Raw genomic sequence first — 57671 nt, forward strand, 5'->3', positions numbered from 1 at the left:
CATGCGGTTTTCCCGGTTTGGCTGAACGCCATTATCTTTTAAAAATAGCAATTAGCTCTGCAATGCAGCGGCGCCACTTACAATTTCTGTAAGTTCTGTGGTAATCGCTGCCTGTCTTGCACGGTTATAGCTAATTTTCAACGATTTCAATAATTCCTGTGCATTATCAGTCGCCTTATCCATGGCTGTCATTCTCGCTCCATGTTCGCTTGCATTTGCGTCAAGAATGGCTTTGTACAATTGGGTATTCAAAATTTTTGGCATCAACTCCTCCAGCAGCACTTCCTTGCCAGGTTCAAAAATGAAATCGGCCTTTGCATTTCCTTTTTTAGGAGCTGTTTTTTTAACTGGCAAAAAAGGTTCTGCAATAAATTTCTGAGTGGCAGCATTTTTAAATTCGCTGTATACGAGGTCCACCGCATCCACTTCTCCTTTTGAAAAAGCATCCAGCGCATACTTTGAAGCCCGCACCACATTTTCAAAAGATAAATCTGAAAAAATATTCCAATAATCGCCTACCACTTTGTATCTATTTTTGAGAAAATGCTCATAGCCCCTTTTTCCTATCGGAAGGATCGCCACATTTCCCTTGGCAAACTGGCTGGCATACTTTTCATGGATATCCAACTTGGCCAGTTTGATAAGGTTACTATTATATCCACCGCACAAACCGCGGTCGCTGGTGATTACAATGATTAATACTTTTTCAACGGGCCTTTCTTTAGCTAAAGCAAGATTGATATCTCCTTCTGCGTTACCTACAATATTGCTGAGCATTTCCTGCAACTTTTGCGCATAAGGCCTCATTTGTACGATGGCGTCCTGCGCGCGTCTCAATTTGGCAGCGCTCACCATTTTCATGGCTTTTGTGATTTGCTGGGTGCTTTGGACACTTTTTATACGGTTCCGGACTTCTTTTAATGCGCCGCTCATATTATTTTGGGTTTATGGGCTGCAAAGGTAAGTGAATGAAGGTACAAAACCATTGCTATGGCGGTTATAGCATGGTTATTTTTATTAAAAAAGCAAGAACGTTTTGCTCTTGCTTTAGCTATTTCTTTGCTTTGAACTAGTAAGCCAACAAATAAACAGAATTTTTATTTTGTTGAAAACCTGCTTTTTCCACCGGCGATTATACCAGCATGGTTACAGGATTTTCCAAGTATTTTTTAACTGATTGAAGGAATGCTGCACCTACAGCACCATCAATACTCCGGTGATCGCAGCTCATGGTTACTTTCATCACGTTTGTAACTGCAAAGCCATCTCCCTTCTTCACTACCTTTTCTTTGATAGCGCCGATAGCCAAGATAGCACTGTCGGGAGGATTTATAATGGCGGTAAATTCATCAATATCCATCATGCCGAGGTTAGAAACGGTAAAAGTATTTCCGCTGAATTCCTCAGGCTGAATTTTTTTATTTCTTACTTTTTCATAAAGCTGACTGGCATCTGCGGCAATCTGCGACAAGGATTTTTGGTCGGCAAAGCGAATCACAGGAACAATTAATCCATCGGGCACTGCTACGGCCGAGCCAATGTGAATATGATGATTTCTGCGAATAAAATCGCCTTTCCAGCTACTGTTTACCGCCGGATGCTGGCGCAATGCCATCGCGCAGGCTTTAATCACCAGGTCGTTGAAAGAAACTTTTACCGGGCTCAGCTCGTTGATGGCTTTGCGTGAAGTGATGGCATTGTCCATATTTATTTCCATCGTTAAATAGAAATGAGGCGCCTGGAATTTGCTCTCTCCCAAACGACGGGCAATGGTTTTGCGCATGGGACTGTTTGGAATGTCTTCATAACCTTCCTGTCCGATTTGAGTGAACGGCTGAAGCGGTTGCGCCTCTGCAGCAGCTTTTTTACCTTCAGTCTTTGCGGCCGGTGCAGGAACATAGGAATCAACATCTCTCTTAATAATTCTTCCGCCGTCGCCGCTTCCCTGCAATTGTGATAAATCAATTCCTTTTTCTTCTGCCACTTTTTTAGCAAGGGGGGAAGCTTTTATCCTGCCGCCTTCAGCAGAAGACGATTGAGCTGCCTCCTCAACCGGCGCAGCGGTTTTTTGTGTACCGGTGGATTTTGCTTCAGTTTTTTCGGAGGAAGAAGCTGGTTTTTCTTCAGATTCGGCGGGCGCTTGCGGCGCATTTTTTTGTGCTTCCACATACGCGCTTACATCGGTTCCTTCTTTTCCGACGATGGCAATAATATCATTCACTTTTGCTGAGTCGCCAGCTTCCACACCGATGTATAAAAGCGTTCCTTCTTCATAACCTACCACGTCCATAGTGGCTTTGTCAGTTTCTACTTCGGCCAGCGAATCATCCGATTTCACTTTATCTCCTACTTTTTTATTCCACTGGATAATTTTTCCTTCGGTCATGGTATCGCTCATCAGCGGCATCCGGATTACCTTTGCTCCTTTGGGCAACTCCACATTCTGGCCAACATTTGCCGGTTTATTATCAGATTGTTTTTCTTGTTTTTCAGCTATGGCTTTTTCTTCGTTCGCATTTTTCTTGGGCAATATTTCTTCATCCTTTGCTTTATCGCCGGAGGCAGCGCCATTCTGTTTTTCTTCATCCAAAATGGATTTATAATCTTCTCCTTTTTTACCTACAATAGCCAAAATGCCTTCTACAGGAACAGATTTCCCTTTTTCAACCCCGATATATAAAAGAGTTCCTTCATTATAACTTTCAAGCTCCATAGTGGCTTTATCTGTTTCTACATCAGCCAAAAGGTCTCCCGGTTTTATTTGATCACCTACTTTTTTGTGCCATTCTACTATTACGCCCTCCGTCATGGTATCGCTCATTCGTGGCATTCTTATCGCTTCAGCCATAGTCTGTTAAAATTTTTGTTTGAATAAGAGCCGTGAAATTAATGCAAAATCACGAAATGAATCAGAAGACATTTTTTTTACAAGTGAATTTTGGAGAGAAATTAATGCGCGTCATTTGCTGAACCATAGACATGAAAACTACCTTTTAGAAATTGATGCGAATAATAGCAAATAGCTTTTTTGGGAAAATAAAAATCTGTGTTATTTATCCTTTTACTAATGCTGCACTTTTTCCAATTCCACGTTTACAAATTCCATAAGGCTTTTTATATTTTCAGAGGAAAAGTCAAATTTTAAGCCGGCAGCCTTGTATAATTCGGGCAATGTTTTTGTGCCGCCAAGGCTTAAGGCGTTTACATAATTGTCCAGCGCTTTTTCCGGATTTTCCTTAAACTGTTTCCAAAGGCCAATGGCGCCTAATTGTGCAATTCCATATTCGATATAATAAAAAGGAACTTCATATAGGTGCAATTGCTTTTGCCAGCCGTTTTCAAGATATTTTTCCAAACCGGTATAATCAATTACGTCACCGGCAAATTCATTAAATATTTCCATCCATTTTTTGGAACGTTCTTCCAGTGTGTGTTCCGGGTTTTCATAAATCCAATGTTGAAATTTGTCTATCACGGCAATCCACGGGAAAAGAATGATTACGCGCTCAAGCTGGTGTTCTTTTGCTCTTCGCAATTCGTCCGGGTCATCAAAATACACATCCCAGTAATCCATTGAAAAAAGCTCCATTGCCATGCTGGCCACTTCCGCTATTTCCATGGGGTAATCTTTAAAAGAACTTAATTCCAGGTTGTGGGTTAAAAAAGATTGAATAGCATGGCCACCTTCATGCACGATTGTAGTTACGTCGTGCATTGACTTTGCGGCATTCATAAAGATGAAAGGAGCGCCGGTTTCGGCGAGCGGCATATTATATCCACCGGGTGCCTTGCCTTTCCGGCTTTCAAGATCCAGGTGTTTCATTTCATTCATCTTGCGAAGACAATCTCCAAAAAAGGGCCGAAGCTTAGTAAAAACTTCGATCGTTTTATCGAGCAACTCGGTTACCGTTGTAAAAGGAGTTAAAGGCTGGGTGCCTTCAGCTTCTGCTTCCATGTCCCACGGACGAAGGCGATCTACTTTTAATTTTTCTTTTTTATAAGCATGAATCTTATTTACAAGCGGCAACACGTGGAGCTTTACCGATTCATGAAAACGGAATGTGTCTTCTTTTACATAGTCAAACCGGCCAAGCTGCTTAAACTTGAAATCACGGTAGTTTTTAAATCCGGCATTTAATGCCTGCTGGTTCCTTTTTGAAATTAATTGGGTAAAAAGGTCGTTGAGCTTGTCTTTATCCTGGTACCTTCTTTCCGCAATCTTTTTAAAAACTTCCTCGCGCAGCGCACGGTTGTGGCTTTCAAAAAATTTGGCAGCCTGCTGAAGCGTGTAGGTTTTTCCTTCTACTTCCACCGACATTTGCCCGGTAATCATGCCATACTTTTGTTGTAGTACGGCAATCTCCGATTCAATGGGAACATTTTCTTCCCTGAACAATTCAATGCTTTTGCGGATTGAGCGCAAATAGGTAAAATATTTATCGTGGTCAAGTTCTTTTGTGAAGGGCGAATTCAATAATTTCTTGTTGAGCTCAAAAGCATATGGCTGAATTTTAGGCTGTATCTCCAAACAAAAGAAATTAAAAGATTCTTCAAGAGCTTTATTGGCGGTGTCGCAGGTCATCTGTATCTGGCGCCAGCAAACATCTTCGTTAATAGCTGCTTCCAGCTCGCTCATATCTTTCAACCATTTTTCCAGTTCCTGTTTTGAATCAATTTCCCGTTGTAAAAGTTCTTTGAAAAAAGGCTCAATTACTTCCCAGGACGAAATGGTCAGATCCTGCGGAAGATAATGCCGTTCTAATTTTTTTATATCTGCTGTCATATTTTTTCACTTTGTGGTCAACCAAAAGCAGTAAAGCAATAAATAAGTTTGATTTTATTTTACCGTTCATTCATCGCGATGTTGCGGAACAATTACTTTACACCCCTGCTTTCAATTTTGCGCGGATTTGCCTGCTGAGGCTTTACGTTTTTTACGTTTGCATTTTCAGCATGAACTGGTTTATGGGGTTTTGCATCGGCGGCAGATTCTTTTTCCTCCTCATCCTTTGCTTTAAAATCAATTTTATTTTTTTCAATAATTCCAAACCATTTTACCATTTTTTTCATATCGCTGGCATACACCCTGTCAAAATCCAAATCAGGATACACTTTTTCGAAATAAGCTTTTAAAGTCTTGCCATCTGCATTTGCTTCAGGCACTTCTTCCTTATTTTCTTTCATTGCTGAAAAAATTTCAGCAAGGTTGGTATTGTCTTTAATGGTGTAGACTTCAATGCTTTCAAGATGAGAAAAATTGTGTTGGCGTGTGCTTACAAATTTGGTGCTGTTGTCTTCGAGTGAGCGCAAAACCGCGCCATCAGATTTTGAAGATAACAATTCAAACAAGCCAGGCATACCTGTAACCGAAACCAGTTTTTTATACTCCATGCTATTCAATTTATTTTTTGGGAGTGCAAGATAATTGAAATGATTTTTAGTTTCAGTTAACAAAAGATAAAAGTGACTGGTTGTATAAAATGATGAGTGGTACGCTGGATTCTACAGTTTGCGGCGTCCTATATCTACTTAATTATTTTTATGAACAAATTATTTACTACCGTGGTTGTGGCATTCATTATTTCTTCAGCAGTTCAGGCGCAATCTGTATCGGGAAAAATTGAAGATGCCGCTTCAAACAACGCAGTAGCCAATGCGACCGTGAAACTATCAGGAATTGATTCAACAAAATTGCCTTTGTTTTCTGTAAGTAATTCGCAGGGCACTTTTGTTTTTAATAACGTGGCCAATGGAAGTTATACCCTCTCCATTACTTCTATCGGATATGGTGAAATAAAAAAGCAGGTGAGTGTTATCGGGCAAAATGTAGACCTTGGAAATATTTTTATTTCGAAGAGCGCTGAAACGCTTTCAACAGTTGTTATTAATAACACACCTCCTGTTAAGCAAAATGGCGATACACTTGAGTATACCGCAAGTCAATATAAGGTGAACCCCGATGCTACCGGTGAAGACCTGATAAAGAAAATGCCGGGAGTAACTGTTGACAGGCAAACCGGGGCAGTGACTGCACAGGGCGAATCCGTAAAAAAAGTTACCGTAGATGGAAGAGATTTTTTTGGAGATGATGCCACTGCCACTCTAAGAAATCTCCCCGCAGATGTGGTGGATAAAATACAAGTGTTCGATAAGCTAAGCGACCAGGCGCAACTTACAGGCTTTGATGATGGAAATACTACCAAGTCTATAAATATTGTAACCAAAAAAGATATGCGCACCGGCAATTTTGGAAGGATTTACGCGGGTTACGGAACAGATGACAGATATAGCGGGGGAGGGAATGTTAGTTTTTTTAATAACGCGCGAAGGATATCGCTTGTAGGATTGGTAAACAATGTAAACCAGCAGAATTTTTCGTCAGACGATTTGCTCGGTGTTACAAGTGGTAACCGCGGCGGCGGCGGAAGGCGCGGTGGCGGTGGTGGCGGTAATTTCAGGGGTGGTTCTTCAAATTTTACGGTTGGCCCGCAGAGTGGCATTGCCAAAACCAATGCGTTTGGCGTGAATTACAGTGATGCATGGGGAAAAAAGATAGATGTATCAGGAAGTTATTTTTTTAATAACAGTAATACCAATAATAACCAAACCATTAGCCGGCAAAATTTTATCACCAGCGATTCATCTCAATATTATGACGAGAATACCATTTCCAATAACATCAATTATAACAACCGCGTCAACTTCAGGCTAACTTATCGTATTGATTCAAACAATACAATTATTGCTACTTCTAATCTTAATTTCCAGAAAAACAATTCTACAAACCTTGTCGGCGGCACCAATTATTTTGATGAGGAAAAGCAAAATATCTTAAGTAAAACGGAAAATGATATCAATAGTAACAGTACCGGAAGCAGCAACAGTAATATGTTACTTTTCAGGCATGCATTTGCTAAAAGAGGAAGAAGCATTTCTCTGGGGATTTTTCAATCATACAATAACAGGGATGGTCAGAATTATTTGAATGCTGACAATAGCTATTATAAGTCAATTGTGAAGCAGGATACAGTAAAGCAATTTTCTAATCAAAATAATTACACGAATCAATACAGGTTTAACCTGGTTTATACCGAACCTCTTTCGACTAAAACGCAATTGCAGTTGAATTACGAGCCTTCCTTTCAAAAAAGCAAAGCAGACCAGGAGACTTTTAACTTCGACAATACGAATGACAAATATTCATTGCGGGATACCAGCTTAAGTAACAAGTTTGACAATACATATAATACACAAAATGCCGGAATCACTATCCGGCACGGCGACAGGAATAATATGATTGCGGCGGGCGTTTCTTATCAATACAGTGAATTAAAAAGCAGCCAGGAGTTTCCACAGGTTTCCTTTATCGATAATTCTTACAGCAATTTTTTAGCAAATGCCTTTTCAAGATTTAAGCTTTCTCCGAGGAGTACGCTGAGGGTCATTTATCGTGGATCTGTGAGCCCTCCATCCGTAAGGCAATTGCAAAATGTAATTAATAACTCTAACCAGTTTTTTTACACAACAGGGAATCCGGATTTGCAACAACAATACACCAATAACCTTATCACAAGGTATACTTATACCAACAGCGGCAAGGGTCAGAGCTTTTTTGCAAACCTGTTTTTTCAAAACATTAATAATTATGTAACCAATGCCACTTATACCACCTCCAAAGATTCCATGTTAACTAATACCGTTACACTTTTTAAAGGTTCTCAACTTTCCAAACCTGTAAACATGAATGGGTACATTAACGCCCGGTCATTTTTTACTTTTGGAATGCCGTTGAAATTTATAAAGTCAAATATGAATCTCAACGCGGGATTAAGTTATGCCAGGCAGCCGGGTTTGATAAACAATGTTGAGAACATTTCGGACGCTTATAATTACAATTTGGGAGCCGTTATATCAAGCAATATTAATGAGTATATCGATTTTGATTTGTCTTACGCCGCAAATATCAACACGGTTAAAAATTCTATTCAGCCTGATTTGAATAATAATTATTTTACGCAATCCATCGGCATCAATACCAACTTTCTGACTAAGAAAGGATTGTTTTTAAATAATGCCATTTCAAACGAATCGTATAAAGGATTAACTGATGGATTCAATCAAAATTATTGGTTGTGGAATATAGCTATCGGGCAGAAATTTTTGAAGAACCAGGACGGTGAATTGAAATTATCAGTATTTGATCTTTTAAATCAAAATAAAAGTATTACAAGGGATGTCACCGAATCTTATGTGCAGGACCAGACAAACCGGGTTTTGCGCCAGTATTTTATGCTGACATTTACTTACAAATTAAAGACCTTTGGAAAAGGGAAGCCGCAGGAGAGTAATGATAACAGGCGTAGAGAATTTCGTGGATTTGGAGGTTTTGGTGGACCGCCACCGCCACCGCCCTCCGGAGGCCCGCAACTTTAGATAAAAATATTTTTGCTTTGAATGAAAGTGAATTGGTAGCTCTGCTGAAATTAAAAGACAGGCAAGCGTTTAAGGAAATGGTGGAAACCTGGCAGGATATGGTGTATAACACTTCAATCGGGTTTTTGCAAAATGAGGAAGATGCTGAAGATATTTCGCAGGAAGTATTTATTAAAGTGTATCAATCGATTTATTCCTTCAAGGGCCAATCCAAACTTTCTACCTGGATTTACAGGATCACTGTTTCAAAATGTTTGGATCATTTAAGGAAGAAAAAAAGAAAAAAAAGATTTGCTTTTATCCAGGGACTTTATAGTAACGACAATAACCTGGCAATAGAGCCTCCGGATTTTGTTCATCCGGGTATTAAAACGGAAAATAAGGAAATATCGATAGCGCTTTTCAAGGCTATAGATAAATTGCCGCCGAATCAGAAAACGGCATTTGTGTTGAATAAGATTGAAGAATTGAGCTATCACGAAATAAGCGAGGTGATGGATTCGAGTGAATCGGCTGTTGACTCTCTGTTACAAAGAGCAAAAAAAAATTTACAGGTTCTTTTAAAAGATGCTTTTATAGGGTCAGATGAGTAGCAAAATTTCATAAAAAAGTGCAGAAGGTTTTTTTTCTAAAGAGCGTCTAAAAAACAGAATCATTTACAAACATTATTTCAAACAAATGGATCAGCATTTAAATAAGAAAATAGATGAGGCATTGCAGAGTCTTGAAGGCATTGCAAAAGCAACTCCACGTACTTTTTTCTTTACCCGCCTTGAAGCGCGTATGCAGCGTGAAAAAAGCAAATGGGAAATCATTTCTTCTTTTGTTTTAAGGCCGGCAATACTTTTTGCAGGTATTTGTTTTATTCTCGTTATCAATGTGGCGGTAATTCTGACATCTTCTTCGTTAAACAATCCGGCTTTGCAACAGAACAATGAAATATCGGCTGCGGATGAATATAATTCAGTGTCTGCGCCTTTGTATGAATATGTAAATGCTACACCGTAATGAATAGTAACACGAAGACCAAATCGCTTGTAACGATTATAATCTTTCTCTTAATTACAAATATCGCCATGTTGATATTTTTCCTGGTGCTTGCTAAGCCTGCAGATAAAAGGTTCAGGAATCATGATATGAACGGTATGTATAAAAGCTTGCAAAATGAGGTTGGTTTTTCGCAGGAACAATTGAATCAATACAAGCTTCTAAGAGAAGAACAGATGAAAAATGTAAGGCCATTGTTTAACCAGGTAAGGGAGTCAAAAAGAACTTTTTACGCACTGATTACTTCCGGCCAGGTGCCCGATTCTGTTGTTGCCGCAGATGCTGATTCTATTGCCCAAAAGCAAAAGAATCTTGACACACAAATGTTTTTATATTTTAAAAATGTACGAAAAATTTGTACGCCTGATCAAACAGCAAAGTTTGATTCCGTTATGCAGAAAGTAATCGGGCGTATGGTAGGACGGCCGGGGGAATCCAGAAAAAAACCGGGTTAACACATTGAGGCTTTTTCAAAAAAAATATAAACAAAAATTAAAAAAATGAAAACAAAGATCACTATGTTGCTTGCTTTATTTTTAATAGCGGCCACAGGCATTTATGCCCAGGGAATGCAACGACGCACCGTACCTGAAAGAGTAAAAGATGCGATGGATAAAATTACGCCTGCATTAAATCTTAATGCCACGCAGCAGGCTCAAACCGACAGCGCTTTTACGGATTACTATAATGCCCAGATGAAAATGTTCCAGGATGCCAGATCATCGGGCGAGCGTCCTGACCGGTCTCAATTTCAAAAATTGACTGACGACAGGGATGCCAAACTGAAAACAATCTTTACGGATGACCAGTATACAAAATTTAAAAGTGAAGTAGAAGAAAGTCTTCGCCCGCAAAGGCGCCAACAAGCTTCGAATTAGAAGGTGAAAGGTTGAATGAAAAAAGGTTGCTGCAAAGCAGCCTTTTTGTTTTGTGCGGCAAAATAAAAAATGCAACTATTTCTCCGTTTACTGTAATCTATGGATGTGAAGAATAATCTTCATTCATCTCTTCTATCAATTTCAGAACCTTTTCTCTGCCCGTTTTTTTTACTGAGCTGGAAACAAAATGCTGCGGTAAAAACTGTTGCGTTTCTCTGAGGCGTTCAAGAAACGATTTTACATTTTTGCTTACTACAGCCTGCTTTTCTTTATCAGCTTTTGTAAAAATCAGTGAATAGGGAACCTGCCACAGTTCTATATTTTTTATGAAGTCCAGATCCAGCTTTTGTGGCGTATGCCTGGCATCAATGAGCACAAATACCTGTATGAGGTTTTCCCTTTTTTTCAAATAATTTTCAATCATTTGTTCCCATTTTCGCCTGCTTCTTAGTGAAACCTTTGCAAATCCATAACCCGGAAGGTCAACCAAAAACCATTTTGTTTCTTTCGCGTCTCCAGGCTTGTCAACACTGATGATTTCAAAATGATTGATCATTTGGGTTTTGCCGGGTGAATTGGAAGTTTTGGCTAACTTTTCATTGTTGGTAAGCATATTTAGGAGGGAAGATTTTCCTACATTACTTCGTCCGATAAAGGCATATTCGGGTCGATCCGGAGTGGGACATTTTTCGTAAGAAGGGCTGCTTATGAGATATTGCGCTTTCTTAATGTGCATGATGCAATTTACGTTAAAGCTCAATGTTGAATGCCTAAGGCTGAATGCGAAAGACCATTTCAAAAATAAAAGTGAAAGAATGGTTAACAGTAAAAGTTATTATTTCAAAAAACTATCTTTGGTGCAATGAATGTTTATCCCCACGATACTATAGTTCCTTTTAAAAATTCGAACGAAAGCAAAAAGAAACAAGTAGAAAACATGTTTGATGAAATTGCTTTTCGGTACGATTTTTTGAATCGTTTTTTAAGCGTGGGAATTGATGTAGGATGGAGAAAAAAAGCCATAAAACTTTTAATTCCTTCGCAGCCAAAAATCATTTTAGATGTGGCAACCGGTACCGGCGATTTCGCTTTGACGTGTTATGAAATTTTGAAACCTAAAAAAATTGTTGGTATTGATATCAGTAAAGCAATGCTTGAAATCGGGAGAAAAAAAATTAAAGATGCAGGCCTGCAAAAACAGGTTGAGCTGCTGAATGGCGACAGTGAGGCAATTTTTTATGATGATGATACGTTTGATGCGGTTACTGTGGCTTTCGGGGTAAGGAATTTTGAAAATCTTGAACAGGGTTTATCTGAAATAAAACGGGTGTTGAAACCCGGCGGAAAATTAATCGTCCTGGAATGTACGAAGCCTCATGCGCCTGTGATAAAGCAGCTTTACAATTTTTACATGAAAACCGTCACTCCCAAAATTGGAAAATTAATTGCAAAAAACGACGAGGCCTATCAATATTTAAATGATTCAGTGTTATCGTTTCCTGAAAAAAATTCCTTTACAAACATTTTAAATCAATTAAACTATCGAAACTCTTTTTACAAAACATTGACATTAGGAATATGCACCATTTATTGCGCAGAAAAATAGTTTTGGTAATTGTTTCGATTCTGCTTGGCACGGTTTCGGCTTTGGCCCAGGAGCATGTGCTAAACCAGGAAGATCATGATAACAGGCCTTATCATTTTGGGATCAATATAGGGTATAATAAATCGCACTTTAATTTTACCCACCATCCCAGGTTTGTACAGTATGATTCAATCCTCGACGTGGAAAGCATCAATAATCCCGGGATTAATCTTGCCTGGCTTGTAAATATCAGAATGAGCAATCATTTCGATTTACGCGTTCATCCCCTGGATCTTACTTTTTCTGAAAAAGCATTTTTGTATTCTCAAAAATATGAGCCGGATTCTTCAGTAACCAAAAAAGTACAATCTATTACTTTGAGTTTTCCTTTTAATATTGCTTTTAGCAGCGACCGGATTGGCAACTTTAAAGTGTATACGCTGGCAGGCGCAAAATTTGATTATGATCTTGCAAGTAACGCAGGCGCAGCCAGGGCTGAAGACCAGGTCAAGCTCAACCGGTCTGACCTCAGCGCTGAAATAGGACTTGGGTTTCATATATATTTTCCCTACTTTGTTTTATCGCCTGAAATTAAATACAGCACAGGGCTGACCAATCTTCATGCCCGCGATGCCAGCCTCAAATATTCAAATGTGATTGATAAAATCAATTCAAGGATGATTACGTTTTCACTTACTGTTGAGTAACGGTGATGCGTAAACGAAAAATCGTATTATTTGCTTATTTACTGTAGCTGTGCATTTTACCCAATAAAGGCGAAGGCTATCAACTGGCATATCACAGAAATCAAAATCCCTGAGTAAATATCAAAAGGTTTATGGTCGCTCACGATAAGCCGCGAGGTGCAAACGATCCCGGTAATCAGAAATATCAGCATGGTGGTCAGAAAAACGGAATACGTGAAACCAGAGAAAATTACGATAAAAATTAAGCCACACAATGCTCCCACTCCAAGGGCATGCATACTGATTTTATAATAAATATTCGCTATCAAAGCGGCTGATGAAGCCAGGAATGCGCCAAATACAAAACTGGTAAGGATAACCGGCACTTCCGGCTGATTTCTAAAGACAAGGAATATCCAGAAATAAAAAATGTTAGTGGCTATGTACGGTACTATGCGCTCCTTCTGTGTTTTTAATAAAATGCTTTTGCTAAAGCCTAGGGCTTTTAATAATACAACTACAAGCGCCGGGAAAAATATGGTGTTGTAAGCCACACGAATTACAATCATTGTTTTTTCATGGGGAGAAATTCCCGTGAAATAGCCGGGCTGTACAAAGGCCAAAAACCATGCGCCAATGGCCGGTATAAACAGCGGATGGAAAACAACAGAAACCACCTGCGCAATGAATCTTACAATCCAGGGAAAATGGAGTGGAGTTTCCTCAACCCTGTCAAAAATTTTATTCTGTGGAGAAAAACTTTGAATCATTTTAGAGTTCTTTTCTTAAGCGCGCCACGGGAATATTCAATTGCTCGCGGTATTTGGCAACTGTTCGCCGCGCTATGTTGTAGCCTTTTTCCTGCAACTGCTCGGTTAATTTTTCGTCGCTCAAAGGCTTTTGTTTATTTTCTTCTTCGATTAGGTCACTTAATATTTTTTTCACTTCGCGGGTGCTCACCTCTTCCCCGCTATCAGTCACAAGGCTTTCGCTGAAGAAAAATTTAAGACGATAAGTGCCAAATTCAGTTTGAACAAATTTACTGTTGGCCACCCTGCTCACTGTCGAAATATCAAGCATGGTTCTTTCAGCGATATCTTTCAAAATCATCGGCTTCAGATCAATATCTTCGCCGGTTAAGAAAAATTGTTTTTGATAATCTACAATGGTTTGCATGGTGCTTAGCAAAGTATGTTGCCTTTGCTTTATGGCATCAATAAACCATTTTGCAGAATCAATTTTTTGTTTGATAAACAACACGGCTTCTTTTTGCCTTTTATCTTTTTTATTGCCGCGGTCATAATCCTTCAACATGTCGCGGTATCCCTCGCTAATTCTCAAATCCGGCGCATTTTTAGAGTTAAGGGTCACTTCCAGTTTGCCGTTATTATTTACTACAAAAAAGTCGGGAATCACATAGCTCTGCAGCTTATTACTTTCTCCAACCTCGCCGCCGGGTTTTGGATTCAGTTTAATAATCTGGTTAATCACATCTTTGATTTCTTCTTCACTCAGGTTAAGGCTTTTCTGAATTTTTTCGTAATGTTTTTTTGTAAATTCATCAAAGTATTTTTCTATAATTTCTATCGCAGTGTTTACCGGCAAACCATCGTTCTCCTTTCTTCTTAATTGAAGCAAAAGACACTCCTGTAAATCTCTTGCGCCTACTCCCGGAGGGTCAAACTGTTGAATAAGCGCTATCAGTCTTTCAATTTCTTTTTCAGTGGTATTAATGTTTTGACGAAAGGCAAGGTCATCACAAATAGAAGTTACTTCTCTTCTAAGATATCCGTCATCATCAATGCTGCCGATAATTTGCTCAGCGATTTTTTTCTCTTCCGGAGAAAGGTTCAGCATGAGCAATTGGGTTTTCAACGTATCATAAAATGAAGTTTCCACCTTATGTGGAATCACTTTTTGATCGTCCGGATCGCCATAATTATCGTCGCGGTATTTGTAATCACCGGGTTCATCATCTCCATCGTTTACATATTCACTTATGTCTATATTTTCATAATCATTTTCACTTCCATCATTTTCATATTCATCGGTTGCCTCAAAATCTTCAGAGCCTTCTGTTGGTTCAATGTAACCTTCTTCCACAGAATCAAGCGCTGGATTTTCTTCCAATTCTTCCTTTATTCTTTCCTCAAGATGAGCAGTAGGCACCTGCAACAGCTTCATTAACTGAATTTGCTGAGGAGATAATTTTTGTAATAATTTTTGCTGTAAGCGCTGGCTTAACGACATGGATCTTTTTTCTTTTTATGAATAGAACTTTTATTGGCAAATGTAACGATATGTTGTTTTGGAACAAATTTTGAGGGAACCTTTTACTCTTTTTTATTTTCTCAAATTTTGCTCATGTTCAGCCTGTGCTAAATAAGAACAGTTTTCTTAAATTACGATTGTTTTTGATGTTAAATATTTCCTCTTTAAAAAATGAATTGGCTTAAGTTCCTGTAATTTCATTTTCACTTAGCGAACATAGTTTTACGTGTTCCTGATATTTAAGTTTTCATTCCATAAAAGTGGAATTCTCTTTTCTTACCTTCGCGTCCATGCCGGAAACTGATAAATATGAAGCCGTTATCGGGCTTGAAGTGCATACACAATTGCTTACGAAAAGTAAATTGTTTTGTGGTGATAGCGCCGAATTCGGAAATCCTCCAAATACAAATGTCAGCGCTATATCTCTTGCTCATCCCGGTACTTTGCCAAAGATGAATGAAAAGGCGGTTGAGCTGGCAATCAAATTAGGACTGGCTTTTAACAGTGACATTGTTCGTGATAATTATTTTGCAAGAAAAAATTATTTTTATCCCGACCTGCCCAAAGGCTACCAGGTTTCGCAACACACCACTCCCATTTGCAAAAATGGAAACGTTACAATTTCTATCGGGGAAAAAGAAAGAAAAATTATTTTGAACAGAATTCATTTGGAAGAAGACGCCGGAAAAAGTATTCATGATGTGGATGAAAATTTTACCTGTATTGACCTGAACCGCGCAGGAGTTCCACTTCTTGAAATTGTTTCTGAGCCTGATCTTCACTCTTCAGAAGAGGCTTTTGCTTATGTTACAGAAATCAGGAAAATGGTTCGTCATTTGGATATTTGTGATGGCAACATGGAAGAAGGAAGTATGCGCTGCGATGCGAATGTTTCAGTGAGGCTGAAAGGAGACACTGAACTCGGAACCAAGGTAGAAGTAAAAAATTTAAATTCTATAAGGAATGTCAAAAAGGCAATTGATTTCGAAATAAAAAGGCTTATAGATTTATTGGAAAGCGGAAAGCCGGTGGTGCAGGAAACCAGAAGCTTTGATGCCAGCCAGGGAACTACTTTTTCTCTCAGAACCAAAGAAGAAGCAAATGATTATCGCTATTTTCCTGAACCTGATTTGGCACCATTTCAAATTTCAGAAGAGCAAATTTTATCAATAAGGGAATCGATGCCTGAGTTGCCTTTGGCCCTTGAAAAAAGATTAATCAGGGAATATTCTTTATCCACTGAAGCTGCTAAAATTATTTCTGCAGATAAAAATATGGCTGCATGGTTTGACAGAATTATCGGGCATACAAAGAATTATAAAGCAGTTTCAAACTGGATTATAGGGCCGGTAAAATCCTTCTTGAATGAAAACAATTCGGAAATTGAAACTTTCCCCATCTCTTCTGAATCAATGGCAGCCCTTGTTGATCTTGTAGAAGAAGGAAGAGTAAGCTTTGGAATCGCCTGCTCAAGGATTTTTCCTGTGTTATTAAATTCTGGTGAAAAAGAACCATTTACCGTAGCTAAAGAATTAAATCTTTTGCAGGAAAAGAATGGTGATACATTACAACAGTGGATAGATGATGTATTATCTTCAATGCCGGATAAGGTTTTGGAGTATAAAAAAGGGAAAAAAAATCTCACCGGCTTGTTTGCGGGAGAAGTAAAAAAGAAAAGCAGAGGAAAAGCAGATATGAAAGCAGTTATAGAGCTACTTAATCAAAAACTAAATCAATAAATTCTGGAATAATTTAACTAATTATAATGAAAAAGACCATGTTATTTTTAGGGGTGCTTTTTTTATTTGCCTGCACCTCTTCGCATACAAACGGCTTATTTACAGTAAATGGCGTTTTAAAAAACGCGCAGGATCAAAAGGTTTTTCTTGAACAATTATATTTTGACCAGAGGCCGCCCCAGGTGCTTGATACAGCTGAAGTGCAGAACGGCAGATTTACCGTACAAGCCAAAGCTTCGGAAGAAGGACTTTACAGGCTTCGTTTTGAAAAGAATGCCGGGTATTTATTTATAAATGATAAAGACAATATTGACTTTTCTGCGGATGCAGGGGATAGTGTTTTAAATACTTCCAAATTTAACACACCCGCGAATGCTACGCTTACCGCTTTTATTATGCGGCTGGATTCTATCCACACCAATCTGCTTAGAGAAGATCAACAACGCAAAGATTACCAGCAGCAAGGCAATGATTCAATGGCATTGATTGCCAACAGCGCCTTTGCAGCGAGTAACGAGTGGTATAACAATTACCTGGTTAAATTTATTGATACTACTTCCAATCCGATCAATTCTCTTTTTGCAATTGGTTATACCCAGGATGTGAGCTTAGATACGATAAAAAATGTATTGAATCACCTGAGCGCAAAATATCCAAAAAATTCTTCAGTTACGGCGATGGTCCAGCAGCTTGATCAATATATTGCTTCTCAAAATACCCAAACGCAAAATGGCGATATTGCTCCGGGAAAGATGGCCCCCGACCTTACCATGCCTGATGAAAACGGCAAACCTTTTTCATTGAGTTCCTTAAGAGGCAAGTATGTATTGATTGATTTCTGGGCCAGTTGGTGCGGCCCTTGCAGGCAGGAAAATCCAAATGTAGTATCAAACTACAATCAATTCAAGGATAAGAACTTTACAATTTTAGGTGTATCGCTCGACCAGGATAAGAAAGCATGGTTAAAAGCGATACAGGATGATAAGTTAGACTGGAAACAAATAAGCGACCTTAAATTCTGGAACAGTGAGGCGGCAGCAAAATATCATATTGAGGCAATACCTTATAATGTACTTATTGATCCGCAGGGAAAGATTATTGCTACAGAATTAAGAGGCAGCGAATTACATAATAAACTCGCTGAAGTTTTGCAATAGGGGGTATCAGATAAGCCTCATAGCTTTACTGAAAGCAGTGAGCCACCATGGAAGAATCATCCAGAAATATTCCCTAATCCAGATGAGAAATATGATTTGAACTATCGCAGCTATAATAAAAATTACCCAGTATTTTCCGACAGGTGGATTTTCTTCTATCTCTGTTTGTGTTTCTTCCATCTCTGATTTTTTGGCAAATATAAAAGTAAAATAAGTTAGCAGAAAATGTTTTCGGAATTTATGAGGATAATCGTAAAACGAAAATTCTACTTATTTGCTGGTTTACTAGCGTTTTGCGTGTAAAAATTACCGGCCCGGATTTTTGCCATTTTCTTTACACAAATTAGTCTCCGGCAGCACTTGTTTAAAATTTAATGTAATTTTTTTATAGAGAATCAATACGTTATGAAGGTGTCTTAAAAATAATCCCTTAAATTACTATTTTGAATATGGTTTCGCATTACCTTCGCAATCCTTAAAAAAATGCCGGGATAGCGGCAGGAATAATAACCGGTTTTTGAAGCCTAACACCTTTAAGAATCATTAAAAAACAAAAATGAGCAAATTACATTTCACCACCAAACATGCAAACGAGGCTACCGTGCAGCGTAACTGGTACGTTGTTGACGGTACTAATCAAACCGTAGGCCGCATGTGCGCAAAAATTGCGTCTGTTCTTCGTGGGAAGAACAAAGCCTATTACACACCGCATGTAGATTGCGGCGATTACGTCATCGTAACTAATTGTGAAAAGATAAGGTTCACGGGCAAAAAGCTGGATGAAAAAGTCTATATCAACTTTAGCGGTTACCCCGGCGGAAAGAAAGAAGAAATAGCAGGCGATTTATTGAAACGCCGCCCTGAAGTAATTATAGAAAGGGCTATCAAAGGGATGTTGCCTAAAAACAAGCTGGGCCGCAAAATGTACAAAAAGTTATTTGTATATGCCGGCGCTGAACATCCCCATACCGCTCAAAATCCTCAACAATTAAAATTCTAAATTCCACACCGCTGATTCAGGTTAGCGATAAATGATAAAAAATGGAAAAACAAAAAAACGCAGTTGGTCGAAGAAAAGAAGCAGTGACCCGTGTGTTTCTCACTAAAGGCAGCGGTAATATTACCGTGAACGGAAAAGATTACAAAGCTTATTTTCCGCTTGTTTATTTACAAAACCAGGTGGAATCGCCATTGAAAACAATTGATTCTGCTGACAAGTTTGATATAACCATCAATGCTACAGGCGGTGGAGTAAAAGGACAGGCAGAAGCTGTAAAGCTCGGAATTGCCCGTGCACTTTTGCAGGTAAATCCTGAATATAAACCAGCTTTAAAAAGCGCCGGTCTACTTACCCGCGATTCACGCGCAGTAGAACGGAAAAAGCCAGGTAAGAAGAAAGCAAGAAAGAGCTTCCAGTTTAGTAAGAGATAAAAGCCCACGCTCCCTCCCGAAGGAAGGGCTTTAGAAATGACAAATGAATAAAAAAATATCAATAACAAAAATGCTTCAAAGTCCTTTTTCGGGGACGTAGGGGCTAAAATTTTTTAAATAAATGGAAAATAATACTTCTTTACAACAACAGCTTTTGGAAGCAGGCGTTCACTTTGGCCATTTAAAAAAGAAGTGGAACCCTAAAATGTTGCCTTACATTTTTGCTGAGAAAAAAGGTATTCATATTATAGATCTTAACAAGACTGTTGAAGGATTGGAGGAAGCAGCGGCAGCCATGAAATCTATCGCGAAAAGCGGTAAGAAAATCATGTTTGTGGCTACCAAAAAGCAAGCTAAGGAGATAGTGACCGAAGCAGCAAAAAGAGTGAATATGCCTTTTGTAACAGAGCGTTGGTTGGGCGGAATGCTTACCAATTTCAACACAGTTCGCAAGAGTGTTAAAAAAATGCAGGCTACCGAAAAAATGCTGAATGATGGAACACTCGACAGCATTACCAAAAAAGAAAGGCTGACACTTACCCGCGAAAAAGATAAAATGGAAAAAGTTTTAGGCGGAATTGCACAGATTAGTCGTGTTCCGGCTGCTCTTTTCCTGGTAGATATTGGCCACGAGCATATTGCTCTTTCCGAAGCAAAGAGGCTTAATATTACAACCTTTGGTATGGTGGATACCAACTGCGATCCGAACAAAGTGGAATTTTCTATTCCTTCAAATGATGATGCCACAAAATCCATTGCAATTATCACCAATTATATTGTTGCAGCTATCGCCGAAGGATTGGCAGAAAGACAAGCAGAAAAAGAGGAAGAAACAGAAGAAGCAGAAGAAAATAATGCACGGGATATCAAATTTGACGACGGCGATGACGATGAAAAGGGACGCCATCGTGGCAATGCCTCTCCGGCTGGTGGAAAGGGTCGTGGTCCTGCAGGCCCACAAAAACGCCGTGTTTCCGGAGCCGGGCAGGGAAACCGTGGCCCCGGCGGTGCGCGCAGATAACCGATAAGCGGAACGTGAAAAAGTGAAACAGGATTTGGTAATTTCTCAATCTTGTTTTTAATTATCTTTTAATATTAGAAAAAATGAGTACAACAACTATAACAGCATCAGAAATAAATAAATTACGCCAGCAAACCGGCGCCGGAATGATGGATTGCCGTAAAGCATTGGTAGAATCAAATGGCAACTTTGAAGAAGCAATTGATTATTTAAGAAAGAAGGGGCAGAAAGTAGCTGCTTTGCGCGGTGACCGCGAGGCGAAAGAAGGCGTCATAATTGCAAAAACTTCGGATGATAATAAAACCGGTTACATCATCAACGTAAGCTGTGAAACTGATTTCGTAAGTAAAAATGCAGAATACATCGCGTTTGCACAATCGATAATGGACGCAGCCATTGTAAATAATGTAAATTCCATTGAAGAATTGAATGGAGTAAAGATTGGTGAAGAAACGGTAGCTGACAAAGTAAATGAGCAGGTGGCTAAGATTGGTGAAAAAATAAGCGTATCAAGATTTGAAAAAATAAAAGCTCCCTTTGTGGCAGCCTACATCCACGGTTCCTACCGCATGGGAGTTTTAGTAGGATTGAATAAGGCTAATGAAGATGCCGGAAAAGACGTAGCCATGCAGATTGCCGCAATGAACCCAATTGCTATCGATCAAAATTCTGTAGCTCCAGAAACTATTGAGCGCGAAAGAAATATTGCCATTGAGCAGATAAAAGCAGAAGGTAAGCCGGCTGAGATGGCTGAAAAAATTGCTGCCGGAAAAGTCAATAAATTCTTTAAAGAAAGTACTTTGCTCGCACAGGCTTTTGTGAAGGATGGCAATAAATCTGTTGCCGATTATCTGAAATCTGTCGATCCCGAACTGAAAGTCATAGAATTTAAAAGAGTAGCTTTAGGATAAATAAAAAGATATAAATTATTAAAAAGCCGGCATTTGCCGGCTTTTTAATAATAAAAAATAATTGGATAAAATAAGAATTCGATTTTTTTATTCGCCTGCTGTATATTAAAGCGGGGAAGTTTCCCGGTTGGCTCTAAATTATTCATCATCGTCGGAGCCCCCTCCCTTGTTGTAAGCCTTTATGAACAAGGCACCCAGGTTTTTCTGCGGGGGGATATAATCTTCAAAAGTTTCCCTAACCTGCTGGGAAGCGTGATTAAAACTTGCCTGCAGGCCTGCCCACATCTGTCTCCAGTCAATGTTTTTGCCTTCGCGAAGCGTATTATCCAAAGCGTCAATAATCGGCTTATTTACATTCATGGCCCCGGTTTCCTTGGTTGAGATGATGTGAGCCTCAGGCGCATATTTTAAGATGGTTTTCAGATTTTGATAGCCACCACATGAGCCAAGCATGATAATTTTAGCGCTTTCGGCGAGCTGTTCAATTGTGTAAGGCAAATGATAACTGTGGCCCCGATGTATTACAATACTGGGCCTTAAACCTTTTGATTGCATATAGCTCACCAAATCGGCCTGGGCCTTGGCATCTTTGTCCGTTTCGTTGTCAAGCGGAAGATTAGCAAAAATTAAAATTGGCTTGCCTTTTATTGAGCGAATTTCAATCCATTCTTTTTTCTGGGTAATGCTCCATTCGCTTCGCGGAAAAGAGGTGAGATAACTTGCATATGAAGATTTGCCATCACTATCCCCATAAAAAAATACCTGTTCTATAATTCTTCCTGAATCATCTGCGAGGTAATTATAGTCAACTGTATAGATAGGCGGTATTCCAATTTCTTTGGAAAGATCTACGCCATTTTTTGGATCTGCGGAAAGAAAAATGGTTTTTAAAAGGCCATAAATTTTCTTTCCTCTTTCATTATCTTCCTTAATACATCTTTGCTCATTCCATTCCACATTTTGCAACATCGATTTCTGTAGTTCCGGATTGGTTATACTTCCGTAAGAATCGGCAACATCTACCGCATCTTCCAAAGTTTTTTTAGTTTCTAATTTGGCCACAAATGCCTGCATCAGCTTATCAGAATTTTGCGGCATCGTTTTTAAAAACTCGTCGAGCTTATTATAACCCGCAGCCATTTTAATAAACTTCTTAAAATGATCAAAATTGAGCGAAATCAAAAGAGAATCTCCATGCGGGGTCGGTCCCATTTTTTGAATCATCCTGTCAAAGCTGTATTTATAGCTTGAGGTATAAATATCATTTTCGCCCAGCACTATCATATAATATAATTCCTGCGCATTAAGCGGCTGCAAAGCCCGGAAACGTACAGCCGGATTAGGGCTTTCGTGTAAGACATTAATAGGAGTAATAAAATGCTGAATCGCTTTTGTTTTTAGCATATCCAAAAGGCCATTAGCGCCAAGCATTGCCACGGGCGTATCTCCTTTCATCATTCTGCCATAATATTGAATTTCTGTCTTAACGAGCAAGCGGTAGTAGCCTACGCTGTCATAATTTGCATCCGTGGTACCTGCTACTTTTTCAATCTCTTCAATTGTTTTTTTACCACTGATAAGATCATCCAGAAAGGGAAAGTAAAACAGTGCTCTTGGCTGCGTACTTAGCTTAACCACCATTTTTATACGCGGATCATCAATGCCCTGGATTAATTTTCCCTGTGGGCTATTTTTTGATTGCGCGTAGGTATACAATTGGCTTGGGCTATTGTTGAACGCCTGTATAATTAACGAATCTGCAAACGGCTGATTTACATAAGGCCCCAGATTTTGAAGGATTTTATCCGGGTTGATTTTACAAAATTTTCTGAACAGGGCAACTTTACTTTCCTGGTAACCGGGGTTGTCCACAAAAATGGATGCGTTGATTGCTCCTACTTCATAAGGCACCTCTTGAATCAGCGGCGTCATATTTTCCCCTTTAATATTGGCGCTTACAATTTCATCAAAATTATCTACCAGCAATGGGGCAAGGGATGGATTAATTTTATGCGTTTTCCATGCGAGCATGAAACTTTTTAAAAGGTCTTCCACATAGCGCAAGTACCTTACCTTATCATTGTTAGTGGGGATGGAATTGTCAATTTCAATATCATTTCGCAGTACATTAATTTTTCTTATCAGGGCGTCAGTTACCTGGATGTTTACATCAGGATTGGGGCTTACTTTAATTACCCCGTCTAGGCGCCCATCAGATTTATCGGCAAGCTTTTGCTCCTCCTTAATCTTATCGTGAAATATCCGCCTGCTGATGGGAATATTAGTGGTATCATCTGCGGCAGCGGCGCTAAATGGTAGAAATGCAATTAAAAGTAGAATGTTTAATAAAAGCCTCATGTTCATCTTTAGGTAATATAGCAAAAGTAATTCCAATCAACAAATTTAACCAAAGCAAACAGTTACGCGCCACTTTGATCTATAAAATGAGTGCTCATAATCAGGGATTAACCTTTTATTAGGAAGCTTCGGGATAATTTTTTGCGGGTAACTTTTTATGGTAACAATTTAACAATTTACCTGCTATAAGGTTGCTCAATTACGCTCTACTTTTGAAGCAAAAATTATTCTATGAAACATTTCGCTGTTCTTGCGGGCTTAGCTTTTTTTTGTTTTTCGGCGTTCGGTCAAAAAGATTCAACATTCAAACCGGGAAATATTTTCAAAAAGGCAGGTTCTTTAATTTCAAAATCTTCTACTGGAAACAATTTGTCTTCTGAAGAGATTGTTTCTGGTTTGAAAGAAGCTCTTTCGTTGGGGGCGCAAAAAAGCTCAGATAAGCTATCAAAGCCGGATGGATTTTTTAAAGATGCAGCCGTTAAAATTCTATTGCCAAAGCAGGTAAGAGATATTGAAAATAAAATGAGAATGCTTGGAATGGGAAAATTGGTGGATAATGCAGAACTGAGTATGAACAGGGCTGCTGAAGATGCTTCCAAGGCGGCCGCGCCAATATTCCTTTCAGCGATTAAGAACATGACTGTGACCGATGCGCTGAATATTTTGCGCGGAAGCGATACGGCAGCTACTTCTTATTTAAGAAAGACTACTTCTCCCGAATTAATTACAGCATTTAAACCGACCATAGAGGAATCTTTGAAAAAAACGGATGCAGCCAAATACTGGAAGGATGTTTTCACAGCCTATAATCGTTTTTCATCAACCCCGGTGGACGCAGACATCAATAGTTATGTGACGCAAAAAGCATTGGAAGGAATTTTTCATTATGTAGCTGTCGAAGAAGTTAATATCCGTAAAAATCCTGCTGATAGGGTAACTGACGTATTGAAAAAAGTTTTTGCGCGATAAATCAAATTGAATTAGTAGAATAGAAATCGTTAATATTTGTTGATTTACTATAAGTTTGCAAATGAAAATTGTTGCAAAACAAATATCTATTGAAGTTTTCATACAATATTTTTTAATAAATCACGAATAAAAAAGAAGTAAAAAAATGAGTTACATTGAAAGTATTCATGCACGCCAGGTGTTAGATAGCCGCGGAAATCCTACTGTTGAAGTTGATGTTTTAACTGAAAATGAGTATTTGGGAAGAGCAGCGGTTCCATCAGGAGCAAGCACTGGTGTTCATGAAGCAGTCGAGCTTCGCGATAATGATAAAAAAGTGTATAGTGGCAAGGGCGTGTTGCAGGCTGTGGAAAATGTAAATAGCCTGATATCAGATGAACTGATTGGCTGGGATGTGGCAGATCAAACTGGTATTGATGCTAAAATGATAGAGATTGACGGCACGGAAAATAAAAGCAAATTAGGGGCAAATGCAATTTTAGCGGTTAGTCTTGCCGTGGCCAAAGCAGCCGCCCTTGAGGCTAATCTGCCTCTTTACCGTTACGTTGGCGGCACCAACGCCCGCATTCTCCCAATACCCATGATGAACATTTTGAACGGCGGCGCGCATGCTGATAATAAAATTGATTTCCAGGAATTTATGGTGATGCCCATCGGTGCCTCTTCCTTTAGTGAAGCGCTGCGGTGGGGTGTAGAAATTTTTCATGCTCTAAAGAGTGTCTTGAAAAAGAATGGATATAGTACCAATGTGGGCGATGAAGGAGGATTTGCGCCAAATATCCAGAGCAATGAAGAAGCCATAGAAACGGTAATAAAAGCCATAGAAGGAGCGGGGTATAAAGCAGGTACAGAAGTGGCAATTGCTATGGATCCGGCGGTAAGCGAAATGTATAATACCGAAAAAAAGGTGTATCATTTTCATAAATCAGATGGCAAGGAATTGAGCGCTGAAAAAATGGTAGATTTTTGGGAAAGCTGGGTAAAGCAATATCCGATAATATCTATTGAAGATGGAATGGCAGAAGATGATTGGGCCGGATGGAAACTTATGACAGAAAAATTGGGCAGCAAAATTCAACTGGTGGGTGATGATCTTTTTGTTACTAATGTAAAAAGGCTTCACAAAGGAATTGAAGAGCATGTAGCAAATGGATTGTTGGTAAAAGTGAACCAAATCGGCTCTTTAACGGAAACAATTAACGCGGTATCACTCGCTCAGAATAATGGCTATAACACTATTATGAGCCATCGAAGCGGAGAAACTGAAGACACCACGATTGCTGACTTGGCTGTAGCGCTCAATTGCGGACAGATAAAAACGGGCTCTGCCAGCCGTACAGACCGGATTGCAAAATACAATCAGCTACTTCGTATAGAAGAGATGCTTGGAGAAACGGCAATTTTTCCGAAAGGGAAAATTAAATTTGGTAAATGATATGTTAAAAGTTGATAGATTTTTAAAATTATTTTTTTAACTTTCAAACAGTTATAATTTATGAAAAAATGGCGTAGCATATTTTATAACAAATACTTAATTACGGGCATAGCTTTTGCGATTTGGATGATGTTTTTTGACAGGAATGATCTTCCTTCTCAAATTCGCAGATCTTCGGAGTTATATAAAATGAAGCAAAATCAAAAAAATATGGCTTTGCTTATTGCCAATACAGAGAAGGAGTTGCAATTATTAAAAACTAATCCTGAAACACTTGAAAAGTACGCACGGGAAAAGTTTTTGATGAAGAAGGATAACGAAGATGTATATATTGTCACATTAGATTCATCTTCAATCAGATAAGAGCCTATGTACAATAGATTTGATCAAAAAACGTTTTAATGATGGATAAGATGTTTAATTTAATAAAGCCCATTTTTTTTTATGACTAAAATCACACCGGAAGATCTGGTTCGGTATCTATATAATGAAACGTCCGGTAGAAAGGCTGAGACGATTCGGATAGCCTTACAAACCGACTGGGATTTGCGCGAGAGCTACGAAAAATTAGTAATTTCTGAACAAAATTTAGATAACATTGAGCTTTCTTCACCACGGCCAGAAACCGTAAATAAAATTTTGGATTATGCTTCGAAGAAGCGCGTTCCTGTTACCTGAGTATTCAAAATTAAAAATTTCAAATTATTTTTATCCCGCATCAATTGCGGGATTTTTTTATGACAAGAAAAGAGAAGTACCGGTTTGTGATTAATTATTTTGTGCAGAATAATCCTGACGCAAAGACTGAATTAATGTATGACAATCCTTACCAGTTGTTGGTGGCGGTTATCCTGTCTGCCCAATGCACCGATAAAAGGGTAAACATTACTACGCCTGTCATTTTTGAAATTTATCCGGACATTTCATCTCTTAGTAAGGCTACTCCGGCAGAGTTGTTTCCGCTTATTAAAAGTATTTCGTATCCTAATAATAAAACTAATCACCTGATAGGTATGGCCAAAAAAGTTATGTCTGATTTTGGAGGTAAAATACCAATGAGTGTAAATGAACTGATGGAATTACCTGGTGTAGGAAGAAAGACGGCAAATGTGATAACCTCCGTAATCGATAATCAGCCTAACATGGCGGTGGACACGCATGTTTTCAGGGTAGCAAACCGGATAGGATTAGTAAAAGCGAAAAATCCACTGGAAACAGAAAAGCAATTGATAAAAAACCTTCCGAAAGACCTGGTGCATGTTGCCCATCATTGGCTGATTTTGCATGGACGTTATATTTGTGTTGCCAGAAAGCCTAAATGTGGTAATTGCGGTTTGCGGCCTGCATGTACTTATTATCAAAAAGTTGTAAAACCGACTTTAGAGCCACAGTAAACACACATTAAAGCATACTTTTTATTTTATCTGTCAATTCGGTTTTTTTGAAGGGAATCCCTTTGATTTTATTAAATCCTTTTGCATTCACTAAGTATTTATCCCGAATTATTTTGATAAGCTGCCCGTTATTTAATTCCGGAATCAAAACCTGCTCAAAGTTTTTAATTATCGTTCCCAGGTTTTTGGGAAAAGGCCGTATATAACGGAGATGAACATGGGAAACCGCGTAACCCTCTTTTATTAATTCTGCTACGGCACTTTTGATAGCCCCATAGGTACTTCCCCATCCAATTACGAGAATCTTTCCCTTTTCTGCACCGTTATCTATCTGTTGGTCAGGAATATCGTCCGCAATTTTTTCTATTTTTTCCTCACGGATTTTTACCATCATTTCATGATTCTCAGGATCGTAGCTCACATTGCCTGTAATATCTTGCTTTTCCAAACCGCCTACCCTATGTTCGAGTCCTGCAGTTCCGGGCACTGCCCATGGCCTTACAAGCCGGCTATCTCTTAAATATGGCTGGAAAGTTTCTTCATTTGCCTCAAGAGAGGTTTTAAAATTTACTTTGATAGCTGGTAGTTCATCACTTTGAGGAAATCTCCAGGGTTCAGATCCATTTGCCAGGTATCCATCGCTTAAGAAAATCACGGGCGTCATGTGCTGTACGGCCACTCTCACTGCTTCATACACCGCATAAAAACAATCAGCGGGTGTGGATGCAGAAATTACAGGCATTGGGCTTTCACCATTTCTTCCATAAAACACCTGTAGCAAATCGCTTTGTTCAGTTTTTGTAGGTAAACCCGTAGAAGGGCCACCTCTTTGAATATCACAAATTAGTAACGGAATTTCCAGCATCACTGCCAAACCCATTGCCTCTGATTTGAGCGCTACACCCGGGCCACTTGTAGTAGTTACGCCAAGGCTTCCACCATAGCTTGCGCCGATGGCTGAACTTATGGCTGCGATTTCGTCTTCGGCCTGAAACGTTTTTATGCCAAAATTTTTATGGCGGCTCAGTTCATGTAAAATATCACTTGCCGGGGTTATCGGGTAGGAGCCTAAAAACAGTGGTAATCCGCTTTTTTGAGATGCAGCAATCAATCCGTAAGCTAATGCCTGGTTGCCATGGATGCTACGGTAATTGCCCGGAGGCATAGCAGCCTTTTTAACAGAATACCTTGTGGTAAATGTTTCGGTGGTATCGCCATAATTATACCCTGCCTGCAGCACTTTGATATTGCTTTCGAGGATATCAGGCTTTTTCGAAAATTTTTCTTTTAAAAATGAGATAGTATTATCAGTAGTACGGTTATACATCCAATACAAAAATCCTAAAACAAACATATTCTTGGCCCTGTCTTTTTCTTTGGTGCCAAGCGTAAAATCCTTTAAGGTTTCCCTGGTTAATTTTGTAACCTCCATTTTTATTACCTGATAACCCTCGAGGCTTCCGTCTTCTAATGGGTTTATTCCTTCAGGATAATTCGCTAATCTTAAATTCTTTGCGTCAAACCCTTCAATGTTGGCAATGATAATTCCATTCTTTTTTATGGAACTTAAATTACTTTTTAATGCGGCTGCGTTCATAGCAACAAGTACATCGCATGAATCTCCCGGAGTGAAAATCCTGTCGCTCGAAAAGCGAAGCTGAAACCCGCTCACCCCCGGCAGCGTGCCTTGCGGTGCACGAATCTCAGCGGGAAAATCCGGAAAGGTAGAGAGGTCAATGCCTAAGAGAGCCGTATTATTAGTGAATTGTGATCCGATAAGCTGCATACCATCGCCGCTGTCTCCCGCAAACTTTATGACTACTTCCGGTAAAAGTTCTTCTTTTGTTTCCATTATTTTAATTGAATCGGCAAAATTAAAAAATATACGGCGTTTTTTAACGGCGATTGTTTTCGCGGAACGGAAAAAAAGACGAAGGATAGTTTTTGGTATAAGCTTTTTAAAACCGGGTAAGAATTTGCATTTGAAAAAATAAAGAGGAGCAGAGGGAAACAGGTAAAATTTTTAAATAACCCTGCAAAAAAAAGCTCTTTATGTTTGTTTACTGGCTTTTCCTATTAATGAAAAAGCGATACCAGTCGGGTACAACGGATATCGCTTTTTTAGCTTTTTCTAAAAGCAATTACCAACCTTTTTTAGCAACACCATCTTTCACAGCCTCTAATGCATTGGCTTCACTAAGCATGGTGGTCATTTTGTTGCCTTTCCCATCGTGGCCTTGGGCCATATATCCGCCGCGGGAAGTTTTAGTAATTACTGCATCCTGCATGGGAACATTTTTTTCCTTGGTTTTCATGCAATAGGCTGTTAACATTTTTGCCATCTTTGTTGGTTTATAGTTTAAAAATTAAATTAAAATTCATAGCCTGGAGGCTATTATTTTCAAATTTAGGAATTTATAAGTATTTAGCGTTATATATTTCCTAACAACGCTACTACTCAAAAATCGAGCGCATTTTTTACTTTTTTCAAATTTACTTTCAGATAATACTTTAAATACATTTCGTAAGAATACTCCAGCCCGGTACCGCTGCTGCTTTTTTCTATCAAATCTTTGTAGGGAATAAATCTGAAATCAAAGTAAACATTTTTGAAAATCTCTTTATCAAAAATAAAACTGGCGATAACCAGTTCACGGTGTTTCTCCACAAGCCCCGGATATTTTTCCGAAACAGATTGAAACAAAGCCATTCCGCGCGGGCCGATAAAGCCTTCCGCATTCCAGTACCTGAAGTCGATTCCAACATTTTTGAACTGGAATAATAAATGGGACAAAAAGCCATTTCCTTCATTAAAAGCTTGCCTTTTTTCTCCTGAAACATCTTTATAATTCACATAATAATTTTCAAAAACAACTTTCTGAAACAGTTTTCTATTAAAATTATAAGTAACCGAAGCGCCGGTGGCAAAATTAGTAAGCGATTGAAGCGGCGTATGCAAACTATCGTACTGGCCGCCCTTGTGAGAATAGATTAATTGAACAGGAATATGAATATCCCAATTATTTTTTTCCCAAACGTTTAAGTTACCCACATAGCCGATATCAAACTCCTCCTTGAATTTATCGCCCGGGTGAATTGCCTTTCGCCAATTTATAAACAAATCATGATTGTAAGGCTTGGTATCTACCAAAAACTGGAACCCGTTTTCAAGCCTTTCTTTAATGATGAGTTTATAATCATAAATGGGTTCTATATATCCATGATTCAAATTTCCTTCGATATTGCCGATGATAAATGCAGAATGCTTTGCCTTATATTTTACTTCAAAAGTAGGAGCAATGGTGGTGTATCCGGGCCGGCCAAATTCCTTCTGCAGATAAATACCGGCTTTAAGCATCAGCTTTGGAGAAACCTGGTATTCTAATTCAGGAATTAGTTGGTAGCCAAACAGCGTGCCACTCAGGGGAATGTTTCCAAACCATTCTGTATTGTTAATATAATTCAGATTGTACAGGTTGAATGACAATTGCTGGCTGTCAGCGGGATTGATAACGGTCCGGTTTTTAAAAACGGGGTAGTCTACCTGTGCCTTTGCAGTAAAAAAAGTAACCAGCGTTAAGACGAAGAGTATTACAGCAAACTTTTTCATGAAAATTTAGAATACTTGAAAATTTGAGCTGCAATATAACATCATCAGGATAAAATGAAACTATTAAGTTTCCTGTTAAATAAATTTGACTGAAAGGCAACAAAAAAGCTTCCCCAAAGTTGAAGAAGCTTTTTAGATTTATTCAAAAAAATTAAACATCAAGGCGGGCATACTTGGCGTGATTTTCTATAAATTCCCTTCTCGGCGGTACATCATCTCCCATCAGCATGCTGAAAACGCCATCTGCTTCTATAGCATTGTCTATGGTTACCTGCTTTAGAGTCCGGGTTGCCGGATTCATAGTAGTTTCCCAAAGTTGTTCACTGTTCATTTCTCCCAAACCTTTGTAACGTTGTATATGAACGGCATCCTCTTTTCCTTCTGCAAATTGTTTAATCCACGCCTTGCGGTCTTCATCATTAAAAGCATAGGCCTGTTCTTTTCCTTTTTTCAACATATAAAGAGGCGGTTGAGCCAGGTAAACAAAACCTTGTTCAACTAATTCCTTCATATACCGGAAAATAAAAGTAAGAATCAATGTCGCAATATGGCTTCCGTCCACATCTGCATCGGTCATTATTATCAGTTTATGATAGCGAAGCTTTGATAAATCAAGCGCTTTAGGATCTTCCGGTGTTCCAATCTTTACACCCAAAGCCGTAAACATATTTCTTATTTCTTCATTGTCATAAATCTTATGTTCCATTGCCTTTTCCACGTTCAAAATTTTCCCCCGAAGAGGAAGGATAGCCTGGTAACTTCTGTCTCTTCCTTGTTTGGCAGTTCCTCCTGCCGAATCTCCCTCCACCAGGAATAGCTCGCAACGAAAAGGATCTTTATCACTACAGTCCGCTAATTTTCCGGGTAAGCCGCCTCCTGTGAGCACGCTTTTCCGCTGCACCATTTCCCTCGCTTTTTTGGCGGCAGCTCTTGCCTGTGCGGCCAAAATAACTTTCTGGATAATGGTTTTGGCATCTTTGGGATTTTCCTCAAGGTAAGCAGTAAGCACTTTGCTCAAAGTAGAATCAACTACGCCCATTACTTCGTTGTTTCCCAACTTTGTTTTTGTCTGACCTTCAAATTGAGGTTCCGGAACTTTTACTGAAATAACGGCCGTAAGGCCTTCCCTGAAATCGTCGCCTTCAATTTCCACTTTTGCTTTTTCAAACATTCCTTCCTTTTCGCCATAGCTTTTGAAAACGCGGGTAATGGAGCGCCTGAATCCGGATACATGGGTGCCACCTTCAATAGTATTAATATTATTCACATAACTAAATAAATGTTCCTGGTAGCCTGTATTATAAATAAGAGCCACTTCAACAGTTACATTGCTGGATTCATCATACCCATCGCAATAAATGACAGAAGGCAGTAAAGGCTGACGATTTCCATTCTTATCAATCAATCTTACAAATTCTACTATGCCCCCTTCACTGAAAAATGTTTTGGAATAAGTCTTGCCTTCTTCATTTTTGTCCCTCAGATCATTAAGTGTTATGCTTATCCTTTTGTTTAGAAAAGCCAGCTCTCTTAACCGGCCTTCCAGAATTTCACGGTTAAATACAGAAACAATAAAGATAGAAGGATCCGGCAAAAAACGAATGATGGTTCCGGTTTTATCACTTGTTCCAATTTCTCTTACAGAATATTGTGGAATTCCCTTAATATATTCCTGTTCGAAAACTTTGCCGTCTCGGTTAACCGTTACATGAAACTCAGTACTAAGCGCGTTTACGCAGCTTACGCCCACGCCGTGCAAACCACCACTTACTTTATATGTGTTTTTGTCGAATTTTCCGCCTGCATGTAATACCGTCATTACCACTTCCAGCGCGCTTCTCCCTTCTTTCTTCATAATCCCCGTAGGAATTCCGCGACCGTCATCTGAAACGGTAACTGAGTTGTCTTCATTAATAGTAACAATAATATTCGAACAATAGCCAGCCAACGCTTCGTCTATAGAATTATCAACCACCTCGTAAACCAGGTGGTGAAAACCTTTGGTGCCAACATCGCCTATATACATTGCCGGTCTTTTTCTAACTGCTTCGAGGCCTTCAAGTACCTGAATACTATCTGCCCCGTAACCGTCCAATTTTGGGGTTACAATTTCTGCTGTTTCTTCTGACATATTAGTGGGATAAAATTCAATTTGGGATGTAAAAAATTACGGTGCAAAGTTACGCAAATATGCACTGAATACCTAAAGAATTGAATATTGAAAGCCTTGATTTTTAGCTATGAAAGCTATTTTTAGAAATACTTTAAAATCAATTTTTGTTACAAAGTAAAAATCTCTATTTTTGCACCCCCGAAAAGGGAAAAACCCTTTGATTCAGATATTCAAAGCATCTGACTGTTAATCAGAGGGTCGCTGCTTTCAGACAGCGTAAAAAACTTGAGATAAATATTCCTCCTTAGCTCAGTTGGTTAGAGCATCTGACTGTTAATCAGAGGGTCGCTGGTTCAAGTCCAGCAGGGGGAGCAGCCATAGTAAAGGGTTTCAGAGAATGAAGCCCTTTTTTTATTTTTGTCAGCATACAAATCCAATTTAAACAGTTATTTTATCATTTAGACAAATTCTATAATCATCCCGAAGGTTTTCTCAAGCCTCTGATGCTAATTTCGTAATACATTTTCCTGCAAAATATAGTCACCTTAATCGTTTCTTAGTATATGTTAGTTTTCAATTCCCGATTATTTCAAAAAAGCTATATTTACTTCTATATTCTTTATTCAATCACATCAAAAATGAAAATAAAATTCTTTGTTATTGCCCTTGCCATTTTTCCTTTTCTTGCTTTTGTTCACCCGGGAATTCATGAAAATGATAATGGATGGAAAAGCCTTTTTAATGGCAAAAACCTGGATGGATGGCACCAGCTTAACGGGCATGCAAAATATTCTGTTGAAAATGGGGAAATTGTCGGAACAACCGTCCCTAATACGCCGAATTCTTTTTTAGTGACCAATGAAACTTACGGGGATTTCTTTTTGGATCTTGATCTGAAAGTGGATACTTCTATGAACTCCGGTATCCAAATCCGCAGTGAAAGTTCTGCAGATTACAATAACGGACGGGTACATGGATACCAGGTGGAGGTTGATCCGTCTAAAAGGGCCTGGAGTGGTGGCATTTATGACGAAGCGCGCCGGGGATGGCTTTATCCTTTAGAGTTAAATCCCAACGCAAAAAGTGCCTTCAAAAATGGCCAATGGAATCATTATCATATCGAATGTGTTGGCAATATTATAAGAACATGGGTAAATGGCGTTACCGCCGCAAACCTGGTGGATGATATGACAAAAAAAGGATTTATAGCTTTGCAGGTTCACCAAATTCCGGATGCAAGTCATGCGGGTAAGCAAATCCGCTGGAAAAATATAAAAATTAAAACCAGCGATTTAAAACCAACTGCGTCCGATAAGATATTTGTAATGAATCTCGTGCCCAACACTTTATCGGCGCAGGAAAAGAAAAACGGCGTTTCATTTCTTTGGGATGGAAAAACCAGCGAAGGATGGAGAGGAATTGATAAAAAGAATTTTCCTGATTCAGGTTGGGTAATTAAAGATGGAGTTCTTACTGTGCTTGCTTCTAACGGGCGCCAGGAAGGAATGGGTGGTGACATTGTGACTGATAAACAATATGGCGCTTTTGATCTGCAATTTCAGTTTAAATTGACGCCGGCAGCCAACAGCGGTGTAAAGTATTTTGTAAAGGAAAGTTACGACACACATGGCATGTCTGGCATTGGACTGGAATACCAGGTGCTCGATGATAAGCTTCACCCTGATGCAAAGCTTGGCCGGAATGGCGACCGCACCTTGTCGTCTTTATATGACTTAATACCCCGCAAAAATATTCCCGGTGCAATGAAACCCATTGGCGAATGGAATTGGGGGCGTATAGTTGTTTATCCTGACAATCATGTAGAGCATTGGCTGAATGGTTATAAAATGCTGGAATACCAGCGAGGTTCTGATGAATTTAAACATCTTGTTGCGATTAGCAAATACAAAAACTGGAAGAATTTTGGCCTTTGGGATGAAGGACATATCCTTTTGCAGGATCATGGCAATCAGGTTTCATATCGAAGTATCAAACTCAAAGAATTAAAGAAATAATTCAAAAAAAAAATTGATTATTTACTCATTTACTGGTAGGCGCGATTACTGCGGTTTTTAAAATAATTTTATTGTTTGGGACTGGTAGTTACCGATCCGGCTCCATTATTATTTTTTTCCCATGTGTTAAATTGGGGCGAACTGCTTCCGAGCCGTGTATCCATATATGGCGGTTCTGGTGGCGCTTTTGGCTTAGGCGTTACTTTTGGCGCAGGGGCTGTTGCTGTTACTACAGGAGGGGCAGTAACTGAAGAAGAAGAATTAAGTTTGGTGTCTGAAGGCTGCACGGTTACGGGTGTGCTGGTAACCGCCGGCCCGGCTTCTATTGACGGCATTTCTGTGACTTGCTCATTAGGAACTATTGATGGAGAAGGGCTTACCACCGTATTGTTGGTGGAAGGCTGCGTGGTTATTGCGGGCGATTGCTGCGACGGAAGTACCGGCGACGCAGGCGTCGTAACCTCGTTATTAATTTTCGGGGCTTCCTGTGGCCGTGGGTAATACTTATCCATCTTTGGATGAGCAGATTTTATGGTAGAATCCTGTCCAAAGCTTTCCAACGAAACTACAGTAAACAAGATGCCAAATAATAGAATAAGTTTTCGCGCCATGAAATTGTTTTCTTAAAGTTATTTATATTAATTCAACAAAATCCTGTTACTATAGGTCAAACAATAAATTTAATTAACCTTTAAACAAACTTTTAGATTTTGATAATTTAAAAGAAGACTTTTTTAAAAGAATCGGTGCAGATTATTAACAATCCAAAGCGCTCTTATACAAAAAAGCCCTTAATTTTTAATTGAAGGGCTGTAATTCACGGTTTCTTAGGTTTTTAAAGGGATAAAGTTTTCGGTGTTAGTTAGATAAGAAATAAAATAGTCCGCTATTTATTAGTTTACTGACTGTTTTGCCGGAAACACTAACAATGGGATTAAAGTTTGGTAGCACATATTTTTAGTGTGAATTGTCCCGAATGTTCTTTTTAAAAATGAATGCTTTTGTGCCACCATGGCCAACATATTGGATGGGTTTAGTTTCAGATATTCTTCAATTCCCTTTTCAAGCTTATCGCTTTCATAGCTTTCAAAGCGGTGATGGAATTTTGCAAAAGACAAGTCTGCCTCTGTTTTGCCTATCGTATTTTCAACTTCCACCAATTGCCTGTTCTTTTGTACGTTCAGCACATTGATATTGGAGTCGTACTTTTCAGCAAACCCATCTAAAATCGAATAATCTGCGTGGCTCATTACAAATTCACTGGCGAATGTAATTTGCCGTATGGGCTCAAATTTGGCTTTTTTCGGAATAACTAAAACGGGAATGTCTGATTTTCGTATCAGCATAGTAGTTGTGCTTCCAAACTTTGAATTGCTTTTTCCCTTTCCCTTCATTCCCATCACCACTATATCTGCCCGTTTTGAGGCGCTGAATTCCTCTATTACTTCGGTTGGCAACCCCTTTCGCAGGTAAGCTTCTACTATTATGTGGTATTTTTCAGATAACCTGAGTATTTCGTTTTTCATCAGCTTTTTATTATTTTCCGACAATTCGGCCTCTGTTATAAGATAAGCTGTGGCTGAAATATCTTCTATAACCACCCTCGGCGCCACCACATTTAATAGAATTAATTTCGCCTGGAAATCCTGTGCTAATGCGGCGGCATATTCCACGGCATTTGTGGAAGCATCAGAAAAATCTGTGGGAACAAGTATATTTTTCATAACACATTTTTGTTTTATTTCGTACTAAATGGGATAAAATTATTTTAGGAAAGCCATCTTTAGATTGAGCGACATCATTTCAAAAAATGATTTTTATCACCTAATGATTAAGAAAAATAAAAACCGGCCCTGTTTATTGCTTTACTATCATAGTTTAAAACATTGCGCCGCGTTTGGCGGCGTTTTGAGAGGGAAAGATAATTGAATGACCAACTGAGCAGCTAATTGAAAACTATTTATAATTTTATTTAAAAAATGAATAAAATCGGATTGGTTTTGAGTGGAGGAGGGGTAAGGGGGTTTGCACACCTGGGACTTTTGAAAGTTTTAGATGAATTGCGCATCCGGCCAGCAGTAATATCAGGCGTTAGCTCGGGGGCCATTTTTGGAGCATTATATTCTTATGGCTATTCGCCTGATCAGATTTTGTCCTTAGCGAAAAAGAATTCTTATTTCGGCGTTTCTAATTTTTTGTGGAGAAAAGAAGGCTTGTTTTCCATGCAGCCCATTCGGAAAATTTTGTTAGATCTGATTCCTGAAAATTCTTTCGATGCCTTAAAAATTCCTTTATATATAAATGCTACAGATATTTTGCATAACAAAACCATTTATTTTTCATCTGGAGAATTGATTTACCCGATTGTAGCTTCTGCTTCTTTTCCTGTGTTATTTCAAGCGATACCTATTGAAAACAGCAAATTTGTAGACGGCGGTCTGCTCGATAATTTCCCAATAGAACCGCTCGTAGATCATTGCGATAAAATTATCGGTTCCCATGTAAACAGGCTGGGTTCCATTGGTGAAAAAAATATAAAATTTTCTAAAACGCAAATGATCGAACGGTGCTTTCAACTGGCAATTGCTAATTCAGTGTATTCCAAAGTATATAAATGTGATGTATTTGTTGAGCCTGCATTAAACGGCTTTGGCTTATTCAAAATGCGCAATATGGAAAGGATTTTTGAGATTGGTTATCATGCGGCTTTGGAGCAGAAACCAAATATTGAAAGATTATTGGAAATTTGAAGGCTTCCTGCTCTTAACTATTTTCAGGAAAATAAAAAAGCCGGAAGGCCCGGCTTTAAAAAGTAAATCACTTTGAAATTTTGCTTATCTCAGTTTGTGGAGATATTCATTGTCCGCAAATTGCTTGGACAAATCTTTAAGATTGCGTAACACGCTTTTGTCAATTAATTTTCCTTCCATTTGCAGGATAAATCCGCCGATAATTTTTTCGTCTACTTTATTTTCAAGCTGGATGTTATCGAACGAAGTGCTGGCCCTGATTTTAGAAACAAAACTTTCTTTCAATTCATTGCTTGCCGGAGAGGCTGTAGTAAGTTGGGCAATATGAATTCCGGTTATCACATTGTATTGTTCGATAAATGAATGAATAATTCCGGGCAAATTCGGCTCCCTCCCTTTGTTACAAATCAATTTCAAAAACGTATCTGTCACTTTTGAAACGTTGCCGCTGGTTATTGCATTTATGATTTTGTATTTTTTGTCGGGATTAATGATAGGGCTTTCGAGCATGAGCACAAAATCACGGTTTCTATCAACAACAGACTTCAAAAAAGATACATCCTGGTGTACCTCTTCCAGCTTATTATATTGCATGGCAATATCAATAAGGCTTTTGGCGTACCGTTGTGCTAAACGTGGATTATTCATTTTTATTAAATTAATTTAATTCAATATTCTGAGCCAATTGCTGAATATATTTTTCCTGTTCTTCCTTGTTGCTTAATTCGCGACGCAGCACTTTTTCACTTACTTCGAGCACCAAATTGCCTACCTGGTTTTTAAGGTCTACAATAGCGGCCATCTTTTGCTGATTGATTACGCTTTGAGCGTCTGCTACTATTTTGTTGGTTTCGCTACGCGCCTGCTCTTTTGCGTCCTGGATCATTTTGTCCCTCATTTCCTTTGCTTCTCTCATCATCTGGCTTCTTTCTTCGCGTGCCTTTGCCAGCAACGCTTCATTTTCGCTATGCATCTTTTCCATTTCTTTTCGCATATTTTCAGCAGAAAGAATTGAATCAGAAATATTTTTTTCCCTGTCATTCAAAGATTTCAGAATAGGTTTCCAGGCATATTTTCCCAGGATGTAAAGCACAATAATAAAAGCTAATAAAGTCCAGAGAATGAGCCCAAGATGAGGAGATAAAAGTTCCATAATTATGGTTTAAATAAATTAAATGAATTCCAAAATTAAAAATACTGCATCCTCCGCCCTGTGCTTTGGATGCAGTAAGATTTGCGCTTAGGCTGTTTTTAAAACGGCCAATAACCCGGCGATAACCGCAAAAAGGGCAACCCCTTCTACCAATGCAGCCGCCAAAATCATGTTAGCACGAATTTCGTTGGAGGCTTCCGGCTGGCGCGCAATTCCTTCTACTGCGCCTTTACCTATCTGGCCAATACCGATACCTGCTCCGATAGCAGCTAAACCAGCGCCGATAGCACCGCCAAGATGAGAATATCCAACTTCAAATAACACGGTCATTAGTGACATAAATCTGGGTTTTGATATGAATAAAAATCTTTATAAAAATGCATGATCGTTTTTGGCTACGTCGTGGTCACTTCCTTCAAAGCCTTGTCCGATGAAAATAGCGGTAAGCACCGTGAAAATAAATGCCTGGATAAAAGCAACCAATATTTCAATGAAGTAATCAAATACAACGAACAATATGGAAAAAGGAGAAAATCCAAAACCGGCAACTTTACTCATTTCGCCAAAAATAAAAATGAGCGAAATGAAAGCCAGGATAACAATATGACCCGCCACCATATTCGCAAAAAGACGAATAATCAGAGCGCCCGGTTTAATTACAAATAAGCCAAACAGTTCTACCGGAACCAGAATAACCTTTACTAAAAATGGAACATCAGGCGGCCAAATAATATGCTTCCAGAAGTGTGGGGTTGTACTGAAAAGTATTACTACAAGAGAAATAAGGCCAAGTATGAGCGTGAAAGCGATATTGCCTGCTACGTTCGCGGCGCCTGGTATCATCCCAAAAATAGCATTAATGAGAATGAAGAAAAACACTGTAAGTAGATAGGGCATATATCTCTCCCATCTTGATCCGAGGTTTGCCTTTCCGACATTGTCGCGTATAAAGATAATAATCGGTTCCAGGAATCCCTGTGCTCCCGATGGTGCTGAAACTACGCCATGCCCCTTCTTATATTTGTTACCGATTTTAACCATCACAATCGTAAAGATGGCCAAGGCAAATATCGTTTGAACTACATTTCTTGTTAAGGAAAAATCATATACAGTAGTGCCTTCATCTACGGGCACAATTTTATTTCCTCCCTCCAGTTTATAGCCATCATAGCTTTCGTCATGATTGTGGCCAAATCGTTTAGATGAAAATACTGATAGCCCTTTTTGAGGAGAATACAGAATTACAGGTAAATAAATGGAAGCATGAAAATCGCCAATAGAAAAAAAGTGAAATTCATAAGCGTCCTGAACATGATTGAGTATGGACGTGGTGGGATCAAATTTTTCTTCAGCGTTCTTGTGTTCTTCATGGGTTTCCTGGGCATAAGTATTTTGCGAAAATACGCCAAAAAACAGGCTGAAAACCGCTACCATCAAAGATTTCATGAATTTTGAACCCATACTTCTTCTGAATTTTGCGCAAAGATAAGGTTTGATTGATGAATGCCATATTAAATAGGGCATATTTTTTATTAAAAAATCCCTTAAACATACATGAAAGAATCCACGAAAATGATTCTTTCAATTTTCAACGCGTGGGAACAATGTACCTTTGTGAGATGAAATCAGTGAAGCAAATATTCGCTTTTCCCTTTATAGCGCTCATAAAAATATATCAACTGGTTATTTCTCCGTGGCTGGGGCCTTCATGCCGCTACACGCCTACGTGCTCTCAATACAGCCTTGAAGCTTTTAAGAAATATGGACCGATAAAAGGCGGCTGGCTTTCCATCAAAAGGATAGCACGGTGCCATCCCTGGGGTGGACATGGCCATGATCCTGTACCGTAGGCAGAATAAAAAACGGATTTTATTTATCTGTGTGCTGTAAATATTACCTTGATTTCAGCCGGTATTTTCTGTTGACCTTGGGATTATTAAAATACTCATCCAGCTCCTCTTTGTTCCTCGTGTCGTCAACAATGGCTACGTCAATTAATTGCAACTGAATTTGTTGCAGCTCATCTTTCATCTTTGACGTTTTTACTACAATTTCCGGGTCTTTATCGCCAACCAGCGCATTGTTGGTCAATAAATATTGCAACCTCTTTATATCGTTTCTTACCAGGGAAGCCGCGTTCAACTCATCATTTTTATTTGGGGCAACAGCCTCTTTCACAGGCACCAGCGCTACGCCAACACTAGGTAAAATTTTCCCCGTTGTTTTCATATCCGGCGAATCCATAGATGAAAAAACGGTGCCGCCTAAGGAAGTACTGGCTGAAGTGAGATCGAAAGTCGTCCGCGTATTTTTTGTGTGCTTTATTTTTTTGTCAAGCTCGCGGAAAGTTGCTTTTAATTGCAAAATATAGACCTGTATGGTGCTGTCGAGCTTACTATACTCCATCAACCGGCGCGGATAGTTTATTGCCTGGTTTACGATAACTTTCACCTCGGCAGTATCGCGGTTATAAAATTTATCTACTCCAATAAATTTTATGACGAGGGATTTTTGTTTTGTTTTCTCATCTTCCTTGATAAAATCAAATGGAGCCACCCAGGTGAACTGGTCGCCACAGGAGGTAATAGGCGTAGTAGAGCGGATAGGATAATTACAATAATAAGTAATGGATTCCAGCGGGAAGCTTCCCTGCTCGCACTGTAATTTGAAATTTAACGTATCCCCCTCGTCGATTGATAAGTCGTTGCTGACAGTTGGTTTTATTACGGAGCGAATGATGTCCGTATTATAAAATAAAATCGAAAAGGTGGTATCCACATGATCTGTGGGGTCATCCAGGTTTTGAACGCCGATTCTTACCTTGTACTGGATATCATATTTCAATTTACCTGATAAAAAAAAGGATTTTTCTGCCTTGAAATGCAGGTCGCCATTGTCTTTATTGATTTTTAAACCAACGGGAGAATTTTTCAGATACCAATAATAATTTACAGGATTTCTGTTTATCTCAAATTGATAATCAAGTGTAGAATCAACATGCAGCGTGAAATAAGGGCTGAAATTTTTAATCCTCAAAAGAGTATCTACAGGTCTTAGAAAAATAGTGTCTTCAGGAGGAAGGTGCACGGTATCGTTTTCAAGCACCATAGTATCATTTTTTTGCTGAAAAGAGCTATCGGTTTGCTGAGATTTCGCCTGGGCTACCAACAGCAATAGGGATACAAAAGACAATGTCAATTTAAAAACGGCACTTTTTAGCATGTGTGCAAAAATATAAAACAATTCGTGCGAAAATACTTAACGAAATAAAAAAAAATTATATAAAATTATAAAAGCCGGCATGAAAATCAACAACTTATTTAAAGTGAAAGGTTTTCCGAAAAACGAACAGTGAACGAACAAATAACCGACTATTTAAATTTGTCAAGCGTCATTGTCGGAGAAAAAGAACTCTTAATCAAAATGGAAGCTACCATTTCAGCTATTTCACTTTTATTTTCGGCCAGCAAAAGGGCATATTGTTTATCTTTTTCCTTTTCTGCATCATTTTTGTTGCCTTCATTTCTTTTTTGAAGTACAAGTTCTTTCAAATTATTATCAACATTTCTGGATGCCTGCACCAAAATCAAAACGGTTATCGCTTCCAAATCGTGTATGTTGGCGGTTTTCAGAAGGGGAGCTTTTTGAAGTTCGCGCATAAGGCTGTCTTTATTTACCTTTTGCCCCGTTAATTTGCCGGCATTTTTTTCTATTAAAATTCTGATTGCGGGCTTAAGGTCCTGCATAGCGTTTTGATAAAAAGCGCTTGCTTCAGAAGGCAAAATGGTGTTTACCTGGCAAACGGCATCACATCCAAAAAATAAAAATACCAGTGGTAGCATGTTTTTCATAAGCTAAATTTTTTGTGAAAAATTTATGCTGGCAGAGCCTGTTCTAAAACGCTTTTCCCAGAAATATATTGGAGCGGATTGGTAAAGTTATTAACGATTTGCCTGGGACGCGACCCGGGCGTAATTTTTCTTCTCCTGCAAGACTGTTTCTTAAAGAATTGAAGTTGATTAAAAGTATTTCTCATTCTAAAAAAATAAAAAAATGGTTTCGAATCCTAAATTAAAAGGGCAAAGCGCTTTGGTAACGGGCGCCAACAGTGGCATCGGTGAGGCGGTGGCTATCGCTTTAGGCAATGAAGGCGCTAACGTGGTGGTAAATTATATAACTCACCCGGAAAATGCGGACGCGGTGGTAAAAAAAATAGAGTCGAATGGCGGAAGCGCTATTGCAGTTAAAGCGGATGTTAGCAAAGAAGATGAAGTGCAATCCATGTTTCAACAGATGTATCAAAAATATGGAACGATAGACATCCTGGTAAACAACGCGGGCATACAAAAAGATTCGGCGTTTGAAAATATGACTTTGGAAGATTGGCGATGGGTAATCAATGTAAACTTAACGGGACAATTTTTATGTTCGCGCGAAGCGGTACGTGAATTTTTGAGGAGGGGCGTAGTGCCGGAAAGAAGTAGTGCGGCGGGTAAAATTATTTGCATGAGCAGTGTTCATCAAATTATTCCATGGGCAGGCCACGTCAATTATGCAACAAGCAAGGGAGGAATTGAGATGATGATGAAAAGCATGGCGCAGGAACTGGCTCCCAAAAAAATCCGTGTAAATGCGATAGGGCCCGGCGCAATAAAAACGCCGATAAATTACGACGCATGGAGTACGCCTGAGGCGGCAGAAAAATTATTAACGTTGATTCCTTACAAAAGAATTGGTGATCCGGAAGACATTGGAAAAGTAGCGGTCTGGCTTGCCAGCGATGAATCAGATTACATGGTTGGAACCACCCTATTCGTTGACGGAGGAATGCTTTTATTCCCGGGTTTTACTGAAAATGGATAATCAAATGAACAATGGTAAATAAAGAATTAGAAAGATTGCAGGAGAATGCCTCCAAAGAAATTCCGCTCGAAAAATGGGGGCCTTATTTAACAGAAAGGCAATGGGGAACGGTGCGGGAAGACTACAGCCAGGATGGAAATGCATGGAATTATTTCCCTCACGATCATGCGCGAAGCAGGGTATATCGCTGGGGCGAAGATGGCCTTGGCGGTATCTCAGACAATGGGCAGCAATTGTGTTTTTCTATTGCTTTATGGAACGGTAAAGATGCGATTTTGAAAGAGAGATTATTCGGCCTGGCCAATAAGCAGGGAAACCATGGAGAGGATGTGAAAGAATTGTATTATTATCTCGATAATCTTCCTTCCCATTATTACATGAAATACCTGTACAAATATCCGCAGCAGGTTTATCCATATGAAAATCTTGTAGAAGAAAATGCGCGGCGCGACAGGAATCAACCCGAATATGAAATTCTTGACACAGGAGTTTTTAATGACGACAAATATTTTGACGTATTTATAGAGTATGCCAAAGAAAACGCTGAAGACATTTATATAAGAATTGAAATAATAAATCGCGGCCCTGAAAAAGCTGCTATCACTCTTTTACCTACACTATGGTTTTATAATAGCTGGCAATATGCAGGGGAAGATAATAAGCCATCTATCAACTGGGTTTCAGATGAAAGTGTTTACGCACATCACCATATCATCGGCGATTATTATCTCTATTTCGACCACGCGAAAGATGTGCTGTTTACCGAAAATGAAACCAATTTTCAAAAGCTTTTTAATAAGCCCAATACTTCTGAATTTGTTAAAGATGCTTTTCATGATGCCATCATCAATGGTAGCAATTATGCGAAGCTGAAAGAAAGAAAATACGGAACAAAGTGTTCTCCCGTTTATGAATTTGAGATCGACGCCAAAAAAACAATCTCCGTATTCCTCAGGCTGTCCAATAAAATGGAAGAACAGCCTTTTGCTGCTGATTTCAAAGACATTTTTATAAAAAGAAAAAATGAAGCAGATATTTTTTATGAAACTATTCATCCGGACACCAGCAATGAAGACCAAAAAAATATTCAAAGGCAGGCATTTGCCGGGCTGCTTTGGAACAAGCAATACTATCATTACGACCTTATCAGGTGGCTGAATACCAGTGACGGAATAACACCGGTTTCTGCCGAAAGAAAAAATGGCCGCAATCATACCTGGAAATATTTAAAAAACCAGGATATCCTTTCTATGCCTGATAATTGGGAATATCCCTGGTATGCGGCGTGGGATATGGCGTTTCACTGTATCACCTTTGCAGTGATTGACCCCGTATTTGCCAAACACCAGCTTTCACTTTTGATGCGCGAATGGTATATGAATCCACAAGGCCAACTGCCGGCTTACGAATGGAATTTCAGTGATGTTAACCCTCCCGTGCATGCCTTTGCGGCGCTTCAGGTTTATAAAACTGAACAAGCAATTTATGGAAAAACAGATATTGAATTTTTGAAGAAAGTCTTCCAGAAATTGATCATCAATTTTACATGGTGGATAAACCGGAAAGATGAAAATGGCAACAGTATTTTTGAAGGAGGCTTTCTCGGGCTTGATAATATCGGGCTTTTCAACCGAAGCATGGTTCTTCCGGGAAATGCCTACCTGGAACAGGCCGACGGCACCAGCTGGATGGGCATGTATGCGCTTGACATGATGAATATCGCGCTGGAAATTGCTTTGCATGATCCTTCCTTTGAAGACACGGCAACGAAATTTTATGAGCATTTTGTAATTATTGCCGAGGCCCTTAATGAACTCGGATTGTGGGATGAAAAGGACAAGTTTTTTTACGATGTTTTGTCCATCGACAAATCGGATGCTTTCCCATTACGCGTGCGTTCAATAGTTGGGCTTTCTCCTTTGTTTGCGGTTACCGTCATCGAAAATAGCGTGTTTGAGAAGCTGCCTGATTTCACAAAAAGAATGAAATGGTTCCGGGATTATCGCAGAGCGAACCACCTTTATCTGCCCAGTGAAGTTAAAAAAGATTTTAACTGGACCTTGTTGTCTCTTGTTAATAAAGAAAGGTTGCAATATTTATGCGAAAAATTGCTCGATGAATCGGAATTTTTATCAGATGGCGGCATACGGGCTCTTTCAAAATTCTATGAGAAAAATCCGTATACCTTAAATTACGGAGGCAACAGTTATTCCATTCAGTACGATCCGGGCGATTCAACTTCCGATATGTTTGGCGGCAATTCCAACTGGCGCGGCCCGGTATGGATGCCGGTAAATTATTTATTCATAAATGCACTTAAAACTTTTGGTTTTTTTTACAAAGATGATTTAAAAGTGGAGTGCCCGGTTGGCTCGGGGAAATACTTATCATTAACCGAAGTGAGCAAAAATATCACCGCAAGGTTGTTGCATATTTTTGAAAAAAATGAGGCTAACGAAAGACCGTGCAATGGGGAGTACAACTGGTTTTATAAAAAAGATGAAAATAAAGATCTTGTTTTATTTAATGAATATTTTCATGGCAATACGCTTCGTGGATTAGGCGCAAGCCACCAGACAGGATGGACCGCCTTAATCGCCAATTTAATCCTTGATCTGAAAGAGGATAAATGATTTATTTTTTTAGTGATAGCAGTGCAACCGATTCGATGTGATGCGTATGCGGAAACATATCAACAGGCTGAATTTTTTCAACCACATATTGCTCACTCAGCAACTGAAGGTCTCTGGCCTGCGTGGCAACGTTGCAACTGACATACACAATTTTACCTGAAGCAATTTCCAAAAGTTTTCCTATCAATTTAGGATGAAGGCCTGCCCGCGGTGGATCTACGATTACCACGTCTGCCGTGCCGTGAGATGAAAAGAATTTATCATTGCAAATTTCAATTACATCTCCCGTATAAAAAGAAGCCGAACTGATATGATTCAAATCGGCGTTTTCTTTTGCATCCATGATGGCTTCTTCAATCACATCCACACCAATTATTTCCTTCGCTTTTTTGCTTAGAAAAATGCCGATGCTTCCTGTGCCGCAATACAAGTCGTACACGGTTTCATTTCCTTTTAGCGAAGCAAAATCTTTTACCACATTATACAATACTTCAGCCTGCTTTGTATTGGTTTGAAAAAATGATTTCGGAGAAATTTTAAAATTAAATTCCCCGAGCTTTTCAGTTACGAATCCTTTTCCGAAAAAAGTGATGGGTTCCAAATCGTGAAGGCTGTCGTTCCATTTTTGGTTGATGGTATAAACAAGCGTTGTAATGGCCGGAACTTTTTCCAATAAAAAGTTCGAGATTTTTTCAATTTCTTTTCTATCCTCGTTGCCAAACACCAGGTTCACCATCAGCTCGCCGGTAGTGCAATAGCGGATGATAACGTTTCTTAAAAATCCTTTATGCTCTTTGATGTTGTAATAGCTGTACTTATTTTTTTCAGCAAATTCGCGCAAGCTATTCCGGATAATATTGTTCACCTCATCCATCAGCCAGCATTCTGTGATGTCGATGATTTTATCATACAATTTTGGAACATGATATCCCAGCGCGCCGCCGGGCCATTCATCTTTCCCTAAAGTTTCCAAATCCTTTTTGCTGAGGTATTTTTTATTGCTGAAAGTGAACTCGAGCTTGTTGCGGTAATAAATGTCTTTTTCAGCACCAAGAATAGGAAGCACCGTCACATCCGGCAGTTTGCCGATTCTTTTTACTACATCCCTTACTTCCTGTTCCTTATATTCCAATTGTTTTTCGTACGGAAGCATTTGCCATTTACAGCCGCCGCAAATTCCAAAATGAATACAAAATGGAACCACTCTTTCCGGGCTGAAAGAATGTATTTGCTGCACTCTGCCTTCGGCCCAATCTTTTTTATTCCTGGTCAATAAAACATCCACCACATCGCCTGGAACTGCGCCTTCAATAAAAATCACTTTGCCTTCCACCTTCGCCAAGGCTTTCCCTTCAGCCGCATAACCGGTGACCGGCACATTTTGCAGGAGTATTTTTTTTCTTTTCACGGTGGCAAAATTAAAAGATGTTCCTGCCGTTTGATATAAATAATTGACAAACTTTTAGAATAATCTGAAAGATTTTTCGTTTGGGTTATTGGCTGCAAGCCGCTACAACTAAAAATGTTAACTATTCCCGTTCAATTATTTTTCAAATTCAAATTCAATATTTTTGTTGCTTATTTTTCAAAACCATGAAAATATTTTTTTCCCTTGTCTTTTCTGTTTTTGCTTATTCGTTCGCAAATGCCCAGGCTTATAAAATCACCTTAAGCGCTCCGCAATATAATAGCGGGCGGGCATACCTTACTTATTATTACGGGAAGAATATGAATGTGCAGGATTCTGCCATCGTAAATGCCAAAGGCGTGGCGGTTTTTTCTGGCACAAAGAAAATGCTTCCGGGGGTGTATTCCATCGTTTTGCCCGGGAAAAGCAAATTATTAGACTTTCTTGTAGCAAAGCAGCAAATAATTAATATTTCTATTCCGGATACTGCTGAGATGATCAAATCATCAACAGTAACCGGCGCTGAAGAAAACGGGCTTTTCCAGGCGTATCAAAAATATATTGATGAAAAAGGAAAATTATTGCATAAAGAATTAGATGCATACCAAACTTCCAAAACCAAAGCCGACAGTACGCTTCATGAAAATAATTATAAGAAATTAAATAATGAATTGAACGATTATCGCGAAAAGGTAATTAAAGAGCATCCTGAGTCCATGCTGGCTTCGCTGTTTCAAAGCATGAAGCCCGTGCAGGTGCCTGATACGCATCTTGTAACGCACGAAGATTCATTAGCCAATTATCAATACTATAAAAAACATTATTGGGACGGAATTACGTTTATGGATGACCGTATCATTCGCACGCCTTTCTTTTTGCCTAAGCTGCAGCAGTATTTTGAAAATGTAATTCCGCAATCGCCGGATTCTATTATCAAAGATGCGGATTACCTGTTGCTTCTTTCGCGTTCGGCGCCGGAGATGTACAAATTTTTGTTGAACTGGCTTACCGACGAATACATTTATCCAAAATACATGGGGCAGGATGCCGTTTTTGTTCATCTGTTTAATAAGTATCACTCCAAAGGTGTTTCTAACTGGCTGAACGAAAAGCAAATAAAAACTATTTCTGACCGGGCTTATATGTTGATGTCGAATTTGATTGGCGAACAGGCGGCGAACCTTCAAATGGTGGATTCGAATGGAGTGGAAGCGCCTTTATACAACATAAAAGCAAATTATACGGTTGTTGTTTTTTGGGATCCGTCGTGTGGCCATTGCCAGCATGAAGTGCCACGGCTGGATTCTATTTACAATGCCAAATGGAAAACTGAAGGCGTGAAAATGTATGGCGTGCTTACCGAGCCAAAAGATTTTGATTCATGGAAAAAGTTTATCAGGGAGAAAAACCTTGGCAATTGGGTAAACGTTTATGAGACCGAGGCGCAGCGAAAAATGGTAGAACAATCGAAACAGCCTTCTTATAAGCAGTTATTTGATGTGACACAAACACCCACATTGTATTTGTTAGATAAGGACAAAAAGATCATAGCAAAAAAATTGACTATGGAACAGCTCGATGATTTGCTGGATGTGAAAATTAAAAATCAGACTGCTCAATCGGATAAGAAATAATGTAAAAAGACGACGGAACACGGGTGCAATGCCTGTTAATCCCCTAAAAAATCTTTATGAAAAAACTGGTTCTTGTTTTTTTGGGTTTCTTATTCACTTGTTTTTCTTTTGCCCAAACGCTTTTTACTTATGGAAATCACCAGGTAAGCGCTGCGGAATTTCTAAATGCCTATAATAAAAATAAAACTGACTCTGTTACTACGTCCAAGGCGTTGCGCGAATATCTTGATTTGTATATCAACTTTAAACTGAAAGTGCAGGCTGCTAAGGATTTGCACCTCGATACGTTGCCTTCGCTCATTGCAGATCTTCAAAATTTTCGCGACCAGGTAAAGAAAAATTACCTCACTGATACCAATGAAATTCAAAGGTTAGAAGATGAAGCCTTTGAAAGAGGCCAAAAGGATATTCATAGTATTTTCTATTTTATTAATACTTCCGCAGAAAAAGATTCATCAAAAGCTTTTGAAAAAGTAAATCATTTATCTGAGCTGTTGAATAGTGCAAAAAAAGATGCAGAGGTGATTCAGGCATTCAATGCCTCTAACCAAATGCAGGCGCAGAAACAAGACCTGGGCTATATTACCGTATTTACGCTGCCTTACCAATTTGAAAATGTTGTTTATTCCTTAAAGCCAGGCCAGGTAAGCAAACCATATCCCGCAAGGAATGGATATTTCATTTTTAAGAATGTCGGTGAAAGGCATGCAGTTGGCAAAATAACCGTTGCCCAGATTTTACTGGCTGTGCCGGCAGGTGAATCTGCTGTAAAGATTAAGCAGAAGTCATTGGCTGATTCTATTTACGGGGCGCTACAAAACGGAAGCGATTTTGAAGAATTGGCCAAAAAGTATAGCGATGACCGCAACACATTTATGAATGGCGGTCTGATGCCGGAGTTTGGAACTGCTAAATACGATTCTTCATTTGAAAACCATGCTTTCGCGCTTGGGCACGATGGACAAATATCAGCTCCGTTTGAAACCGAATTTGGATATCACATTTTGAAAAGAATTTCTGCCGCGCCGGTGCCTGCATCGAAAGACAATGAAAATTATTTATACAGTTTGAAACAACAGGTTTTAAGCGACAGCAGAGAACAAATTGCCAGGAAAAAATTTATTACGGAAATAAAACCTGCAGTCGGCTTGAAAAATGAGGCTGTAAAAAAATCAGATTTGTGGAAAGTAACTGACAGCGCCTTGCTGCAAAACAAACCAATCATTTCCGGGTCAGTAAATAAATCTACAGTGTTGTTTACATTTAATAACGGCCAGAAAGTAAAAGTGGCAGATTGGCTTTTGTACCTGAAAAGCGTAAACCGCGATTGGGGCAAAGATGCTGAAAAGGCGTATCAGCAGTTATGGCCTGTATTTATTGATGAATATTCAGTTGAAAATTATGCTTCGCGGCTGGAAAAATATAATTCTGCTTTTAAGGCACAGATTGACGAATTTAGAGATGGCAACCTGCTGTTTGAAATCATGCAGCGAAAAATCTGGAATAAAGCTTCTTCCGATACCATTGCGCTGAAACAATATTTTAACGACCATAAAAATAAATATACCTGGAGCGCCAGCGCAGATGCTGTAATTTATTCATGTAGCTCAGCGGAAGTAGCAAAAAAATTAATTGCGGAAATAAAGAGAGGAAGGAATTGGAGAGAAATTGTGAATGAAAACGGCTCCACTGTGCAGGCAGATTCCGGCCGATTTGAGTTAGGCCAGATACCCGTAGTTGAAAGGACTGCATTTGATGAAGGTTTGATAACGCTGCCGGTAATCAATAAAAACGACGGAACTGCTGTGTTCGCAAAAATTATAAAACTGTATCCCGGCGATCAGCAAAGAAATTTCGATGACGCAAAAGGGCTTGTTATAAACGACTACCAAAACTATTTGGAACAGCAATGGGTGGCTAAATTAAAGAAAAAATACCCGGTTAAAGTGAACGAAAAAGTTTTTCAATCACTCCTGGGTAGCCACTGATATTTTATTCCGGTATTCTTAATTCCTTTCCTTTTAGCAATTCTTTACCAAATAAGTTTTTTCCTTTGCGTTCAGTGGCAAACTTTTTGGAAACGTTTGTCATTGAATCGTAACTCATTAAAAACTAAAAACTAAAGTAATGAAAAAATTATTTGTTCTGGTGCTTAGTGCCGGATTATTCACGACTGCTACTTCTCAAAAAGTTTACGTGCAGGGAGGCGTTAATCTTGCAAATATTTCGACATCCAATTCGGGGGCTACTCAAAAAAGTAATTTGCTTACCACTTTTAATGCGGGAATAATGGCACGGTCTAATGACGCCGAACCTATTGCGCTTGAAGCAGGCTTGTTACTGGAAGGTAAAGGGTCGAAAGCGGATACCTACATTACTTCTTCGACCGAGGATAATTACATAAAAACAAAATTTAATCCTCTTTATCTGCAATTGCCGGTAAACTTAATAGTTAGATTACCGCTGCAAAGCAGCTCGAATATTTTTTTCAATGCAGGCCCGTATGTTGCTATGGGAATAGGTGGAAAAGCTAAAACAGAAACAAAAATTATGGGAAATGTTACAAAATCTTCCCATGATATTGAATTCAATAATGATAATCCGTCCACAAATCAACAGGAAGATGCCAGTTTTAATAAATTAAAAAGATTTGATTATGGTGTAAATGTGGGCGGAGGTTTCGACTTGAACAGTGTGATACTCAAAGTCAATTACGGATTAGGGCTGGCGAAAATTAATTCAACCCAAACTGACAACAGCGACAACAATAAAAATAAATACAGAACTGTGAGCATTTCGGTAGGTATTCCACTTGCCAAAAGATAATTCAACAGCGATATATATTAAAAACAGCCGGTATTGAAAACACCGGCTATTTTATTTCAAAAGATGTCAAAGTGTTTTTTGATTTTGCGGTAAACCAACAAAGAAGTCTTTTTATATTTTTGATTTCAGGAAGTTTTAGCAAACTATGCAATTTGCTTTGCCACATTCACTACCACATGTGGTTTTCCTAACGTGTAATAATGCAAAACAGGAACGCCTGCTTTTTTAAGCTCTTTAGATTGCTGAAGCAGCCATTCTGTCCCTACAATTTCTACTTCTGCATCGGTTTTGCATTTGATGATTTCATTGCTCAGCTCATTTGGAATATCCACGTGAAAAATTCTTGGCAATACATTCAACTGTTTTTTAGAAGTTATAGGTTTTAGCCCCGGAATTATGGGAACCTGAATGCCTATCGCCCTGCAGTTTTTTACAAATTCAAAATATTTATTGTTATCAAAAAACATTTGAGTGGTAATATAATCAGCGCCCGCGTCCACTTTCATTTTTAAATAATTCAGGTCGCTCTGAAGGTTGGGCGCTTCAAAATGTTTTTCAGGATATCCTGCGATGCCAATGCAAAAATTGGTTTTATTGCCATCCCTGATGTCATCTTCAAGATAAATGCCGTGATTAAGATTAACTGCCTGCTTAATAAGGTCTATTGCATAAGCATGGCCGTTTTCTTCGGGTTCAAAAACAGCCTCATTTTTTGAGGCGTCGCCCCGAAGCAGCAGAACATTATCAATGCCAAGAAAGGCAAGGTCAATCAATGCATTTTCAGTTTCCTGAACATTAAACCCGCCACATATCAGGTGTGGAACGGCGTCTATTTTATAATGATTCATTATAGCGGCACAAATGCCAACGGTGCCGGGCCGTTTACGTATCTCTATTTTTTCAAAAGTTCCGTCGGGTTTCTTTTTAAATACCTGTTCGCTGCGGTGATAGGTTACGTTGATAAAAGCGGGTTTAAAATCCATGAGCGGATCCAAATGATTATAGATAGATTCAATGGTTTTTCCTTTTAAAGGCGGAAGAATTTCAAACGAAATTTTAGTTTCTTTTGCCCCGTTTATATGTTCAGTAACTTTCATTTTTTTAAAATAGATGCAAACTTAAGTGCTAATAATAAAAATGCAAAGAATGAATTCTTACGCTGTGTTGCGATTCTTAATGTATAAAAATAGCGAGAATACCCGTTGCTACCAGCGTTGCTCCGGTAATTATTCCCGCGCTGTGTTCCATTCTGTGCCAGTTTAATTTCAAAATTCCTTTATAGGCAAACCTTACCAGCAGTATCATTCCTCCTGTTGTAATAATAAGATATAAGGCTGCAATAAACCAGATAACCCAGGGCGGCTGGCTTCCGGCCAATAAAAAGTATGCCTCTATTTCCATGCAGGGAGATAAAAACATGGCGAGCACTAATGCTATGATAATTCTTTTTTTTGAGGTCTTTTTTTTGACATCATCGTTCAGGTGGAAATGTTTGTGATTATGATGACGGTAAATAAACACAATTCCTAAACCAATCAGGATAACCGGAGCCACAAAATGGCTAAAATTTTCGATGACATCAGCCATCTTTGAACCAATAAAACCCAACGCAAACCCAATAATAACGGTGCTTAGCCCATGAGCAATTGCGGAGATGAAAGTAATTTGTGTCACTTCTTCCAAGGTCCATTTTTGTCTTCGGCCGATGGCAATTACGGGTAACCAATGATTGGGAATGGTGGCGTGCAGAAGGCTCAAAATAATACTACCTGTGATGATACTGAACATTCTCGGAATTAAAGAACGAAAAATAAAAAGGCCTGCAAGATACTTTCATCCTGTTTGTCTAAAAACTTTTTTATGTGGCGGGCAAAAAAAAGCCTTCGCGATTTTTCGCAAAGGCTTTCAGTGCTGTAGGGGAAGGGCTCGAACCTTCACGAGGCAGTTAGCCGTAGCACAAAGTTGAGTGGTCGACCCTGGTCGCTCCGATTTTGTCGGAACGGCTCTATGCTATGTTTGTCCTGTTATCCTCACCCCCGAGACAAGAGGGCATGTCTGCCAAAAATTTCATCACCCCACAATTTTTAAGAACTAATCAGATGCAAATCTAACATAAAGTCATTTAATAGAAAAGTTTTTTAAACAAAATTGTCAAAATATAGAATTTGTTCAATTAAAAGCTTATTTTCGTAGTATATTTCTAAATAAAAAAACCTCTTATGGCGGGGAAATTTAATATTGATAAACTGGATCTAAAAATAATCCAGGAAATGCTTGAAAATGCCGAAACGCCGTACGCAGAACTTGGTAAAAAACTGTTTGTGAGCGGTGGAACTATTCATGTTCGAATAAAAAAACTTGAAGAACTTGGTATTGTCAAAGGTAAAAAATTAAAAGTAAATCTCGGCCTCCTTGGATATGATATCACTGCTTTTGTGGGCATTTTTCTTGAAAAAAGCTCCCTGTATGATTCTGTGGCGGAAGAATTACAAAAGATTCCCGAGATAATCAGGCTGAACTATACTACAGGAAACTACAGCATGTATATTGAAATTGTTTGTAAAGACATTAACCAGCTTCGGAAGGTGCTGCACGATGATCTCCAAAAAATTAAAGGAATAGAAAGGACAGAAACTTTGATTTCGCTTTCTGAAAGTTTTAATCGTTGCGTCAGAGTTTGTGAAGAAGACTAAATTAGACAGTAAATAAACAAATTTGTTCAATTTTTATTTTAGCCAACTATATGTCATTCAGTTTTTTGGAAAGCGCTAAAAAATATTTCAATCAGCAAAAATCATTGGGAGATAAAACCTTTGCGCAGCTAAGCATAGAGAATCTTTTGTGGCAATATAATGAAAGCAGCAACAGTATTGCCATTATCGTACAGCATTTATCGGGTAATATGCTTTCAAGGTTTACCAATTTTCTTACGGAAGATGGTGAAAAAGCGTGGCGCGACAGGGATAATGAATTTGAAAAAACCATCCAATCGAAGGACGAATTAGTTCAAAAATGGAACGCCGGATGGGATTGTGTTTTTGCGGCCCTCGATTCTTTAAAAGAGGAAGATCTTGCTAAAACTATTTTTATACGAAATGAACCACAAAGCGTATACGATGCCATCACAAGACAAATAGCTCATTACTCAAATCATGTGGGTCAAATTGTTTATATTGGCAAAATGTGCCTGGATAATAATTGGGCTTCGCTTTCTATTCCTAAAGGCGATTCAAAAGAATTTAATAAAAAAATGATGGGAAGCTAATGAGCTTATAAAATAGTTTCCAGTTCCTTCAGGTTTTTAATGGTATAGGTTGGAAAGGTATCGCACTTTTCATTTGTGTAATTCACAAAAACCGCGTCCATACCGGCATTGAGGGCTCCAAAAATATCTGCTTCGGGATTATCTCCAATCATTATGCCTTCTTCATTTTTACATTTGGCCTTGTTCAGCGCAAACTCAAAAATTTCCTTTTTAGGCTTCACTGAATTGGAGCATTCGGAAGTTACAATGTGCGTGAAATATTTTAAAAGATCGGAACTATTTAGCTTTAGCCGTTGCGTTTTTTCAAACCCGTTAGTGATAAGATGAAGAGAATAATTTTTATCGGTTAAATACTCCAGAATTTCGTAAGTATAATCAAACACTTTCTTTTTTGTAGGAAGAAGCTGCAAAAAATATTCACTCATATCTTTCGCGAGTTTTTCATCTGCTATTTTGAAATCCAGCAAAGTGCGCCACATTCTTCTCCATTTTAGTTCTTCTACCGAAATATATCCTTTTTCATAGCGGCTCCAGAGCAACTTGTTGTGGTTAAGGTAAATTTGGTAAAATTGGCTGAAAGAGCCGATAGCCATTGATTCCAGTCTGAAATAACCGTACAATTCTGTCAATGATTCTTCGGCGTTGGCATCAAAATCCCACAGAGTGTGGTCAAGATCAAAAAAAATGTGTTTATATTTCAACGAATCTCTATTTTAAAATACCGGATTAAAATTTTTTAGATTTGTCCGTCTAATAAAACGTATTATAAATATGAATATTGTAATTACCGGTGGCAGCAAAGGTATGGGAAAAGCTATGGCCGAAAAATTTGCCTCCGCCAATCATAAAATATTTATTTGTTCCAGAACAGCAAAAGACCTCATTGAAACAGTGAATGAATTAAGGGCCCGGTATAATGCTGCTGTTGAATATTTTGTGGCCGACCTTTCTAAAAAAGAACAAGTCTTACAATTTGCGCTATGGCTTTTAGAAAAGAAAACGGATATTGATGTGTTGATTAATAACGCAGGGCTTTTTGTTCCGGGCAGTGTGTACAATGAGCCGGAAGAAAACCTGGAGCAAATGATAGAAGTGAATTTATATTCTGCTTATCACCTGACAAGAGCGTTGATACCAAAAATGATAGAAAGAAAATCCGGCCATATATTCAATATGTGTTCTATTGCTTCTTTTAAAGCTTATGCCAACGGCGGATCGTATAGTATCAGCAAATTTGCTTTGATGGGCTTCAGCAAAAACCTTCGTGAAGAAATGAAACCCTTTCATATAAAAGTAACGGCGGTTTACCCCGGTGCTGTTTATACTGCTTCCTGGGAAGGCGCCGGCTATACGCCTCAAAGAATGATAGACACAAAAGACATTGCTGATTTGGTGTATGCTGCGTCACAACTTTCCGTTCAGGCATGTGTTGAAGATATTGTGATTCGTCCTGTTTTGGGAGATTTACCTTAACGTGGCTTTTAACATAACCAGTGCTATTAACCTTTTTTTAAATTCAATTGCTGCTACTTTTGTAACTAAGTTTTTCCTGAAGAAATGATAACATTTTTACAATCTGCATTTAAAACCGGCTTTTTTGTTTTTCTTCTGGCATTTTTGAGCCCCGGAACTTCGGAGGCACAGGTGAAATTCAGTGTGGTTTGTCCGCAAAAAAAAATAGGTAAAGAAGATGTATTGCAAGTAAAATTTAAAGTAGAAAATGCCACAAATGTAGAAAGCATTGTACCTCCTGATTTTAAAAATTTTACGATTGTCTCAGGGCCCAACCAGGAAAGTAGCCAATCAAATATTAATGGCAAAATCACCAGCTATGTGGCGCTCGGCTATACGCTGACCCCCAACAGCACCGGCACATTTACCATCGGTTCCGCTACCACAGTTGCTGATGGCGAGCATCTTTCCACCCATCCCATCACTATAGTAGTCGTAAAAGGCTCTGTGGCGTCATCACAACCATCCGGGCCTCAACAGAATTTGCCTCCATTCCCCCCGTTAAATTTTGATTTCCCTTCTGCCCCTGCTACGCGCCAGTTTGATGATTATATTTTAAAGCCGAACGAAAATG

56 protein-coding genes and 1 tRNA gene (2 of these 57 running past the window's edge) are annotated in these 57671 nt (G+C 38.9%); 31 read left to right on the forward strand and 26 right to left on the reverse strand.

What is annotated here, in order from left to right:
* The 5 genes from scpB to EFY79_RS15360 all read right to left on the reverse strand — a co-directional run.
* Nucleotides 1-3, reverse strand: the 5' end (the start) of a protein-coding gene (gene scpB, locus EFY79_RS15340) for an SMC-Scp complex subunit ScpB (RefSeq protein ID WP_123121706.1). It extends 645 nt beyond the left edge of the window; only the first 3 of its 648 coding nucleotides appear in the window; it begins with the start codon at nt 1-3; the stop codon falls past the left edge of the window.
* Nucleotides 4-51: 48 nt separating this feature from the next.
* Nucleotides 52-933 (reverse strand): ATP synthase F1 subunit gamma, encoded by an 882-nt coding sequence (gene atpG, locus EFY79_RS15345; RefSeq protein WP_123121603.1) that lies wholly within the window; start codon nt 931-933, stop codon nt 52-54.
* A gap of 199 nt (nt 934-1132) precedes the next feature.
* Nucleotides 1133-2848 (reverse strand): pyruvate dehydrogenase complex dihydrolipoamide acetyltransferase, encoded by a 1716-nt coding sequence (locus tag EFY79_RS15350; protein ID WP_123121604.1) that lies wholly within the window; start codon nt 2846-2848, stop codon nt 1133-1135.
* Nucleotides 2849-3064: 216 nt separating this feature from the next.
* Entirely contained in the window at nt 3065-4783 is a 1719-nt protein-coding gene (locus tag EFY79_RS15355) for a M3 family oligoendopeptidase (protein WP_123121605.1), read from the reverse strand.
* Nucleotides 4784-4875: 92 nt separating this feature from the next.
* Nucleotides 4876-5391 carry a DUF5606 family protein gene (locus EFY79_RS15360; RefSeq protein WP_148041935.1) on the reverse strand — a complete coding sequence of 172 codons (516 nt, stop codon included), beginning with the start codon at nt 5389-5391 and terminating at the stop codon, nt 4876-4878.
* A 150-nt stretch (nt 5392-5541) separates the two neighbouring features.
* Between EFY79_RS15360 and EFY79_RS15365 the strand changes: the two genes are divergently transcribed.
* The 5 genes from EFY79_RS15365 (at nt 5542) to EFY79_RS15385 (ending at nt 10358) form a co-directional block, all read left to right on the forward strand.
* Entirely contained in the window at nt 5542-8433 is a 2892-nt protein-coding gene (locus EFY79_RS15365) for an outer membrane beta-barrel protein (RefSeq protein WP_123121607.1), read from the forward strand.
* A gap of 17 nt (nt 8434-8450) precedes the next feature.
* On the forward strand, nt 8451-9026 hold the full coding sequence (locus EFY79_RS15370; RefSeq protein WP_123121608.1) for an RNA polymerase sigma factor: 576 nt from the start codon (nt 8451-8453) through the stop codon (nt 9024-9026).
* An 85-nt stretch (nt 9027-9111) separates the two neighbouring features.
* Nucleotides 9112-9441 (forward strand): hypothetical protein, encoded by a 330-nt coding sequence (locus EFY79_RS15375; RefSeq protein WP_123121609.1) that lies wholly within the window; start codon nt 9112-9114, stop codon nt 9439-9441.
* Complete coding sequence (locus EFY79_RS15380; protein WP_123121610.1) at nt 9441-9935, forward strand: Spy/CpxP family protein refolding chaperone; 495 nt, start codon at nt 9441-9443, stop codon at nt 9933-9935. Before EFY79_RS15375 ends, EFY79_RS15380 begins: the two co-directional genes overlap by 1 nt.
* Before the next feature lie 45 nt (nt 9936-9980).
* Nucleotides 9981-10358 carry a hypothetical protein gene (locus EFY79_RS15385; RefSeq protein ID WP_123121611.1) on the forward strand — a complete coding sequence of 126 codons (378 nt, stop codon included), beginning with the start codon at nt 9981-9983 and terminating at the stop codon, nt 10356-10358.
* Nucleotides 10359-10455: 97 nt separating this feature from the next.
* Here EFY79_RS15385 and yihA read toward each other — a convergent pair whose 3' ends face one another.
* On the reverse strand, nt 10456-11094 hold the full coding sequence (yihA, locus tag EFY79_RS15390; RefSeq protein ID WP_123121612.1) for a ribosome biogenesis GTP-binding protein YihA/YsxC: 639 nt from the start codon (nt 11092-11094) through the stop codon (nt 10456-10458).
* Nucleotides 11095-11220: 126 nt separating this feature from the next.
* On the opposite strand from yihA, the gene ubiE reads away from it, so the two are divergent.
* Nucleotides 11221-11964 carry a bifunctional demethylmenaquinone methyltransferase/2-methoxy-6-polyprenyl-1,4-benzoquinol methylase UbiE gene (gene ubiE / locus EFY79_RS15395; RefSeq protein ID WP_123121613.1) on the forward strand — a complete coding sequence of 248 codons (744 nt, stop codon included), beginning with the start codon at nt 11221-11223 and terminating at the stop codon, nt 11962-11964.
* Nucleotides 11937-12650, forward strand: a complete 714-nt coding sequence (gene porT, locus EFY79_RS15400) for a type IX secretion/gliding motility protein PorT/SprT (protein ID WP_123121614.1) — start codon at nt 11937-11939, stop codon at nt 12648-12650. The genes ubiE and porT overlap by 28 nt, the downstream gene beginning before the upstream one ends.
* 56 nt (nt 12651-12706) lie before the next feature.
* On the opposite strand, the gene EFY79_RS15405 is transcribed toward porT, so the two are convergent.
* Nucleotides 12707-13399, reverse strand: a complete 693-nt coding sequence (locus tag EFY79_RS15405; RefSeq protein WP_123121615.1) for a hypothetical protein — start codon at nt 13397-13399, stop codon at nt 12707-12709.
* A 1-nt stretch (nt 13400) separates the two neighbouring features.
* Nucleotides 13401-14879, reverse strand: coding sequence for an RNA polymerase factor sigma-54 (gene rpoN / locus EFY79_RS15410; RefSeq protein WP_123121616.1), 1479 nt, complete (start codon nt 14877-14879; stop codon nt 13401-13403).
* Nucleotides 14880-15160: 281 nt separating this feature from the next.
* Here rpoN and gatB point away from each other — a divergent pair, with 281 nt between their 5' ends.
* Both gatB and EFY79_RS15420 read left to right on the forward strand, forming a co-directional pair.
* Nucleotides 15161-16639, forward strand: coding sequence for an Asp-tRNA(Asn)/Glu-tRNA(Gln) amidotransferase subunit GatB (gene gatB, locus EFY79_RS15415; protein ID WP_233578032.1), 1479 nt, complete (start codon nt 15161-15163; stop codon nt 16637-16639).
* Between the two features lie 26 nt (nt 16640-16665).
* Nucleotides 16666-17796: a TlpA disulfide reductase family protein gene (locus tag EFY79_RS15420; RefSeq protein ID WP_123121618.1), complete on the forward strand. Its 1131-nt coding sequence runs from the start codon at nt 16666-16668 to the stop codon at nt 17794-17796.
* Nucleotides 17797-17802: 6 nt separating this feature from the next.
* Here EFY79_RS15420 and EFY79_RS21460 read toward each other — a convergent pair whose 3' ends face one another.
* Nucleotides 17803-17976, reverse strand: a complete 174-nt coding sequence (locus EFY79_RS21460; protein WP_158605226.1) for a hypothetical protein — start codon at nt 17974-17976, stop codon at nt 17803-17805.
* A gap of 376 nt (nt 17977-18352) precedes the next feature.
* Between EFY79_RS21460 and rplM the strand changes: the two genes are divergently transcribed.
* The 4 genes from rplM (at nt 18353) to tsf (ending at nt 21159) form a co-directional block, all read left to right on the forward strand.
* Nucleotides 18353-18796 carry a 50S ribosomal protein L13 gene (gene rplM, locus EFY79_RS15425; protein WP_123121619.1) on the forward strand — a complete coding sequence of 148 codons (444 nt, stop codon included), beginning with the start codon at nt 18353-18355 and terminating at the stop codon, nt 18794-18796.
* A 41-nt stretch (nt 18797-18837) separates the two neighbouring features.
* Complete coding sequence (gene rpsI, locus EFY79_RS15430) at nt 18838-19227, forward strand: 30S ribosomal protein S9 (RefSeq protein WP_123121620.1); 390 nt, start codon at nt 18838-18840, stop codon at nt 19225-19227.
* 121 nt (nt 19228-19348) lie between these two features.
* Nucleotides 19349-20248 carry a 30S ribosomal protein S2 gene (gene rpsB / locus EFY79_RS15435; RefSeq protein ID WP_123121621.1) on the forward strand — a complete coding sequence of 300 codons (900 nt, stop codon included), beginning with the start codon at nt 19349-19351 and terminating at the stop codon, nt 20246-20248.
* An 83-nt stretch (nt 20249-20331) separates the two neighbouring features.
* Complete coding sequence (tsf, locus tag EFY79_RS15440) at nt 20332-21159, forward strand: translation elongation factor Ts (protein ID WP_123121622.1); 828 nt, start codon at nt 20332-20334, stop codon at nt 21157-21159.
* A gap of 138 nt (nt 21160-21297) precedes the next feature.
* Here the strand turns inward: tsf and EFY79_RS15445 are convergent, their stop codons facing one another.
* Nucleotides 21298-23517: a hypothetical protein gene (locus EFY79_RS15445; RefSeq protein ID WP_123121623.1), complete on the reverse strand. Its 2220-nt coding sequence runs from the start codon at nt 23515-23517 to the stop codon at nt 21298-21300.
* A gap of 231 nt (nt 23518-23748) precedes the next feature.
* On the opposite strand from EFY79_RS15445, the gene EFY79_RS15450 reads away from it, so the two are divergent.
* The 5 genes from EFY79_RS15450 to nth all read left to right on the forward strand — a co-directional run bounded on the left by EFY79_RS15450 (nt 23749) and on the right by nth (nt 27315).
* The gene (locus EFY79_RS15450; protein WP_123121624.1) at nt 23749-24486 is read left to right on the forward strand and encodes a DUF4197 domain-containing protein; all 738 of its coding nucleotides are present in this window, start codon (nt 23749-23751) and stop codon (nt 24484-24486) included.
* Between the two features lie 145 nt (nt 24487-24631).
* Entirely contained in the window at nt 24632-25921 is a 1290-nt protein-coding gene (eno, locus tag EFY79_RS15455) for a phosphopyruvate hydratase (protein ID WP_123121625.1), read from the forward strand.
* A 60-nt stretch (nt 25922-25981) separates the two neighbouring features.
* The gene (locus EFY79_RS15460; RefSeq protein ID WP_123121626.1) at nt 25982-26284 is read left to right on the forward strand and encodes an FtsB family cell division protein; all 303 of its coding nucleotides are present in this window, start codon (nt 25982-25984) and stop codon (nt 26282-26284) included.
* Between the two features lie 81 nt (nt 26285-26365).
* Nucleotides 26366-26599 carry a hypothetical protein gene (locus EFY79_RS15465; protein WP_123121627.1) on the forward strand — a complete coding sequence of 78 codons (234 nt, stop codon included), beginning with the start codon at nt 26366-26368 and terminating at the stop codon, nt 26597-26599.
* Nucleotides 26600-26658: 59 nt separating this feature from the next.
* Nucleotides 26659-27315, forward strand: coding sequence for an endonuclease III (gene nth / locus EFY79_RS15470; RefSeq protein WP_123121628.1), 657 nt, complete (start codon nt 26659-26661; stop codon nt 27313-27315).
* A gap of 7 nt (nt 27316-27322) precedes the next feature.
* On the opposite strand, the gene EFY79_RS15475 is transcribed toward nth, so the two are convergent.
* The 4 genes from EFY79_RS15475 to gyrB form a co-directional block, all read right to left on the reverse strand.
* Nucleotides 27323-29167 (reverse strand): 2-oxoacid:acceptor oxidoreductase subunit alpha, encoded by a 1845-nt coding sequence (locus EFY79_RS15475; RefSeq protein WP_123121629.1) that lies wholly within the window; start codon nt 29165-29167, stop codon nt 27323-27325.
* A 289-nt stretch (nt 29168-29456) separates the two neighbouring features.
* Nucleotides 29457-29657: a hypothetical protein gene (locus tag EFY79_RS15485; protein WP_123121631.1), complete on the reverse strand. Its 201-nt coding sequence runs from the start codon at nt 29655-29657 to the stop codon at nt 29457-29459.
* Between the two features lie 116 nt (nt 29658-29773).
* On the reverse strand, nt 29774-30925 hold the full coding sequence (locus EFY79_RS15490; RefSeq protein WP_123121632.1) for a hypothetical protein: 1152 nt from the start codon (nt 30923-30925) through the stop codon (nt 29774-29776).
* Between the two features lie 151 nt (nt 30926-31076).
* Entirely contained in the window at nt 31077-33056 is a 1980-nt protein-coding gene (gyrB, locus tag EFY79_RS15495) for a DNA topoisomerase (ATP-hydrolyzing) subunit B (protein WP_123121633.1), read from the reverse strand.
* 280 nt (nt 33057-33336) lie between these two features.
* Here gyrB and EFY79_RS15500 point away from each other — a divergent pair.
* Both EFY79_RS15500 and EFY79_RS15505 read left to right on the forward strand, forming a co-directional pair.
* A tRNA-Asn gene (locus EFY79_RS15500) sits at nt 33337-33410 on the forward strand.
* 266 nt (nt 33411-33676) lie between these two features.
* A complete protein-coding gene (locus tag EFY79_RS15505; protein WP_123121634.1) occupies nt 33677-35053 on the forward strand; it encodes a 3-keto-disaccharide hydrolase in 1377 nt (458 codons plus the stop codon).
* A gap of 68 nt (nt 35054-35121) precedes the next feature.
* On the opposite strand, the gene EFY79_RS21295 is transcribed toward EFY79_RS15505, so the two are convergent.
* Together EFY79_RS21295 and EFY79_RS15515 are read right to left on the reverse strand one after the other, a co-directional pair.
* Nucleotides 35122-35664, reverse strand: coding sequence for a hypothetical protein (locus EFY79_RS21295; RefSeq protein ID WP_148041936.1), 543 nt, complete (start codon nt 35662-35664; stop codon nt 35122-35124).
* A 282-nt stretch (nt 35665-35946) separates the two neighbouring features.
* Nucleotides 35947-36777, reverse strand: coding sequence for a universal stress protein (locus EFY79_RS15515; RefSeq protein WP_123121636.1), 831 nt, complete (start codon nt 36775-36777; stop codon nt 35947-35949).
* A gap of 255 nt (nt 36778-37032) precedes the next feature.
* Here EFY79_RS15515 and EFY79_RS15520 point away from each other — a divergent pair, with 255 nt between their 5' ends.
* Nucleotides 37033-37803, forward strand: coding sequence for a patatin-like phospholipase family protein (locus EFY79_RS15520; RefSeq protein WP_123121637.1), 771 nt, complete (start codon nt 37033-37035; stop codon nt 37801-37803).
* Nucleotides 37804-37887: 84 nt separating this feature from the next.
* Here the strand turns inward: EFY79_RS15520 and atpH are convergent, their stop codons facing one another.
* From atpH to EFY79_RS15540, 4 genes are all read right to left on the reverse strand, one after another.
* Complete coding sequence (gene atpH / locus EFY79_RS15525; protein ID WP_123121638.1) at nt 37888-38451, reverse strand: ATP synthase F1 subunit delta; 564 nt, start codon at nt 38449-38451, stop codon at nt 37888-37890.
* Between the two features lie 10 nt (nt 38452-38461).
* Nucleotides 38462-38956, reverse strand: coding sequence for a F0F1 ATP synthase subunit B (gene atpF, locus EFY79_RS15530; protein ID WP_123121639.1), 495 nt, complete (start codon nt 38954-38956; stop codon nt 38462-38464).
* 87 nt (nt 38957-39043) lie between these two features.
* Nucleotides 39044-39295, reverse strand: a complete 252-nt coding sequence (gene atpE / locus EFY79_RS15535; protein ID WP_123121640.1) for an ATP synthase F0 subunit C — start codon at nt 39293-39295, stop codon at nt 39044-39046.
* 30 nt (nt 39296-39325) lie between these two features.
* Entirely contained in the window at nt 39326-40417 is a 1092-nt protein-coding gene (locus EFY79_RS15540; protein WP_123121641.1) for a F0F1 ATP synthase subunit A, read from the reverse strand.
* A gap of 38 nt (nt 40418-40455) precedes the next feature.
* Between EFY79_RS15540 and yidD the strand changes: the two genes are divergently transcribed.
* Nucleotides 40456-40806: a membrane protein insertion efficiency factor YidD gene (gene yidD / locus EFY79_RS15545; RefSeq protein WP_233578033.1), complete on the forward strand. Its 351-nt coding sequence runs from the start codon at nt 40456-40458 to the stop codon at nt 40804-40806.
* Between the two features lie 43 nt (nt 40807-40849).
* Here yidD and EFY79_RS15550 read toward each other — a convergent pair whose 3' ends face one another.
* Nucleotides 40850-42154 (reverse strand): hypothetical protein, encoded by a 1305-nt coding sequence (locus tag EFY79_RS15550; protein ID WP_148041937.1) that lies wholly within the window; start codon nt 42152-42154, stop codon nt 40850-40852.
* A gap of 173 nt (nt 42155-42327) precedes the next feature.
* The gene (locus EFY79_RS15555; RefSeq protein WP_123121643.1) at nt 42328-42807 is read right to left on the reverse strand and encodes a hypothetical protein; all 480 of its coding nucleotides are present in this window, start codon (nt 42805-42807) and stop codon (nt 42328-42330) included.
* A 202-nt stretch (nt 42808-43009) separates the two neighbouring features.
* On the opposite strand from EFY79_RS15555, the gene EFY79_RS15560 reads away from it, so the two are divergent.
* Both EFY79_RS15560 and EFY79_RS15565 read left to right on the forward strand, forming a co-directional pair.
* Nucleotides 43010-43819 (forward strand): SDR family oxidoreductase, encoded by an 810-nt coding sequence (locus tag EFY79_RS15560; protein ID WP_123121644.1) that lies wholly within the window; start codon nt 43010-43012, stop codon nt 43817-43819.
* A gap of 11 nt (nt 43820-43830) precedes the next feature.
* Nucleotides 43831-46452, forward strand: coding sequence for an MGH1-like glycoside hydrolase domain-containing protein (locus EFY79_RS15565; protein ID WP_123121645.1), 2622 nt, complete (start codon nt 43831-43833; stop codon nt 46450-46452).
* A 1-nt stretch (nt 46453) separates the two neighbouring features.
* On the opposite strand, the gene rlmD is transcribed toward EFY79_RS15565, so the two are convergent.
* Nucleotides 46454-47860, reverse strand: a complete 1407-nt coding sequence (gene rlmD / locus EFY79_RS15570) for a 23S rRNA (uracil(1939)-C(5))-methyltransferase RlmD (protein ID WP_123121646.1) — start codon at nt 47858-47860, stop codon at nt 46454-46456.
* 185 nt (nt 47861-48045) lie between these two features.
* On the opposite strand from rlmD, the gene EFY79_RS15575 reads away from it, so the two are divergent.
* The 3 genes from EFY79_RS15575 (at nt 48046) to EFY79_RS15585 (ending at nt 52320) form a co-directional block, all read left to right on the forward strand.
* Nucleotides 48046-49494, forward strand: a complete 1449-nt coding sequence (locus tag EFY79_RS15575) for a redoxin domain-containing protein (RefSeq protein WP_123121647.1) — start codon at nt 48046-48048, stop codon at nt 49492-49494.
* A 56-nt stretch (nt 49495-49550) separates the two neighbouring features.
* Nucleotides 49551-51482, forward strand: a complete 1932-nt coding sequence (locus EFY79_RS15580) for a foldase protein PrsA (protein ID WP_123121648.1) — start codon at nt 49551-49553, stop codon at nt 51480-51482.
* A gap of 139 nt (nt 51483-51621) precedes the next feature.
* Nucleotides 51622-52320, forward strand: a complete 699-nt coding sequence (locus tag EFY79_RS15585; RefSeq protein WP_123121649.1) for a porin family protein — start codon at nt 51622-51624, stop codon at nt 52318-52320.
* A 143-nt stretch (nt 52321-52463) separates the two neighbouring features.
* Here the strand turns inward: EFY79_RS15585 and metF are convergent, their stop codons facing one another.
* Nucleotides 52464-53417: a methylenetetrahydrofolate reductase [NAD(P)H] gene (gene metF / locus EFY79_RS15590; RefSeq protein ID WP_123121650.1), complete on the reverse strand. Its 954-nt coding sequence runs from the start codon at nt 53415-53417 to the stop codon at nt 52464-52466.
* 76 nt (nt 53418-53493) lie between these two features.
* Entirely contained in the window at nt 53494-54108 is a 615-nt protein-coding gene (locus EFY79_RS15595) for a hypothetical protein (RefSeq protein ID WP_123121651.1), read from the reverse strand.
* Between the two features lie 431 nt (nt 54109-54539).
* Here EFY79_RS15595 and EFY79_RS15600 point away from each other — a divergent pair, with 431 nt between their 5' ends.
* Nucleotides 54540-55013, forward strand: a complete 474-nt coding sequence (locus EFY79_RS15600; protein WP_123121652.1) for an Lrp/AsnC ligand binding domain-containing protein — start codon at nt 54540-54542, stop codon at nt 55011-55013.
* Nucleotides 55014-55063: 50 nt separating this feature from the next.
* Nucleotides 55064-55585 carry a DUF1572 family protein gene (locus tag EFY79_RS15605; RefSeq protein ID WP_123121653.1) on the forward strand — a complete coding sequence of 174 codons (522 nt, stop codon included), beginning with the start codon at nt 55064-55066 and terminating at the stop codon, nt 55583-55585.
* A gap of 5 nt (nt 55586-55590) precedes the next feature.
* Here EFY79_RS15605 and EFY79_RS15610 read toward each other — a convergent pair whose 3' ends face one another.
* Nucleotides 55591-56286, reverse strand: coding sequence for a YjjG family noncanonical pyrimidine nucleotidase (locus EFY79_RS15610; protein ID WP_123121654.1), 696 nt, complete (start codon nt 56284-56286; stop codon nt 55591-55593).
* A gap of 70 nt (nt 56287-56356) precedes the next feature.
* On the opposite strand from EFY79_RS15610, the gene EFY79_RS15615 reads away from it, so the two are divergent.
* Together EFY79_RS15615 and EFY79_RS15620 are read left to right on the forward strand one after the other, a co-directional pair.
* A complete protein-coding gene (locus EFY79_RS15615) occupies nt 56357-57058 on the forward strand; it encodes an SDR family oxidoreductase (protein WP_123121655.1) in 702 nt (233 codons plus the stop codon).
* 84 nt (nt 57059-57142) lie between these two features.
* On the forward strand, nt 57143-57671 hold the 5' portion of the coding sequence (locus EFY79_RS15620) for a BatD family protein (protein ID WP_123121656.1). It continues 1400 nt past the right edge of the window; 529 of the gene's 1929 nt are visible here — the first part of the coding sequence; the start codon lies at nt 57143-57145; its stop codon lies beyond the right edge, outside the window.

The sequence above is a fragment of the Hanamia caeni genome, assembly GCF_003721595.1.
Taxonomy (GTDB): Bacteria; Bacteroidota; Bacteroidia; order Chitinophagales; family Chitinophagaceae; genus Ginsengibacter; species Ginsengibacter caeni.

Coding starts and splice junctions, on each gene's coding strand:
- atpG (WP_123121603.1), bottom strand. CDS start 933: ATGAGCGGCGCATTAAAAGAAGTCCGGAACCGTATAAAAAGTGTCCAA.
- EFY79_RS15475 (WP_123121629.1), bottom strand. CDS start 29,167: ATGGAAACAAAAGAAGAACTTTTACCGGAAGTAGTCATAAAGTTTGCG.
- EFY79_RS21460 (WP_158605226.1), bottom strand. CDS start 17,976: ATGGAAGAAACACAAACAGAGATAGAAGAAAATCCACCTGTCGGAAAA.
- EFY79_RS15385 (WP_123121611.1), top strand. CDS start 9,981: ATGAAAACAAAGATCACTATGTTGCTTGCTTTATTTTTAATAGCGGCC.
- porT (WP_123121614.1), top strand. CDS start 11,937: ATGCACCATTTATTGCGCAGAAAAATAGTTTTGGTAATTGTTTCGATT.
- EFY79_RS15615 (WP_123121655.1), top strand. CDS start 56,357: ATGAATATTGTAATTACCGGTGGCAGCAAAGGTATGGGAAAAGCTATG.
- EFY79_RS15405 (WP_123121615.1), bottom strand. CDS start 13,399: ATGATTCAAAGTTTTTCTCCACAGAATAAAATTTTTGACAGGGTTGAG.
- EFY79_RS15585 (WP_123121649.1), top strand. CDS start 51,622: ATGAAAAAATTATTTGTTCTGGTGCTTAGTGCCGGATTATTCACGACT.
- EFY79_RS15420 (WP_123121618.1), top strand. CDS start 16,666: ATGAAAAAGACCATGTTATTTTTAGGGGTGCTTTTTTTATTTGCCTGC.
- metF (WP_123121650.1), bottom strand. CDS start 53,417: ATGAAAGTTACTGAACATATAAACGGGGCAAAAGAAACTAAAATTTCG.
- atpH (WP_123121638.1), bottom strand. CDS start 38,451: ATGAATAATCCACGTTTAGCACAACGGTACGCCAAAAGCCTTATTGAT.
- atpF (WP_123121639.1), bottom strand. CDS start 38,956: ATGGAACTTTTATCTCCTCATCTTGGGCTCATTCTCTGGACTTTATTA.
- EFY79_RS15560 (WP_123121644.1), top strand. CDS start 43,010: ATGGTTTCGAATCCTAAATTAAAAGGGCAAAGCGCTTTGGTAACGGGC.
- rpsI (WP_123121620.1), top strand. CDS start 18,838: ATGGAAAAACAAAAAAACGCAGTTGGTCGAAGAAAAGAAGCAGTGACC.
- gyrB (WP_123121633.1), bottom strand. CDS start 33,056: ATGTCAGAAGAAACAGCAGAAATTGTAACCCCAAAATTGGACGGTTAC.
- EFY79_RS15600 (WP_123121652.1), top strand. CDS start 54,540: ATGGCGGGGAAATTTAATATTGATAAACTGGATCTAAAAATAATCCAG.
- EFY79_RS15445 (WP_123121623.1), bottom strand. CDS start 23,517: ATGAGGCTTTTATTAAACATTCTACTTTTAATTGCATTTCTACCATTT.
- EFY79_RS15350 (WP_123121604.1), bottom strand. CDS start 2,848: ATGGCTGAAGCGATAAGAATGCCACGAATGAGCGATACCATGACGGAG.
- EFY79_RS15575 (WP_123121647.1), top strand. CDS start 48,046: ATGAAAATATTTTTTTCCCTTGTCTTTTCTGTTTTTGCTTATTCGTTC.
- yihA (WP_123121612.1), bottom strand. CDS start 11,094: ATGCACATTAAGAAAGCGCAATATCTCATAAGCAGCCCTTCTTACGAA.
- yidD (WP_233578033.1), top strand. CDS start 40,456: ATGAATGCCATATTAAATAGGGCATATTTTTTATTAAAAAATCCCTTA.
- nth (WP_123121628.1), top strand. CDS start 26,659: ATGACAAGAAAAGAGAAGTACCGGTTTGTGATTAATTATTTTGTGCAG.
- EFY79_RS15555 (WP_123121643.1), bottom strand. CDS start 42,807: ATGAAAAACATGCTACCACTGGTATTTTTATTTTTTGGATGTGATGCC.
- EFY79_RS15460 (WP_123121626.1), top strand. CDS start 25,982: ATGAAAAAATGGCGTAGCATATTTTATAACAAATACTTAATTACGGGC.
- ubiE (WP_123121613.1), top strand. CDS start 11,221: ATGAATGTTTATCCCCACGATACTATAGTTCCTTTTAAAAATTCGAAC.
- tsf (WP_123121622.1), top strand. CDS start 20,332: ATGAGTACAACAACTATAACAGCATCAGAAATAAATAAATTACGCCAG.
- EFY79_RS15375 (WP_123121609.1), top strand. CDS start 9,112: ATGGATCAGCATTTAAATAAGAAAATAGATGAGGCATTGCAGAGTCTT.
- EFY79_RS15605 (WP_123121653.1), top strand. CDS start 55,064: ATGTCATTCAGTTTTTTGGAAAGCGCTAAAAAATATTTCAATCAGCAA.
- EFY79_RS15580 (WP_123121648.1), top strand. CDS start 49,551: ATGAAAAAACTGGTTCTTGTTTTTTTGGGTTTCTTATTCACTTGTTTT.
- rpoN (WP_123121616.1), bottom strand. CDS start 14,879: ATGTCGTTAAGCCAGCGCTTACAGCAAAAATTATTACAAAAATTATCT.
- EFY79_RS15485 (WP_123121631.1), bottom strand. CDS start 29,657: ATGGCAAAAATGTTAACAGCCTATTGCATGAAAACCAAGGAAAAAAAT.
- EFY79_RS15355 (WP_123121605.1), bottom strand. CDS start 4,783: ATGACAGCAGATATAAAAAAATTAGAACGGCATTATCTTCCGCAGGAT.
- EFY79_RS15365 (WP_123121607.1), top strand. CDS start 5,542: ATGAACAAATTATTTACTACCGTGGTTGTGGCATTCATTATTTCTTCA.
- rplM (WP_123121619.1), top strand. CDS start 18,353: ATGAGCAAATTACATTTCACCACCAAACATGCAAACGAGGCTACCGTG.
- rpsB (WP_123121621.1), top strand. CDS start 19,349: ATGGAAAATAATACTTCTTTACAACAACAGCTTTTGGAAGCAGGCGTT.
- EFY79_RS15565 (WP_123121645.1), top strand. CDS start 43,831: ATGGTAAATAAAGAATTAGAAAGATTGCAGGAGAATGCCTCCAAAGAA.
- EFY79_RS15360 (WP_148041935.1), bottom strand. CDS start 5,391: ATGGAGTATAAAAAACTGGTTTCGGTTACAGGTATGCCTGGCTTGTTT.
- EFY79_RS21295 (WP_148041936.1), bottom strand. CDS start 35,664: ATGGCGCGAAAACTTATTCTATTATTTGGCATCTTGTTTACTGTAGTT.
- EFY79_RS15465 (WP_123121627.1), top strand. CDS start 26,366: ATGACTAAAATCACACCGGAAGATCTGGTTCGGTATCTATATAATGAA.
- EFY79_RS15450 (WP_123121624.1), top strand. CDS start 23,749: ATGAAACATTTCGCTGTTCTTGCGGGCTTAGCTTTTTTTTGTTTTTCG.
- EFY79_RS15490 (WP_123121632.1), bottom strand. CDS start 30,925: ATGAAAAAGTTTGCTGTAATACTCTTCGTCTTAACGCTGGTTACTTTT.
- EFY79_RS15595 (WP_123121651.1), bottom strand. CDS start 54,108: ATGTTCAGTATCATCACAGGTAGTATTATTTTGAGCCTTCTGCACGCC.
- EFY79_RS15380 (WP_123121610.1), top strand. CDS start 9,441: ATGAATAGTAACACGAAGACCAAATCGCTTGTAACGATTATAATCTTT.
- EFY79_RS15520 (WP_123121637.1), top strand. CDS start 37,033: ATGAATAAAATCGGATTGGTTTTGAGTGGAGGAGGGGTAAGGGGGTTT.
- atpE (WP_123121640.1), bottom strand. CDS start 39,295: ATGTCACTAATGACCGTGTTATTTGAAGTTGGATATTCTCATCTTGGC.
- EFY79_RS15515 (WP_123121636.1), bottom strand. CDS start 36,777: ATGAAAAATATACTTGTTCCCACAGATTTTTCTGATGCTTCCACAAAT.
- EFY79_RS15540 (WP_123121641.1), bottom strand. CDS start 40,417: ATGGGTTCAAAATTCATGAAATCTTTGATGGTAGCGGTTTTCAGCCTG.
- EFY79_RS15505 (WP_123121634.1), top strand. CDS start 33,677: ATGAAAATAAAATTCTTTGTTATTGCCCTTGCCATTTTTCCTTTTCTT.
- eno (WP_123121625.1), top strand. CDS start 24,632: ATGAGTTACATTGAAAGTATTCATGCACGCCAGGTGTTAGATAGCCGC.